General features: G+C 67.5%; 48 protein-coding genes and 7 pseudogenes. 21 read left to right on the forward strand and 34 right to left on the reverse strand.

What is annotated here, in order from left to right:
- Positions 1 to 51: 51 nt before the first annotated feature.
- On the forward strand, positions 52 to 669 hold the full coding sequence (locus tag RUTHE_RS02200) for an inner membrane-spanning protein YciB (RefSeq protein ID WP_040644939.1): 618 nt from the start codon (positions 52 to 54) through the stop codon (positions 667 to 669).
- Positions 670 to 702: 33 nt separating this feature from the next.
- On the opposite strand, the gene RUTHE_RS02205 is transcribed toward RUTHE_RS02200, so the two are convergent.
- The 5 genes from RUTHE_RS02205 to RUTHE_RS02225 form a co-directional block, all read right to left on the reverse strand.
- Positions 703 to 1908: a LysR family transcriptional regulator gene (locus RUTHE_RS02205; protein WP_021096613.1), complete on the reverse strand. Its 1206-nt coding sequence runs from the start codon at positions 1906 to 1908 to the stop codon at positions 703 to 705.
- A gap of 335 nt (positions 1909 to 2243) precedes the next feature.
- On the reverse strand, positions 2244 to 3221 hold the full coding sequence (locus RUTHE_RS02210; RefSeq protein WP_021096614.1) for a sugar ABC transporter substrate-binding protein: 978 nt from the start codon (positions 3219 to 3221) through the stop codon (positions 2244 to 2246).
- 94 nt (positions 3222 to 3315) lie between these two features.
- A complete protein-coding gene (locus RUTHE_RS02215; protein WP_021096615.1) occupies positions 3316 to 4356 on the reverse strand; it encodes an ABC transporter permease in 1041 nt (346 codons plus the stop codon).
- Positions 4356 to 5147, reverse strand: a complete 792-nt coding sequence (locus tag RUTHE_RS02220) for an ATP-binding cassette domain-containing protein (protein WP_021096616.1) — start codon at positions 5145 to 5147, stop codon at positions 4356 to 4358. Before RUTHE_RS02220 ends, RUTHE_RS02215 begins: the two co-directional genes overlap by 1 nt.
- Before the next feature lie 184 nt (positions 5148 to 5331).
- On the reverse strand, positions 5332 to 6540 hold the full coding sequence (locus RUTHE_RS02225; protein WP_040644941.1) for a LysR family transcriptional regulator: 1209 nt from the start codon (positions 6538 to 6540) through the stop codon (positions 5332 to 5334).
- A 178-nt stretch (positions 6541 to 6718) separates the two neighbouring features.
- On the opposite strand from RUTHE_RS02225, the gene RUTHE_RS02230 reads away from it, so the two are divergent.
- Genes RUTHE_RS02230 through RUTHE_RS02245 form a run of 4 tightly spaced genes read left to right on the forward strand, consistent with a single transcriptional unit; the run spans position 6719 to position 11147 of the window.
- Positions 6719 to 7189, forward strand: coding sequence for a C-glycoside deglycosidase beta subunit domain-containing protein (locus RUTHE_RS02230; protein WP_021096618.1), 471 nt, complete (start codon positions 6719 to 6721; stop codon positions 7187 to 7189).
- On the forward strand, positions 7186 to 8304 hold the full coding sequence (locus RUTHE_RS02235; RefSeq protein ID WP_021096619.1) for a sugar phosphate isomerase/epimerase family protein: 1119 nt from the start codon (positions 7186 to 7188) through the stop codon (positions 8302 to 8304). The genes RUTHE_RS02230 and RUTHE_RS02235 overlap by 4 nt, the downstream gene beginning before the upstream one ends.
- 9 nt (positions 8305 to 8313) lie before the next feature.
- A complete protein-coding gene (locus RUTHE_RS02240) occupies positions 8314 to 9486 on the forward strand; it encodes a lactonase family protein (protein WP_021096620.1) in 1173 nt (390 codons plus the stop codon).
- A complete protein-coding gene (locus RUTHE_RS02245; RefSeq protein ID WP_021096621.1) occupies positions 9483 to 11147 on the forward strand; it encodes a GMC oxidoreductase in 1665 nt (554 codons plus the stop codon). The genes RUTHE_RS02240 and RUTHE_RS02245 overlap by 4 nt, the downstream gene beginning before the upstream one ends.
- Before the next feature lie 70 nt (positions 11148 to 11217).
- Here RUTHE_RS02245 and RUTHE_RS02250 read toward each other — a convergent pair whose 3' ends face one another.
- From RUTHE_RS02250 to RUTHE_RS02275, 7 genes are all read right to left on the reverse strand, one after another.
- Positions 11218 to 12591, reverse strand: coding sequence for an aminomethyltransferase family protein (locus RUTHE_RS02250; protein ID WP_021096622.1), 1374 nt, complete (start codon positions 12589 to 12591; stop codon positions 11218 to 11220).
- A gap of 185 nt (positions 12592 to 12776) precedes the next feature.
- Positions 12777 to 13829: a 4-oxalomesaconate tautomerase gene (locus RUTHE_RS02255; RefSeq protein ID WP_021096623.1), complete on the reverse strand. Its 1053-nt coding sequence runs from the start codon at positions 13827 to 13829 to the stop codon at positions 12777 to 12779.
- Positions 13822 to 14493, reverse strand: a complete 672-nt coding sequence (locus tag RUTHE_RS02260) for a 4-carboxy-4-hydroxy-2-oxoadipate aldolase/oxaloacetate decarboxylase (RefSeq protein ID WP_021096624.1) — start codon at positions 14491 to 14493, stop codon at positions 13822 to 13824. The genes RUTHE_RS02255 and RUTHE_RS02260 overlap by 8 nt, the downstream gene beginning before the upstream one ends.
- A 1-nt stretch (position 14494) precedes the next feature.
- The gene (locus RUTHE_RS02265; protein ID WP_021096625.1) at positions 14495 to 15460 is read right to left on the reverse strand and encodes a VOC family protein; all 966 of its coding nucleotides are present in this window, start codon (positions 15458 to 15460) and stop codon (positions 14495 to 14497) included.
- A 37-nt stretch (positions 15461 to 15497) separates the two neighbouring features.
- Positions 15498 to 15731, reverse strand: a complete 234-nt coding sequence (locus tag RUTHE_RS15240) for a hypothetical protein (RefSeq protein ID WP_021096626.1) — start codon at positions 15729 to 15731, stop codon at positions 15498 to 15500.
- Positions 15732 to 15736: 5 nt separating this feature from the next.
- Complete coding sequence (locus RUTHE_RS02270) at positions 15737 to 17176, reverse strand: subtype B tannase (RefSeq protein ID WP_021096627.1); 1440 nt, start codon at positions 17174 to 17176, stop codon at positions 15737 to 15739.
- Positions 17177 to 17248: 72 nt separating this feature from the next.
- Positions 17249 to 17986, reverse strand: a complete 738-nt coding sequence (locus RUTHE_RS02275; RefSeq protein ID WP_021096628.1) for a PIG-L deacetylase family protein — start codon at positions 17984 to 17986, stop codon at positions 17249 to 17251.
- A gap of 158 nt (positions 17987 to 18144) precedes the next feature.
- Here RUTHE_RS02275 and RUTHE_RS02280 point away from each other — a divergent pair, with 158 nt between their 5' ends.
- From RUTHE_RS02280 to RUTHE_RS02300, 6 genes and pseudogenes are all read left to right on the forward strand, one after another.
- Positions 18145 to 18966: an NAD(P)-dependent oxidoreductase gene (locus RUTHE_RS02280; protein WP_021096629.1), complete on the forward strand. Its 822-nt coding sequence runs from the start codon at positions 18145 to 18147 to the stop codon at positions 18964 to 18966.
- Positions 18963 to 20114, forward strand: coding sequence for a LysR family transcriptional regulator (locus tag RUTHE_RS02285; protein WP_021096630.1), 1152 nt, complete (start codon positions 18963 to 18965; stop codon positions 20112 to 20114). Before RUTHE_RS02280 ends, RUTHE_RS02285 begins: the two co-directional genes overlap by 4 nt.
- 228 nt (positions 20115 to 20342) lie before the next feature.
- Positions 20343 to 20528: pseudogene (locus RUTHE_RS17940) on the forward strand (TRAP transporter substrate-binding protein); the annotation flags it as partial.
- 118 nt (positions 20529 to 20646) lie between these two features.
- Entirely contained in the window at positions 20647 to 21231 is a 585-nt protein-coding gene (gene dctP / locus RUTHE_RS02290; RefSeq protein ID WP_021096631.1) for a TRAP transporter substrate-binding protein DctP, read from the forward strand.
- Positions 21231 to 21737 carry a TRAP transporter small permease gene (locus tag RUTHE_RS02295; RefSeq protein ID WP_021096632.1) on the forward strand — a complete coding sequence of 169 codons (507 nt, stop codon included), beginning with the start codon at positions 21231 to 21233 and terminating at the stop codon, positions 21735 to 21737. Before dctP ends, RUTHE_RS02295 begins: the two co-directional genes overlap by 1 nt.
- Positions 21730 to 23034 (forward strand): TRAP transporter large permease, encoded by a 1305-nt coding sequence (locus tag RUTHE_RS02300; RefSeq protein WP_021096633.1) that lies wholly within the window; start codon positions 21730 to 21732, stop codon positions 23032 to 23034. The genes RUTHE_RS02295 and RUTHE_RS02300 overlap by 8 nt, the downstream gene beginning before the upstream one ends.
- A 95-nt stretch (positions 23035 to 23129) precedes the next feature.
- On the opposite strand, the gene RUTHE_RS02305 is transcribed toward RUTHE_RS02300, so the two are convergent.
- Positions 23130 to 24269 (reverse strand): glycosyltransferase family 61 protein, encoded by a 1140-nt coding sequence (locus tag RUTHE_RS02305; protein WP_021096634.1) that lies wholly within the window; start codon positions 24267 to 24269, stop codon positions 23130 to 23132.
- A gap of 149 nt (positions 24270 to 24418) precedes the next feature.
- On the opposite strand from RUTHE_RS02305, the gene RUTHE_RS02310 reads away from it, so the two are divergent.
- A complete protein-coding gene (locus RUTHE_RS02310) occupies positions 24419 to 25765 on the forward strand; it encodes a GSCFA domain-containing protein (protein WP_021096635.1) in 1347 nt (448 codons plus the stop codon).
- Here RUTHE_RS02310 and RUTHE_RS02315 read toward each other — a convergent pair.
- Entirely contained in the window at positions 25752 to 26021 is a 270-nt protein-coding gene (locus RUTHE_RS02315) for a DUF6525 family protein (protein WP_021096636.1), read from the reverse strand. The two genes, RUTHE_RS02310 and RUTHE_RS02315, sit on opposite strands and share 14 nt — an antisense overlap.
- Positions 26022 to 26192: 171 nt before the next feature.
- Between RUTHE_RS02315 and RUTHE_RS02320 the strand changes: the two genes are divergently transcribed.
- From RUTHE_RS02320 to RUTHE_RS02330, 3 genes are all read left to right on the forward strand, one after another.
- Entirely contained in the window at positions 26193 to 26792 is a 600-nt protein-coding gene (locus RUTHE_RS02320) for a superoxide dismutase (RefSeq protein ID WP_021096637.1), read from the forward strand.
- 75 nt (positions 26793 to 26867) lie between these two features.
- Positions 26868 to 27068: a hypothetical protein gene (locus tag RUTHE_RS02325; protein ID WP_021096638.1), complete on the forward strand. Its 201-nt coding sequence runs from the start codon at positions 26868 to 26870 to the stop codon at positions 27066 to 27068.
- 3 nt (positions 27069 to 27071) lie between these two features.
- Complete coding sequence (locus tag RUTHE_RS02330) at positions 27072 to 27530, forward strand: host attachment family protein (RefSeq protein WP_021096639.1); 459 nt, start codon at positions 27072 to 27074, stop codon at positions 27528 to 27530.
- Here RUTHE_RS02330 and RUTHE_RS02335 read toward each other — a convergent pair.
- Positions 27527 to 28111 carry an LOG family protein gene (locus RUTHE_RS02335; protein WP_021096640.1) on the reverse strand — a complete coding sequence of 195 codons (585 nt, stop codon included), beginning with the start codon at positions 28109 to 28111 and terminating at the stop codon, positions 27527 to 27529. The two genes, RUTHE_RS02330 and RUTHE_RS02335, sit on opposite strands and share 4 nt — an antisense overlap.
- A gap of 85 nt (positions 28112 to 28196) precedes the next feature.
- Between RUTHE_RS02335 and RUTHE_RS15245 the strand changes: the two genes are divergently transcribed.
- The 3 genes from RUTHE_RS15245 to RUTHE_RS02345 all read left to right on the forward strand — a co-directional run bounded on the left by RUTHE_RS15245 (position 28197) and on the right by RUTHE_RS02345 (position 31805).
- A complete protein-coding gene (locus RUTHE_RS15245) occupies positions 28197 to 29009 on the forward strand; it encodes a hypothetical protein (protein WP_021096641.1) in 813 nt (270 codons plus the stop codon).
- 177 nt (positions 29010 to 29186) lie between these two features.
- The gene (locus tag RUTHE_RS15250) at positions 29187 to 29897 is read left to right on the forward strand and encodes a LysM peptidoglycan-binding domain-containing protein (RefSeq protein ID WP_021096642.1); all 711 of its coding nucleotides are present in this window, start codon (positions 29187 to 29189) and stop codon (positions 29895 to 29897) included.
- A gap of 66 nt (positions 29898 to 29963) precedes the next feature.
- Positions 29964 to 31805: an ABCB family ABC transporter ATP-binding protein/permease gene (locus RUTHE_RS02345; protein ID WP_021096643.1), complete on the forward strand. Its 1842-nt coding sequence runs from the start codon at positions 29964 to 29966 to the stop codon at positions 31803 to 31805.
- Positions 31806 to 32142: 337 nt separating this feature from the next.
- On the opposite strand, the gene RUTHE_RS02350 is transcribed toward RUTHE_RS02345, so the two are convergent.
- The 8 genes and pseudogenes from RUTHE_RS02350 to fabA form a co-directional block, all read right to left on the reverse strand.
- Complete coding sequence (locus RUTHE_RS02350) at positions 32143 to 33381, reverse strand: mandelate racemase/muconate lactonizing enzyme family protein (RefSeq protein ID WP_021096644.1); 1239 nt, start codon at positions 33379 to 33381, stop codon at positions 32143 to 32145.
- Between the two features lie 51 nt (positions 33382 to 33432).
- A complete protein-coding gene (locus RUTHE_RS02355) occupies positions 33433 to 34548 on the reverse strand; it encodes an MFS transporter (RefSeq protein ID WP_021096645.1) in 1116 nt (371 codons plus the stop codon).
- Between the two features lie 129 nt (positions 34549 to 34677).
- The gene (locus RUTHE_RS02360) at positions 34678 to 35652 is read right to left on the reverse strand and encodes a threonine ammonia-lyase (RefSeq protein ID WP_021096646.1); all 975 of its coding nucleotides are present in this window, start codon (positions 35650 to 35652) and stop codon (positions 34678 to 34680) included.
- Positions 35649 to 36490 (reverse strand): annotated as a pseudogene (locus tag RUTHE_RS02365) (alpha/beta fold hydrolase). Before RUTHE_RS02365 ends, RUTHE_RS02360 begins: the two are co-directional and overlap by 4 nt.
- A 19-nt stretch (positions 36491 to 36509) precedes the next feature.
- Positions 36510 to 37193, reverse strand: a complete 684-nt coding sequence (locus RUTHE_RS15255) for a DUF1697 domain-containing protein (RefSeq protein ID WP_021096648.1) — start codon at positions 37191 to 37193, stop codon at positions 36510 to 36512.
- 389 nt (positions 37194 to 37582) lie between these two features.
- Positions 37583 to 38378: pseudogene (locus tag RUTHE_RS02375) on the reverse strand (enoyl-ACP reductase FabI).
- Between the two features lie 7 nt (positions 38379 to 38385).
- Positions 38386 to 39614: pseudogene (gene fabB, locus RUTHE_RS02380) on the reverse strand (beta-ketoacyl-ACP synthase I).
- 12 nt (positions 39615 to 39626) lie between these two features.
- Positions 39627 to 40142 (reverse strand): bifunctional 3-hydroxydecanoyl-ACP dehydratase/trans-2-decenoyl-ACP isomerase, encoded by a 516-nt coding sequence (fabA, locus tag RUTHE_RS02385; protein ID WP_021096653.1) that lies wholly within the window; start codon positions 40140 to 40142, stop codon positions 39627 to 39629.
- A gap of 217 nt (positions 40143 to 40359) precedes the next feature.
- On the opposite strand from fabA, the pseudogene irrA reads away from it, so the two are divergent.
- Positions 40360 to 40826, forward strand: a pseudogene (gene irrA / locus RUTHE_RS02390) (iron response transcriptional regulator IrrA).
- A 152-nt stretch (positions 40827 to 40978) separates the two neighbouring features.
- Here irrA and RUTHE_RS02395 read toward each other — a convergent pair.
- Entirely contained in the window at positions 40979 to 41848 is an 870-nt protein-coding gene (locus tag RUTHE_RS02395; RefSeq protein WP_021096655.1) for a glycosyltransferase family 2 protein, read from the reverse strand.
- 203 nt (positions 41849 to 42051) lie between these two features.
- On the opposite strand from RUTHE_RS02395, the pseudogene miaB reads away from it, so the two are divergent.
- Both miaB and RUTHE_RS02405 read left to right on the forward strand, forming a co-directional pair.
- A pseudogene (miaB, locus tag RUTHE_RS02400) lies at positions 42052 to 43349 on the forward strand (tRNA (N6-isopentenyl adenosine(37)-C2)-methylthiotransferase MiaB).
- A gap of 325 nt (positions 43350 to 43674) precedes the next feature.
- Positions 43675 to 43920: a hypothetical protein gene (locus tag RUTHE_RS02405; protein WP_211217716.1), complete on the forward strand. Its 246-nt coding sequence runs from the start codon at positions 43675 to 43677 to the stop codon at positions 43918 to 43920.
- Positions 43921 to 44286: 366 nt separating this feature from the next.
- Here RUTHE_RS02405 and RUTHE_RS02410 read toward each other — a convergent pair whose 3' ends face one another.
- The 10 genes and pseudogenes from RUTHE_RS02410 to RUTHE_RS02455 form a co-directional block, all read right to left on the reverse strand.
- Positions 44287 to 45357, reverse strand: coding sequence for an ABC transporter ATP-binding protein (locus tag RUTHE_RS02410; RefSeq protein ID WP_021096658.1), 1071 nt, complete (start codon positions 45355 to 45357; stop codon positions 44287 to 44289).
- A gap of 13 nt (positions 45358 to 45370) precedes the next feature.
- Entirely contained in the window at positions 45371 to 46915 is a 1545-nt protein-coding gene (locus tag RUTHE_RS02415) for a DUF5060 domain-containing protein (protein ID WP_021096659.1), read from the reverse strand.
- Between the two features lie 4 nt (positions 46916 to 46919).
- The gene (locus RUTHE_RS02420; protein ID WP_021096660.1) at positions 46920 to 47786 is read right to left on the reverse strand and encodes a carbohydrate ABC transporter permease; all 867 of its coding nucleotides are present in this window, start codon (positions 47784 to 47786) and stop codon (positions 46920 to 46922) included.
- Entirely contained in the window at positions 47783 to 48670 is an 888-nt protein-coding gene (locus tag RUTHE_RS02425; protein WP_021096661.1) for a carbohydrate ABC transporter permease, read from the reverse strand. The genes RUTHE_RS02420 and RUTHE_RS02425 overlap by 4 nt, the downstream gene beginning before the upstream one ends.
- 45 nt (positions 48671 to 48715) lie before the next feature.
- Positions 48716 to 49903 carry an ABC transporter substrate-binding protein gene (locus RUTHE_RS02430; protein ID WP_211217717.1) on the reverse strand — a complete coding sequence of 396 codons (1188 nt, stop codon included), beginning with the start codon at positions 49901 to 49903 and terminating at the stop codon, positions 48716 to 48718.
- A 726-nt stretch (positions 49904 to 50629) separates the two neighbouring features.
- A pseudogene (locus RUTHE_RS02435) lies at positions 50630 to 51450 on the reverse strand (DeoR/GlpR family DNA-binding transcription regulator).
- A 58-nt stretch (positions 51451 to 51508) separates the two neighbouring features.
- Positions 51509 to 52579 carry an ABC transporter permease gene (locus RUTHE_RS02440; protein WP_021096665.1) on the reverse strand — a complete coding sequence of 357 codons (1071 nt, stop codon included), beginning with the start codon at positions 52577 to 52579 and terminating at the stop codon, positions 51509 to 51511.
- Positions 52576 to 54105, reverse strand: coding sequence for a sugar ABC transporter ATP-binding protein (locus RUTHE_RS02445; protein WP_021096666.1), 1530 nt, complete (start codon positions 54103 to 54105; stop codon positions 52576 to 52578). The genes RUTHE_RS02440 and RUTHE_RS02445 overlap by 4 nt, the downstream gene beginning before the upstream one ends.
- Positions 54102 to 54725, reverse strand: coding sequence for a DUF2291 family protein (locus tag RUTHE_RS02450; protein ID WP_021096667.1), 624 nt, complete (start codon positions 54723 to 54725; stop codon positions 54102 to 54104). The genes RUTHE_RS02445 and RUTHE_RS02450 overlap by 4 nt, the downstream gene beginning before the upstream one ends.
- Positions 54726 to 54781: 56 nt before the next feature.
- On the reverse strand, positions 54782 to 55726 hold the full coding sequence (locus RUTHE_RS02455; RefSeq protein ID WP_021096668.1) for a D-ribose ABC transporter substrate-binding protein: 945 nt from the start codon (positions 55724 to 55726) through the stop codon (positions 54782 to 54784).
- Positions 55727 to 55910 lie beyond the last annotated feature (184 nt).

The following is a 55910-nucleotide window of genomic DNA, read 5'->3' on the forward strand; positions in this document are numbered from 1 at the left end:
GGTCATGGTCGGGGGCGCGAAGGATCCGGGAAAGGTCATCACAGAACTGTCATGCCGATGCGTTCCGTCAATCCCGTTCTGAAGCAGGCGCTCGAGCTTGGGCCGACCCTGGTCTTCTTCCTGCTCTATCTGTGGATCAAGGATGAAAGCTACCGTATCGGCGGCACGACCTATTCGGGCTTCATCGTCGCGACGCTGGTCTTCATTCCGATCCTTCTGGCCGCGATGCTCGCGCTGTGGCGGCTGACCGGGCGGATTGCGCGGTTGCAGGTCTTTACGGCGGTCATGGTCGTGGTGTTCGGGGCGCTCACCGCCTGGTTCAACGACGAGCGCTTCTTCAAGATGAAGACCACGCTGGTCTACGCTGTCCTGGCTGCCCTTCTGGGGGTGGGCCTGCTCTGGAGACGGTCGACACTCGAATGGGCAATGGGCGAGGTGCTGGCCATGCGGCATGCGGGCTGGATGATCCTGACCCGACGGCTGGCCCTGGTCTTTGCTGCACTGGCCGTCGCCAACGAGATCGTCTGGCGCACCCAGCCTACGGAAATCTGGGTTCCGGTCGAGACCTTCGGCTTTCCCCTCGCCCTCACGCTGTTCCTCTGGTTCCAGATCCTGACGCTCCGGCCCTATCTGATCGAAGAGCCGCCTGACAGCGTGCCGGATCGCTGAAGCCGGCCTCGGATGACACCGGTCGGTCCGGTTTCAGGCCCAGGTCCTGGCGGCATCGGTCAGGAGACGGCGGAATTCGGCGAAGACGGGCTCTTCACGCGCGCCGCGCAAGGTGGTCAGCCCGATCAGGGCCGGTTCGCCCGGAAGGGGCACGGCGACCTTGCGCAGATCCGGCCGCAGATTGCGCAGACCGGCGGCGCTGTAGGTCTGCACGGCTACGGCGTTGCTTTCGGCCACCATCTGTTCGACCGCCGAAAAGAACTGGATCTCGCAGGTCTGGATATGGGGCATCATCTCGTGCTGCCCGAAGAGACGCTCCATGTAGGCGCGAACCGGACTGCCATAGGGAGGCAGCAGCCATCTTTCGTCGCGCAGATCCTCGAGCCGGCGCGCCCGGACATGGACCGGGTGATCCTTGCGGGCGAAGATGGTGAACTCTTCCTCGGACAGCGGCGTCTCGATCAGGTCCGCAGGGCAGGTTTCCTTGCGCATGATCCCGACCAGCCCCTCGATCTCGCCTCGGCGCAGGGCGCTGACCAGGCCGGGATAGGTGCCCGGCACCAGCACGAGGCGCGCCCGCGGGTGATCCTCGCTGAGCCGGGCGAAGACGCGCGGAATCAGCACCTGACCCGAGAAGGGGAGGATGCCGATGGCGACGCGGCCGGCAAGCTGGCCCTCTTCGGCCTGAAGCTGGTCGCGCAGGGCACACAGCGCCGCCGCGATGCGTCCGTGCAGATCGCCCAGTTCCTGTGCGGCGGGCAGCGGGCGCAGGCCCGAGCCGCTGCGTTGGAAGAGCGGCAGGGCCAGATGCTGCTGCACCCGCGTCAGGGTCCGGCTGACGACCGGCTGGCTGCATCCGAGTTCGAGCGCGGCGGCCGTGGCGCCACCGGTGCGCCGCGCCGCGTCGATGATCCGCAGGTCGCCGATGCCTAGGGACCGCTCCAGCCGCGGATGGGTGCGCCGTCCCGCGAAGAGCCGCGCCTCCGCTGCCCCCAGCGCCTGACGGATGCTGCGGGCGAACTGGCAGACAAGGTCGCCTTCGCGCGTCGTCTCGGCCCCCGACCAGCCGCGGCGGAAGACTTCGATCCCCAAGGTCTGCTCGACCCGGCCGATCAGTCGCGACAGCGTCGGCTGCGAGGTATGGAGCTGATCGGCAGCCAGCCGGAAGTTGCGGAGGTCGGCCACGGCGGCGACAGCGACAAGGTGCCGGATGTCCAAGTCTGGCACATCTGTGCTCATGGGGTCTTGCTAGCATGTCGCCCTGCGCTGGCAAGCCCGTCGGCGTCCGACGGGCCGCTGTCCATGACGGATCCGAATAGCGTCATGAGCGATCCGCATTAGGCCCCTCGCGGAGGGCGGTCTGCCCTTCCGATGATCCGACCTCGAAGGTCTAGGTCCCGGCCATGAGAGGCCCCCCCTGATCACCGCGTGCAGGCGCGGCCCTGAGACCAGCCGCCTCTGGTCGCTTTTGTCCCTGCTCGCCTCTCTGCGGTCGATGGCCGTCATGTGCGGCGGCGCTCTTGGCGAGCGCCGACGGCCGACGGGTCTGCAATGGCTGGAGCTGGATGCTCGTCTCACTCGCAGCTGGGGCGATAGACCAGCCGCGCCGCCTCGGGCGAGTCGATGTTCGCCTGCGTCAGCAGGTGCTGCGGCAGCCCCCGGACCTCGCTGCTGACCGGAACGGGGCCGCTGTGGCCGCCGCGGAGATACTCCACCAGGGCATCGACCGAAGCCGCCCCGATTTCGGCGGCGGGCTGGGCGATAAGGGCGGTGATGGTGCCTTCGCGCAGGGCCTCCACCTGGGGCGGCACCGCGTCGAAGGCGATGATGGTCACCTGACCGGCAAGGCCCGCAGCCTTGACCGCCGCCGCGGCCCCCACACCGTCGGGGCCGTTCGATGCGATGATGACCCTGAGGTCGGGGTTGGCGATCAGCGCCGCCGCCACGCCGGAGGTGGCCTTGTTGATGTCGAAGGTGGAATAGATCCGCTCGACCTCGGTCAGGCCGGGGCGGGCGGCGGCAATGGCCTCGACAACCGGCAGATAGCGGCTTTCCAGCGGGGCGAGGCCCTGAAGCCCCCCCAGCACCAGCATCTTGCCCTCGGCCTCGGGGATCAGCGCCAGCAGATCGTCGATGAAGCCTGACGGATCGGGCGAGGACCAGATGAGGCGCAGATGCGCCGGCGGTTCGGTTGCGGCATTGGTCACGACCGGGACGCCGTTCGCCATCATCTCCTGATATTGGGTGGCGAACATGTTGACGCTGGGAGAATAGCCGAAATAGCCGTCGGGCCGGGTCAGCATGGCGGCATTGAAGCTGGCCTGGACCGCGGCGGCATCCATTGTCGTCGCGGTGAAGAGCTGAAGGTTGACGCCCAGTTCCGCCGCCCGTTCCGAGGCGCCGCAGCCGATCGTGGTCCAGAACGGGTCCTGCGTGTTCTGTAGCAGGCCCACCAGATCGATGCTGTCGTCCTGCGCCAGCGCGGGCAGGGCTGTGCCGCTCAGCATCAAGGCAGCCGCTGCGGCGATCAAGCCGCGGATTTGTCTTGTCATGGTTTCCTCCCGGGTTGGGCGCGCCGTCCGGCGGGCGGTCGCGCGTGGTGATCCCATGGCCGGGTTCGGCCATGGCGTGGCATGGGGCAGGGCGTCAGGGGCGCCGGCTGCTCATGCGGTCGAGCCCGACCGCAACGATGAGCACCGCTCCTACGGCCATGAGCTGATAGGCGCTCGACACCCCGATGATGACGAGTCCGTTCTGCAGGATCACGGCCAGGGCCACCCCCCAGATCGTGCCCATGATCGAGATGCGGCCCCCTTCCAGCGCGGTCCCGCCGATGACGGCGGCCGCGACCGCCTGCAGGGCGGCATTGTTGTGGCCGTTGATCACCGTGGTCTGGTAATGGGCGATGTCGATGAATCCGGCCAGACCGGCCAACATGCCGGCCAGCACGAACAGGCTCATCACATGCCGCGTCACGCGCAGACCGACCCGCTCGGCCGCGAGCGGGGCCGAGCCGATGGCGAGCGTATGGCGGCCGAAGGCGGTGAAGCGGATCACGACCCACATCGCGAGGGCCACGGTCAGCGCCAGCAGGGCCGGGGCGGGAATCCCCCCGATCGTCCGCAGGCCGAAGCCCGATTGCAGCTGGTGCGGAAAGCCGGTCACATCCTGGCCGTTGCCCGTGGCGACCAGCGCGAAGCCGGTGATCACCCCCAGCATCCCCAGCGTCGCGATCAGCGAGTTGATGCCGAAGACGGCCACCAGCATCCCGTTCAGCGCGCCGATCATGGCGCCCGTGCCGAGGCAGACCACAAGGCCGGCGAGGATCGTGACGCCGACACCGGCGCCCGCGCCGACCATCGCCACCATGGCCAGGGCCGCCATGACCGAGGACATGACCAGATTGGCCCCAAGCGAGAGGTCGAACTTTCCGGCCCCGAGCAGCATCGCAAGGCCGACCGCAAGGAGCAGTGCTTCGGCCCCGCTGAGCAGAAGGGCCTTCGTGTTCAGCCAGGACAGGAAGACACCTTCGCGCGACAGGGCGGTGAACAGGGCGATCAGGGCGATGTCCAGCAGGAAGATCCAGGTCGCCCGCGCCCCCATCAGCCGCTGGAGGGGCGTTCTCTGGCGTGCGCGGTCGTCGGTTTCAGGTTCGGCCATGACCGGGACGGCCTTGGTGTCGCTCATCACGCGGCCTCCTTCACATGGCCGACCATGGTAGCGACAAGGTCCGGCACGGTCAGATCCGCGGCCGGTGCATCCAGGACCGTCTTTCCCCGCCACAGGACGACGACGCGATGGGCTACCTCCAGCACCGCCGGAAGGTCGTGGCTGACCACCAGCACGCCAAGGCCCCGGTCCGCGACGCTGCGCATCAGGTCGCAGACGATCCGGCTCTGCCTGGCGGCCAGCGCGGCAGTCGGCTCGTCCATCAGCACGGCCTTCGAGGACCACATCACGGCCCGGGCAATCGCAACCGCCTGCCGTTGTCCGCCCGAAAGTTCGCGCACCGGAACGGTGAGGGAGGGCAGCGCGATGGACAGCTCCTTCAGTGCGGCATCGGCCCGTTCGGCCATCTCCGCCCTGTCGAGGATCCCGAACCCGCCCAGGACACCCCTCCGGCGGATCTCATGGCCAAGAAAGATATTGTCCACCGTCGAGAGGTCGGGTGCCAGCGCCAGATCCTGATGGACCGTATCCACACCCAGGGCCTGCGCATCGCGGACCGATGTCAGATCCACCTCCTGCCCGCCGATGATCACGCGCCCGGCATCGGGGCGGTAGATGCCCTGCAGCACGCGCAGGAAGGTCGACTTGCCTGCGCCGTTGTCGCCGCAGAGCGCCACGATCTCGCCCGGTCGGACGGCGATCGAGGCGTCGCGCAGCGCCGTCACATGACCGAAGCTCTTCGCCACATGCTCGGCACCGATGGCAAGCGGTGGATCCTGTGATGCGACCCCCCTGGTCCGTGTCGTCATGCGTCTCTCCGTCGAGGAACCCGTCCGGTCGAGCGGTCCTCACCCTCCCGTCGCGAAAACTCCTATCCAGACCACGGGCGGCAGACTTATTCAGAAGCGGAATGGATGTGCTCAGCTTCCGCATAACCACAGGCGGCATGACGGATCTGCCCGGACGGCGGGCCTTTTCGCTGTCCGCAGGACGTCAGGCGCCGGGCTCGAACCGGACCACGATTTCGGCCAGGATCCCGTCGAAGGCGGCGGTGGCGGCATCGGGTTCGGCAGAAGCAAGCCGCGTCACACCGATCGGCGCCCGACGGCGCGGGAAGGGGACGGGAACCTCGCCGAGTTCGGGCCGCAGGAGCCTCAGCCGCCGGTCGCTGTAGGTCAGCATGGCCACGGAATGGCTGTCCACCAGCATCTGTTCCGCCGAACCGAAGGTCAGAAGCTCGCAGGTCTGGGTGGGCGGCGTCAGGTTCAGATCGAGAAAGACCCTCTCGAAATGGCTGCGGATCGGGGTGCCATGCGGGGCGACGATCCAGTTCGTCGCAGCCAGCGCCCGCGGATCGGCGGCCCGCGTCTGAAGCGGGTGGTCCCGGCGCGCGACCACCGCGAAACGCTCGTCGTAAAGCCGGGTCTCGAGCAGGCCCGTGGGGCAGGCCTCCTGCCGCAAGATTCCGACGATCCGGTCGATCTCGCGCCGGCGCAGAGCCTCGACGAGGCTGTTGTAGCTGCCCGGCAGGAGCGCCAGCCGGACATTGGGATGACGGTTGGTCATCTCCGCGAAGGCCTTCATGATCAGGTCCTGGCCGGAGAACGGGAGCATCCCCACGGCGACACGGCCCACCACCTGGCCCTCCAGTCGCGCCAGATGCTGCGGCAGTTGCGCCAGCAGGAAGGTGATGGTGCCGTGCAGTCGGGCCAGCGTCCGCGCAGGCTCGAGCGCGACCATGCCGGAGGGCGCGCGCTGGAACAGCACGAGGCCGAAGCGCCGGGAGAAGTCCGAGAGGGTGCGGCTGACCTCGGGCTGGCTGCGCCCGAGGCGGCGTGCGGCAAGGGTGACGCTGCCCTCGCGGATCAGGGCGTCGATGGCCCGCAGATGATCGGATGTGAGGCCTGCACGGAGACGGGGGCGCGGACCGCCCCCGAAGGGAAGGGCCTGCTCTGCCGCGTCCACGGCCGCCAGGATCGCGCCGCAGCTCCGCGCGACCACATCGCCCTCCTGCGTGGTGTCGGCTCCCTCCCATCCACGGGCGAACAGCGTCACGCCCAGCTTGGCTTCGGCCGAAGCCACCAGCCGCGACAGCGTCGGCTGCGAGGCATGCATCGCTTCGGCCGCCGCCTTGAAGCTGCGCGCCCGCGCCACTTCCGCCACGGCACGCACCTCGCGCAGATCGAGTTCGCTCCCGGCCATGCCCGGCTCTCGGCTCCTCCCGCTGTCCCCGAAGCGCATCGTCGCATGTCCGGGGCCGGCTGCACAGGACGATGACCCGCCGGTTATGCCGGAACTGTGCAGACCGATACCGGAATCGCATTGGTGGCCGGAATCCCCCTCGGATCAATCATTCCCGAAGTTCAGATCGGGAATGCCCATGTTCGAGCGGTTTTTCGTGCGCGAGGACAGTCTGCGCAACGTGGTGAAGGATGGCAGGGTGAGGGGTTTCTGCCTGGCGGTGAAGAACGCCAACTATCGCGGCGTCTACCTGTCGCTGCACAACGGCTATTTCCTCGAGGTGGACGGCGTGAACTACCCGCGAGAGGCGCAGAGCTTCGCGATCAACGGCCTCCCGCCGCGCAGCTTTGCCGAGATCGCGCGCGCGGTGCACGAGCACTGGGATTACCCCGACGAGGGCATCCTGCATGTCGCCTGCCCCGGCGGCCTCGCGCCCGGCCGGCACCGGATCCGTATCCAGCAATCGGTGCTGGCGGCCTATGGCTATCGCCCCACCGATGAGGAATGGGTGCGCACACCGCCCGTCCCGGGTTCGGGCGCAGGGTCGGACAAGGCGCCGGACATTTCCGAATTCATGCTGGAGCTTCAGGGCGAGGAGGTCGTGGCATGACCATCACCATCCGGCGGGGCGTCTCGCTCTACAGTTTCCAGCAGGCGCGCTTCTTCGGCGACATGACGCTTGATGACGAGCTGGCGGCGGTGGCGTCCTTCGGCGCGACCGGGGTCGAGATCGTGGACGAGATGACGCTGCGCTATCCCGATCCGGGCGCGGCCTTCGTCGATCACTGGCACCGGCGGCTGGCCGCCCTGGGCCTGACCCCGGTCGCGATGGACGTGGGCATGGATGTGCTCCAGTTCCGCGACCATGTGATGAGCCACGAGGAATGCGCCGAGCGCCTGCGCCACGACATCCGCCTGGCGCGGCGGCTGGGTTTCGGCGTCGTCCGGGTGCTGTCCGTGACGCCCCTGGACGTGATGCTGCGCGCCCTGCCCGAGGCCGAGCGTCAGGACATCCGCCTTGGCCGCGAGATCCACCAGCCGATGACGCTGGAAGGCCCGCAGGTGGCCGAGATCATCGACTGGGCCGAGGCGCAGGCTTCGGACCGGCTGGGCATCGTGCCCGATCTCGGCATCTTCCAGTTCCGCCCCTCTGAGGCGCATCTCGGCTGGTATCGCCGCAAGGGGGCGCAGGAGGCGGCCTGCGCGGCGGCCATCGCGCTGTCGGATCTGATCCGCAGCGGCGAGGCCGGATCCCTCTTCGACATGTCGCGGCACACCGCGGGCAATGTCCGCGCCGACTATCGCCGGTTCCTGACCACGGGCGAGGCGCCGGAGGGGCTCGCCCCGGCCTTCCGCGCGGTGAAGGACTGGGCCGACCGGCATGTGCCCGCCCCGCAGGAGGTGGATTACGTCGTGGTGGGCGAGGCGCTGACCTTCTCGAACACCCGGCCCGAGACCCTTCGCCAGATCGCGCGCCATGTGACCCATGTGCATGGCAAGTTTTACGAGATGTCGGAGATTCCGGGACGGCCGGGCCAATATCACGACGCCTCCATCGACACCGAAGCTGCGATCGGCGCGTTGAAGGCGGGCGGATTCTCGGGCTACGTGAACTCTGAATACGAGGGCCAGCGCTACTATCAGGATCGGACCCGCGCCGAGCTGATGAGCGAGGTCGAGCAGGTCCGCCGGCATCAGGAGATGCTGGCGCGTCTGATCGGATAGGGGCCGGCCATGTGGGCAATCGTGGGAAGCTATGCCGAGGGCGACGTTCCCGGCGGCCTGACCGTGTTCCGGCTGGATCCGGCGACGGGGGCGATGCAGGCGGTGGCCAGGGGAGACCGCGACATTCAGGCGGGTTATCTGGTGCATTCGCCCCGGACCGGCACGGTCTATTGCGTGGACGAACGCAAGACCGACGGGCGCGGCCCGGTGGGGCAGCCCGCCGCGATCCATGCCTTCGGCTTCGATGCCGCGACCGGGGCACTGATCTGGAAGGACCGCTGCCCGGTCTTCGGCCCGTTCCCGACCTTCCTTGACTTCGACGAGGCGCGGGGCCTTCTTCTGTCGGCCAGCCACGGCAGTTTCGACCATGTCGAACAGGTGCGGCGCACGGCGAGGGGATGGGAGGTCGAGTATCTCTATGACCACTCCACCGTCGCGCTCTACCGGCTGAAGGCGGACGGCAGCTTCGACGGGATCGCCGACCTGCATGTGCTCGACGGCCACGGACCCGACCCCAACACGTCGCCGCAGGCGGGCGGGCATGCGCAGGCCTCGGCCCATGCGCATTGCGCCACCCTCGATCCCTCGCGCCGCTTCGTGCTGGTCTGCGACAAGGGCACCGACAGCCTGCGCATCTATCGCCTGACCGACCGGCTGGAGCCGGTGGCGCACGTGCCCTTCCCGCCGCAGACCGCGCCGCGCCATGTCGCCTTCGCCCCCGACGGGCGGCGGTTCTGGATGGTGCTGGAGCTTTCCTCGGAACTTGCCTCGCTTGATTTCGACCCGGACACCGGGGCGGTCAGGCTGCTGGACCGGGTGCGCACCACGGGTGCCAGTTACTCCGGCCCGAACGAGCCCGCCGAGCTGCGGCTGTCGCCGGACGGGCGGCACCTCTACGTCAACAACCGCGGAGAGGATTCGCTGGCCTGGTTCTCCATTGCACCCGGTGGCGCGCTGAAGCGCCAAGGCGCGGTGATGGTGGCCAAGTCCATTCACCCCCGCCTTGCCGCGCGCAGCTTTGCCTTTGCCAGCCCCGGCCTGATCCTCTTCGCCGACCGCCCCGCCGGCCTGGTCCGCAGCTTCGCCGTCGATACGGACAGCGGCGCGCTGAGCGAAATCGCCACGACCGCCGTCCCCGGCCCTGCCTTCGTGGCGATCATCCCCGAAAGGCCCGGCCCATGACCGACACCCAATTCGATGCCCTGGTGATCGGCTCGGGCGCCTCGGGCAGTTTCGCGGCCAAGGAGCTGACCGAACGGGGGCTGCGGGTGGCCCTTGTCGAAGCCGGACGCGAAATCGGGCCCGAGGATTTCGCCGACCCGCCGAAGGGCCCGGTGGAAAAGGGCATCCAGCTGCGCCAGCGCGCCATTGCCACGATCCTCGGCCAGCATGTGCAGGCCAAGGTGGCCTTCTTCGGCCACCAGTTCCGGCATCTCTTCGTCAACGACCGCGAACACCCCTACGAGACCACGCGCGATCAGCCCTATCTGTGGATCCGCGGCAGGCAGCTCGGGGGGCGGCTTCACACCTATGGCCGCGTCCTGATGCGCTGGTCGGATACCGACTTCAAGGCCGGGTCGCGCGATGGTGCAAGCCCCGACTGGCCGATCGCCTATGGCGATCTCGCGCCCTACTACGACAAGGTGGAAAGCTTCCTCGGTCTCGTCGGCACCCCCGAGGGCCTGCCCAACCTGCCCGACGGAAAGTATCTGAAACCGGGCCATCTGACCGCGGCCGAGCGGCGTCTGAAGGAGGCGGTCGAGGGCCGCTGGCCCGAGCGGCGGGTCACGACCTGGCGCTACATGCCCCCGAACCCGCGCCGTGTGCCGCAGCCCCTGCTGGCCGCGATGGCGACCGGGCGGCTGACCGTCCTGGCCGACCGCATCGCCCGCAAGGTGCTGACCGACCGATCCGGCGCAAGGGCCATCGGGGCCGAGGTGATTGACAGACGCAGCGGGCAGGTCTCCATCCTGACCGCCCGCGTCGTCGTCCTCTGCTGCTCGCCGGTCGAGACGGTCCGGCTGATGCTGAATTCGGCCAGCGACGCCCACCCCGAGGGCCTCGCCAACGGTTCGGGAATGCTGGGGCGCTGCTTCATGGATCAGGCGCCGCTGGTGATCTTCGGCACCATCCCCGGCCAGAAGGGTAAGGAGGACGACCCGACCTGGGACCCCGACCCCTGGTATGGCCGCACCGGTGGCGCCTACATCCCGCGGTGGGAGAATGTCGGGGACCGCCACAACCCCGTCTTCCTGCGCGGCTACGGCTTTCAGGGCACGGCGGCGCGGCTTTATGTGCCGCCGCACAAGCGGGCGCAGTTCGCCTTCATGGGCTTTTGCGAGATGCTGCCTGCCCCCGACAACCGCATCACCCTCTCGCATCGGCGCGACCGCTGGGGCATGCCGATCCCGCATATCCGCTGCCATGTCGGCGAGAACGAGCGCAGGCTTCTCATGGCCGCCTCGGACGAGATTCGGGCGATGGTCGAGGCCGCGGATTTCGAGGTCGAATGGATCGGCTCGCCGCTCGGGCTCACGGAATACGGCCGCGGCGCCTACCCGGACGAAGACCCGATCAGCCGCTGGTTCTTCCGCCGCTTCTTTCCCCGCGCGATGACGATGGGCGCGGCGATCCATGAAAGCGGCGGCGCGCGGATGGGCGATGACCCGGCGACCTCGGTCCTGAACCGGCACAATCAGGCCTGGGAGGTGCCGAACCTCTTCGTCACCGATGCCGCGGCCTTCCCGACCAGTGGCACGGCGGGCACGACGCTGACCATCATGGCGCTGACGGTGCGCGCCTGCGAACACATCGCCGGGGAATTGGCGGCAGGGCGGCTCTGACCGCCGCGTGGCTGGCGAAGAAATGACGCGCCGCATGGCCCTGCGGCGCGTCCGGCCCGAGGGGCGGGGGCTATTTCTGCGCGCGATAGCTTTCCCGCGCCGCCTCGTGGATCGGCCAGGGATGGACCTCGGCGCCCACGGTCATCTGGACATGCCGCTCGACATGCGGCTTGGCCGTGCCGCCATCCTTCTCGCCCCACAGGATCCGAAGCTTCGTGCCCTGCGCGGCGAGATCCGGCCGCACCATCGCCAGCGAGATCCAGGCCCGTTCGTTGGCGGAATAGACGGGGTAGGTGGACAGTCCCACAAGCGCGCCGTCGAGCAGCACCTGATCATAGGGATGGGCGGCATAATGGCCCGCCGGCAGTTCCATCAGCTTCGGCCCCGGATAGGGGCCCATGAGCCCGTCGAAGATCTTCAGCACGTCCTCGCGGTCCCAGACCAGCGTCACCTTGGTGCGGTGCGGCTGCGCGGCCATCCTCTCCAGCGCCGGGCGGCCGATGAAATCATGGTCGAACTTCACCATCCGTCCGTAACCGAGGTCCCAGGGCGTGAGGTAGTAATCTTCGACATTCTCGGGCTGGAAGCTGCCGCCGACCGAGCAGACCGCCAGGAAGTTGTCGGCCGGCAGCCATTGCCGGAAGCCCTTCATCGCCTCGCCCGTGTAGATCGCCGGCAGCGGCGAGGGGATCCAGCCCGACTCCATCGCCGCGCAGGAATAGGCCCGGCTGCCGGCGCGCAGCATACCCCATTTCGCGCCGACCTCGATCAGCCGGTCATAGACCTTCTTGCCTTCCTCGTAAGGCCCCCAGAGCTCCAGCCCCGGCGCGCCGCCCATGCCATGCGCCAGCGTGCGCGCCTTGCAGCCGGCGATGGTGATCTCGCCCATGTGGAAGAAGCGGGTGGTCAGCGGCCCGCCCTCGTTGACCTCGTTCAGGATGTCGAGCGCCTTCGGCCCCTGCACCTCGAAACGGTAGAGCCGGCGCGGCCTGTCGGGGTTCTCGAGGCTGCGGATGTCGAGCTCGGTGGTGACGTTCCAGCCCGAGATTTCGGCCTGATAGGCGATCCAGTAGGCAAGCGGCGGGCGCCCGACATAAAGGTATTCGTCATCCTCGAGCCCGAACAGGATCCCGTCGCCGATCACGTAACCGTCGGGGTTCACGCAGACGAGCTGCTTGGCCTTGTCGCGCCCGAAACCGGCAAAGCTGTTCACCCCGACATGCGACAGAAGCCGCAGCGCATCGGGCCCGCGCACATAGAGGTCGGTCATGTGATAGGACTGGTTCAGCAGCACCGCCCCGTGCCGCCAGGCGCGGACTTCCTCGATCCAGTTGGTATATTGTGGCGCGATGGGAAAGACATAGGGCCCCATCTGCGAATTCTGCAGCATGGCGGCGGGGCTGGGCCATTCCTTGAGCCGGTCTTCAAGTGTCCTCGTGGTCATCGGTGTCCTCGGTTTCGTGGCATGCGGTCGGTTCCGGATGACGGCTGTCCTGTTGCGCTTCGGAAAGGATCCGGTCTGCGGACCGGCCGACCACGCGCGAACCCTAATGTCCGGCTGTTGCCGCCGCTTATCCCGGTGCCCGATAACCGGTTTCAGATTTGCAATGGCGGATCCGCGAAGGGGGGTCAGGCCGGAAAGACCAGCCCGTCCATCAGCTTGCGCGCGGTGCGCAGGGTTCCCGCCGCGCGAACCGATCCGTCGGAATTGCGCTCGAGGAACAGCTCCACCGCGCCTGTCGGATGTTCGATCAGGAAACGGTCGTCAGGCGGAAGGACGGCAAGGGCGGCGGCGGGGCTTTCGGGCAGGAGACAGGCGGTCGCGACCGAGACGGCGGCCAGCACGCCGATCGAGGCATGAACGCGGTGCGGGATCCAGGACCGGGTGGCGATGACGCCTCCGCGCCGCGGCGGCGAAACCAGGATCATCTTCGGCACCGACTGTTCCGCCACCTCGCCCAGGCCCATCATCCGCCCGGCCTGAAGCCGGATCGGCTCCAGCCGCCTGCGGATGTCCTCGCGCGCCTCCAGCGTGTCGCGGTCCTCCTCCCCGGTCAGGCCGAAATCGGCGGCCCGCATCACCACGCAGGGCATGCCGTTGTCGATCAGCGTGCAGGCCAGACCGTCGATCACGTCCACGGCCCGGCCGGTCGGCAGCAGCGCCCCGCACATCGACCCGGCGATGTTCTGGAATATCAGCGGGATGGCGGCCGCCGTTCCGGGCACCCCGTCGATGGCGGTCTCTCCGTCATAGCGCACGCGCCCGCCGGGGGTCTGCACGCGGGCGACCGCCACTTCGCCGGTGTTCAGCATGTGGATGCGGACCGGGGTCTCGCCGTCCTGCGCCGACACCAGCCCGCGCTCGATGGCGGCCGGGCCGACGCCCGCCAGGATGTTGCCGCAGGGCTGGGCCGCGCTGACAAGCGGCCGGTCGACGAAGACCTGAAGGAACAGGTAATCCACGTCCGCGTCAGGCCGCGTCGAAGGCGACAGGATCGCCACCTTGGATGTCAAGGGATCAGCTCCGCCGATGCCGTCGATCTGGCGTGGGTCGGGGCTGCCCATGATCCGCAACAGAAGGGCATCCCGCGCGGCCGGGTCCGCCGGCAGGTCGCGGGCCAGGAAATAGGCGCCCTTCGATGTGCCGCCCCGCATCCACAGGCAGGGGATGCCCTCAGACATATTTCAGCCCCTTCGCCGCCAGCGCCGGGCGCATGCCGTAGAGGTCGAGCCCGAGTTCCCCCGCGGCCAGCCTCGCCCGCTTGTCCGCTTCGGCCGCAAGCCGCTTCTCGGCGGCGGCAAGGACGGCCTCGGCCTCCTCGCGGCGCACGACGACGACGCCATCGTCATCTGCGACCATCACGTCGCCGGGGTGGACCGTCTGACCGGCGCAGACGATGGGCAGGTTCACATCGCCCAGCGTCTCCTTCACGGTGCCCTGGGCGCTGATCGCCTTCGACCAGACCGGAAAGCCCATCGCGGTCAGGTCGCGCACGTCGCGCACGCCTGCATCGATGATCAGCCCCCGGCAGCCCCGCGCCATTGCCGAGGTGGCGAGCAGTTCGCCGAAATAGCCGTTGTCGCAGGGGCTCGTGGGCGCCAGCACCAGCAGGTCGCCGGGCTGCACCTGTTCGATGGCGACGTGCAGCATCCAGTTGTCGCCGGGCGGGGCGCTGATCGTGACGGCCGATCCCGCCACCTGCGCACCGGCATAGATGGGCCGCATGGAGCTGTGCAGACAGCCGCGGCGGCCCTGCGCCTCGTGCACGGTGGCGACGCCCGCGCGCGCAAGCCCTTCGATCACCTCAGGCGCGGCGCGGGGAATGTTCCGGACGACAACGGCCATCTCACGGCTCCTTCTTCACGGGCGGCGTGCCATGGGTGTGGAAGGTTTCGATGGTCTTCAGCCCCCAGGCCTGGCCCTTCTTCCGCTCGGCCTCGGTCCAGACCACCGGCTCCCAGTCGGGTGCCAGGATCAGCCGCGCGCCGGCATTGGCAAGCTCCACCCGGTTGCCCGCGGGTTCCCAGACATAGAGGAAGAAGGTGCCCTGGATCGCATGCTTGTGCGGGCCGGTCTCGATATGGACGCCGTTCTGGAGGAAGATGTCCGCCGCGCGCAGGATGTCCTCGCGCTGATCCGTGGCATAGGTCACGTGATGCAGACGCCCGTGGCCGCCGCCGTGTTCCTCGGTGCAGGCGAGATCATAGGTCTTGTTGTTCACCGTGAACCAGCAACCGCCGAGCCGGCCGTTGTCGAGCCGGATCATCTCGGTCACGCGGCTGCCGAGGCAGGTTTCCATGAAGCGCCGGAACTCGGTGACGTCTTCGGCGAGCAGGTTCACATGGTCGATCCGGCGCGGCGCGGCGCCGGTGAAGGCGCTGGCGGTGTTCTTCAGCGCCGGGCGGTCGGCCTCCTGCGGCTCGGCGCGGCGAGTTTCGTAGTAGATCTCGAAGACATGGCCGAAGGGATCCTCGAAGCGGAAGGCGGGTCCGTGGCCCATGTCGCCCTCGGTCCAGCCATGCACCCGGTAGCCCGAGGCCTCGATCGCCTTCACCCGCCGCTCCAGCGCCTCGGGGCTGGCAGCGCGATAGCCGATATGGCCCACGCCCGTGGTCTGATGGCGCGTCAACTTCAGGCTGTGGAACTCGTAGTCGTCCCAGGCGCGCAGCCAGGCGCCGGTCTCGTCCTGTCCGGAGAGTTTCAGCCCGTAGACGCGGGTGAAGAAGTCGAGGCTGTCCTCGAAACGGTCGGTGTAGACCTCGACATGGCCCAGATGGGCGATGTCGAAGGACGGGTTGGTCGTTGCGTTCACGGTGACTCCTGTAAGGGCAGGGGGCCCTGATCCCGGTTCATTCGGCGGCGGCCAGCACGCGGGCCAGCCAGGCATAGGCGGTCTGCACGTCGTAGTTTCCGCTGTGAGGGGTCATCCAGGGCAGGGCGAAGTCCACCTCCCTGACATCGGCATCGGCCCGGGCGGCGGCGGCCAGCGCCAGAGGCACCGCAAGGGACGTGTCGCGGTCGATCATGCCATGGCGGACATACCAGTAGGGCGCGGCCTTGGCCTCTGCTCCCAGATAGGCCATCGGATTCACCAGCCGGATCTGGGCGGCCAGTTGCTGCCCTCGCCGGCCGTCGCCGTCCAGGCGTCCCAGTCCATCCCCGTGTCGTCGGGTCCCGAGCCGTCGCCGGCAACCTCGTTGTGATTCCAGCCGAAGGGCGTGAAATTCGCGTAAGCCACATCGGGCCCGCCGAACAGCGTGTTCTCGCCATCGACGCCCGGATTGCCGCTGTTGGCGGTGCGGTCGAAGGCCGGCACGGGCTTGAGCGGCGTGATCGCGGCGACGAATCGCAGGAAGGCGTCGAGATCGAGATCGGTCACCTTGCCGCCTTCGACCGTCAGCCAGTCATTCGGCTGTTCGATCTGCCGTTCGCCGCCGGGACCGGGCAGAGTCAGGCTGAAGGTCTCTCCCCGGGCCGGAACGGTTCCGCCTGCGGCGATGTGACGTTCAATCTCGCGGGTCAGTTCGTCTGCGATGGCGGATTTCATGGTGGTGGCCGTGAGGGGCGATCCATCCGCCGATGTCAGGCCAAGCCCTTCCAGATAGGCGGGATAGGCGGCGGCGAGTTCGGCCGAGGCAGCGCGGGCGGCCTCGCTCCATTCCGAACCGGCAGTGTTGGCGGCGCTGCGGATGCCCTGATACAGCCATTCATAGGCCAGATCGGCATGGCCCAGATCGGTGATGGGGCAATAGGCGATGACGGCCAGGACATCGTCAGCGAGGGTGCTCGATCCGTCCGCGGCGATACCGGCGGCGCCGATCTCGGCCAGATAGGGGAGGTAGTCGGGGCTGTTGCCGCTGGCGGCCACGGCCGCCGACAAACCACCGCCGCCCGATGTGCCGGTGATCACGATCCGTTCGGCCGAACCGGGTAGGAGATCGTCGTTCAGCCGCAGGAAGCGGATTGCCGCCTTGGCATCCACCACCGCTGCCGGGGCCTTGCCGGGCAGGCTGCCATCGGCGGCCAGGATGCCGCGACCTCGGCTGCCGATATCGACATAGACATAGCCTGCGGCCAGTGCGGCTCCCACCTTGTCGCTGTCGCTGTCCGAGACATAGCTGCCGCCATCCTCGATTCCAGGGCGCAGTTCGCTGGCGAACCAGCCGCCGTTGCTGACGTTCAGGATCATCGCGGCGGTGTCGCTGGCGCCTTCGGGCACGAAGATCGCCATCTTCTGATAGGTCAGGGGATCCTCGAGCGTCTGTGTTTCGGCGCCCGAGGGGCTTCCGCCCGGCCCCATCCGGCGCGCGGGCTGTTCGGTGGCCATCGCCACGGGACGCCCGACATAGACCGCCTCGTAGCGGCGCAGGGTGAGGGGCTTGCCGTCGAGTGTCACGGTGATCGTGACAAAGGCGTCGGGGTCGATCCGGAGCGTCGCGTCAAAGACACCTTCCGCCCTGACCGTCCCGGCGGCCGTGGTCAGCCCGCCGATCAGCATCAGCCCGCGCATCGTTGATCCGATTGTCATGGCCGGGTTTCCTTTCGCTGGATTGCGCTTGCAGCGCGCCGTCTTGAACGGGCGAGGGCAGAATTTCCGTTTCTAGAGGCTGTCCACCGTGCGCGGGAACACCGACTGGAAGGCCTCCGCATACTTGCAGGCCCGTCCGCCCGCCTGACCGCCCGAGTTGCGCGTGAAGTGGTTGGCGCGGTTCTGGGCGACGCGGGTGTAGTAGTCCCACAGATGCTCCTGCCCCGCCATGCATTCGATGGCGGCGCGCTTCTTCTCCCAGACCGGGGTGATGTCGAGGAAGGTGTCGGGCTTCCAGCCCATCTGTTCGGTCTGATGCGGCTCGAAGAGATAGAGCTGCGGCGCGCCGAGGATCTTCTGCCCCGGATTGTGCCCCCAGGCCTGTGCAGTGGAGCGGCATTCCAGCACCACCTGCGTGGTCAGCATGTGATCGGTATTGTAGGGGTCGTACTGGCTGTGGCTCAGCATGAAGGCAGGCTGGACGGCGCGCATGATGTCCACCAGCCGGTCCTTGTGGGCGCGGGCGAATTCCAACGGATAGTCGCCCATGTCGAACTCGATCAGATCGTGCACGCCCAGAACCTCGGCCGCCTTGCGCGCCTCGGCCTGCCGAACGGCCTTGACCCGCTCCAGCGTCATGCCCGGTTCCTTCCAGAGTTTCGCGCTTTCCCCGCGCTCGCCGTAGGAAAGGCAGACGACGGTCACCTTCACCCCCTGTTCCGCGTGCAGCGCGATGGCCCCGCCGCAACGCCAGACGAAATCGGCGGCATGGGCGGAAATGACGAGGGCAGTGCGGCTGGAGCTGGTCATGCGGTCTCTCCGTTTCTGGCCGTCTTCTGCGTCACTGCCGCGGACAGAGCCATTCAGAAGACTGCGCCGGGTCATAAGTTCAGGCTATGGACACTGGATTTGCGTCCCCCCGCGGTCCAGGCCATGGGGCGATGAGAGATGAGACCGGAGCGGGCAGCATGAACAGGGTGAGGGGGCCGCTGTTGGCCATGATCGGTTTCGGCGAGGCAGGACGCGCCTTCGCGGCCGGGTTCGGTTCGGTTGCAGCGCATGACATCCGTCCGATGCCGGATTGCCACCTGTCTCCCGGTCCGGCGCTGGCCGGGGCCGAGGTCGTGTTCTGCCTCGTGACTGCCGATCAGGCCCTTGCCGCGGCCGAGGCCTGCGCGCCCCATCTCGAACCGGGTGCGCTGTGGCTGGACGGCAATTCCTGCGCGCCGGGCACCAAGCTGCGGGCTGCGGCGGTGATCGAGGCGGCAGGCGGGCGCTATGTCGATCTGGCGATCATGGCGCCGGTGCATCCTCGCGGGCACCGCACGCCCTGCCTGATCGCCGGTCCGCATTCTGCAGATGCACTGGCCCTGTGCACGGCTCTGGGCATGGATGTGCGGGTCGCGGGCGATCGCATCGGCGCAGCCTCCATGGTCAAGATGCTGCGATCGGTGATCGTCAAGGGGATCGAGGCACTCTGCGCCGAAAGCCTTCTGGCTGCGCGTCGGGCGGGTGTGGAGGAAGCAGTTCTCGCCTCGCTTCAGGATTCGGATCCCGGCTTCGACTGGCGCGCTCGCGCATCCTACAGTCTGGAACGGATGATGGCCCATGGCGCGCGCCGCGCCGCCGAAATGCGCGAGGTCGCCGCCACATTGAGGGAGCTGGGCCTGCCCGACGCGATGGCCGCTGCGACTGCCCGGTGGCAGGACCGGATTGCGGCGCTGGCGCTAGAAGCGGGAGAGGACGATCTGGCCCGCCGTATCGACCGCATCCTCGGGTCCCTGCCGTGAAAACGAATCTGCGTCATCTGCGCGTGTATCTTGCCGCTCATGACGGGGGATCCGTGACACGGGCCGCCGAGGCGATGCGCCTCTCCCAGCCGGCGGTCTCGCAGGCTCTGGGCAAGCTCGAGAGACTGGCGGGTCAGCCCCTGTTTCTGCGTCGGGGAGGGTTGTTTCCGACCGCTGCCGGAGAGGCGCTGGCGCTGCGTCTGCGTCGGGCCTTCGGCCTGCTGGATCCGGCGCTTTCGGACATCGCGCCGCGTCTGGTGCTGACCGCGACATCCGCCCAGCTGCAGGCCCTGGTCGCCACATGCGAAGCCGAGAACTTCACCCTGGCCGCCCGTCGCATGGGCATGACCCAACCCTCCGTGCACCGCGCGGTCAGCCAGCTCGAGCAGGAGGCCGGCCAGAAGCTGTTCGCAAGAACCGCCTTCGGGCTGATGCCGACCCGGGTCGCCGAGCGTCTGGCCATGGCGGCCCGGCTGGCCTTTGCCGAATTGGATCAGGCCGAGGCCGATCTGGCCGAGCTGGCCGGACGCGAGGTCGGTGCGATCGTGATCGGCGCCATGCCGCTGTCCCGTTCCTTTCTTCTGCCGCGCGTTCTGGCACGCTTCCGCCGGGTCCGGCCCACCCTGCCGGTCCGGGTGCTCGATGGACCCTATGCGGATCTGGTCAGCGGTCTCCGGCGGGGCGAGATCGACATCCTGATCGGCGCGCTGCGCGATACCCCCCCGGCCGAGGATGTCATCCAGAAGCCCCTGTTCCAGGACGATCTGATGATCGTTGCCCGCCCCGGGCATCCTGTTCTGGAGAATCCGGCCAGTCTGGCCCGCTATCCCTTCGTCGTCGGCCTCGCGGGCACGCCGGGCCGACAGGCCTTCGACCGGCTGATGGCCGGCTTCGGCACGCCCCCTTCCCTGATCGAGACCGGCTCGATGATCCTGATGCGCGAGATCCTGGCCATCACCAACCATCTGGGCTGCATCTCGCGGTTGCAGATCGCGGCCGAGATCCGGCTGGGCGCGGTCGTGCCGGTGCCGGTGCCGATGCAGGGAACATCACGCATCATCGGCCTGACCATGCGGTCGGACTGGCTTCCGACGCGGGCACAGTCCGCCTTTCTCGATGCGATCGAGGCAGAGCTGCCCGGATCCTGAAGCCGCCATAGCCGGATCTTATGCCGACGCCGCATTTCCGATTGGTCATGCCGGGCGTTCTGCGGGATCGGGGGCCTGTGGAGATCGAACCGGCCCGGAGCCGCATGGCCGGGCCCCATCCAGGGAGGAGACATCGTGACCTTCGCGCTACGCCTTGCCGGGGCTGCCCTCGCCGCGGTCCTGTCCGTATCGGCTGCCATCGCCCAGGAGATGAAGTTCGCCAACTACATGGCGCCGACCCATCCCTATGTGGCCGGCGTGTTCGAACCCTTCGCCGCCGCCGTCGCCGAGGCGACGGACGGCGCCGTGACGGTGCGCATCTACAATGGTGGCGAGCTCGGGGCCGGGCCGGCAGACCAGTATGCCCGTGTGGTGGATGGTGTGGCCGAGTTTGCCTTTGGCCTTCCGGGCTATACCGCCTCGACCTTTCCGCTGACGCTTCTGACCGAACTGCCCGGCGTGCTGACCGAAGAAGGGGGGACGGAAGCCATCTGGGGAGAACATCGATCTCTTCACCCCCGAATATCGGCGTGTGCAGCTGATCAGCCTGTGGTCGAACGCCCGGAACGTGCTTTACACCCGCGACAGGCCGGTGCGCACACCTGCGGATGTCGCCGGGATGAAGATCCGCGTGCCCTCGCGCAATGCCGGTCTGGTGGTCGAGGCTTGGGGCGGATCGCCCGTCTCGATGCCGGTCTCCGAGATCTACAACGCGCTTCAGACCGGGGTCATCGATGGCGCTTTGATCGACGGCACGGCGACCCACGCCTTCAGGCTGGGCGAGGTGGCGAATTTCCTGACCGTCGGGATGGACACGACCCTTTCGCCCTTCTTCATCATCATGAGCCGGGATGCCTTCGATTCGCTGGCGCCCGACCATCAGGCGGCGCTGCTGGAAGTGGGGCGGGAAACCTCGTTCCTGGGCAATCAGGTGCAGCTTGCCGAGGCCGCCAGGGGGATCGAGGCCTTCGGCGCCATGCCGGGCAAGGAACTGATCCGCCTGACCCCCGAGGAGGCGGCTGCCTTCAACGCGCTCTCGGCCCCGGTGGTGGAACGGGTCGTCGCGGAGACCGGCGGTGATGCGCAGGCCGTGATCGACGCGCTGAGGGCCCGCTGATGCCCGGGGGTGCCGACCTCGCCCGGTCGGGCCTGCTCGACCGGGCCAGTCTGGCCCTCGCCGCCATGGCGGGCGCCTGCCTTCTGTTCATGGTGCTGCTGATCGCAGTCGGGGTGGTGCTGCGCTATGGCTTTGCGCGGCCGATCCTCGGCCTGAACGAGATCGTGCAGCTGACCTCGGTTGCTGTGGTGATGCTGGCGCTGCCCTGGGCCACGGCGGACGGTGCACATGTTCGCGTCGATGTGCTGGACCATCGCCTCGGCGTGATCGGACGCCACATGGGCGACCTTCTGTCGCGCGGGCTGTCGGCGCTGGTTCTGGGGGTGCTGGTCTGGCGCGCGGTGCTCAAGGCGATCGATGCGCGCCGCTATGCAGATGCGACCAACATGCTGGGCCTGCCGCTCTGGCCCTTCTATGCGATCCTCGCCATGGGCATGGCGCTCTGCGTCGTCATCCTGCTTGCGCAGGGCTTCGCGATCCTGCGTCGGGGGCCGCGCGATGCCTGAAGCCGCCGCCGGACTTCTGGGCATCGCCGCGCTCTTCGGGCTGATGCTCTTCCGCATGCCGGTGGCCTTTGCCATGCTGACGGTCGGCTTCTTCGGCATGTGGGCGCTGTCGGGGCTGAAGGCGGCGGGCGCCGTCCTGTTGACCGAAGGATATGCCTCGGTCTCCGGTTATGCGCTGATCGTCGTGCCGATGTTCATCCTGCTGGGCAACATCGCGTCCGCTGCCGGCTTCTCGCGCGGGCTGTACGATGCCGCCTTCGCCTGGGTCGGGCGGTTCCGAGGCGGGCTCGCCTCGGCCTCGGTCCTCGGCTGCGGGCTGTTCTCCGCCGTGTCCGGCTCGTCGGTCGCCACGGCCGTCACCATCGGCAAGGTCGCACTGCCCGAGATGCAGCGCCTGGGCTATGGTCCGGCGCTGGCCACGGGGGCGGTGGCGGCAGGGGGGACGCTGGGCTTCCTGATCCCGCCATCGACGGGCTTTGTCCTCTATGCGATCCTGACCGAGCAATCCATCGGCCGCCTGTTCATGGCGGGTGTTCTGCCCGGACTTCTCCTTGTGGGGCTGTTCATCCTGACGATCTGGATCATGGCGCTGATGGATCCCGGCGCGGGCCCGCGGGGGCCGAAGGTACCCTGGTCCCGGAAACTGGGCATGACATTCCGTGCGCTGCCGCTGGTCGCGGTGATCGTCCTGTCGATCGGCGGCATCTATGCCGGGGTCTTCACCCCGGTCGAGGCCTCGGGTATCGGCGCGACGCTGGTCCTGGCGCTGGCGTTGGTCTCGCGCCGGCTGACAGTCGGCCTGTTCCGCATGGCCCTTCTCGACACGGTGAGAACATCGGCCATGCTCTACATGGTGGTGATCGGCGCCAATGTGCTGAATCCGTTCCTGGCGGTGACGCATGTTCCGGAAACGCTGGGCCATGCTCTGACGGGGCTGGGCCTCGGCCCCTATGGCACCCTGACTGCGGTGATCCTCGCCTATGTGGTGCTGGGCATGTTCCTCGATGGTCTGTCGATGCTGGTCGTCACCATCCCGATCGTCTTTCCGATCATGATGGCGAACGGCTTCGACCCGATCTGGTTCGGCGTTGTCGCGGTGATCGTGGTGGAGATGGGCATGATCACCCCGCCGGTTGGACTGAATGTCTTCGTCGTCAAGGGCATCGCACCCGCGGTGCCAATGGTGACCATCTTTCGCGGCGTGCTGCCCTTCCTGCTTGCGATGCTGATCGGCCTGTTGCTGATCGTGCAGTTTCCGGGGATCGCCCTCATGCTGCCGGCCTCGATGTTCGACTGATATCCGCAAGTGGCGGCTGCGGACCCCCATCATCGATGGCCGCGCAGTCCGTGCTGTCCGGTGTTCGGAAGGCCGCGACGGGCCCTTCCGGCGCCTCAGTCCGCATCCGAGGGGGCCGTTCCCGGCGCACCCTCCCAGGGCTTGAAGCGGATGCCCTGGGCCGCGCCGATGGCCTCGATCTGCTTCCGGATGACCGCATCGGGAATCGCGGGCCAGTTGCCGCCGCGGATCAGGCCGCATTCGCACAGGGAGACACCGAGGGCCGGGAAATCCACCTCGCCCCAGCTCGTGCGCGAGGCGCGGTTCATGTGCTCCTCGATCCAGTTGCGCTTCAGGTGGTTGATGGCGGCCACCTCGGATCCCTGAAAGGCATGGATCTGGCGGGCGAAGGCCTGATCGAGATCCCCGTCGCGCCGAGCGATCACGCCCACCGTCTGATCGCGGTGGCCCACCAGGGCGACCAGATGGAAGGGCGAACAATCCACCCCCACGATATGTGTGGCCGCCTTGTAGGCGGCGATCTGGTCAAGGAAACTGTGCTTCTGGGGATGGAAGGGCACATAGCCTTCCTCCTTGAGATGCTCTTCCAGAACGGTCTCGGCGAGGATGCTGCCACGCTGGACCGGCAGGGCACTGCGCGAGATGTAGATCCGGGCGTGGCCCTGGGGTTCGACATCCCGCCCCGCATGGGCGCGCACGAAGTCCCGGAATTCCGGGCTGCCCTCGATCATCTGGAACATGCCGAACCCCTGGGGCGGCACATGCAGCCGTTCCACCCGCGTCGGCTCCTCGAGGTTGAGCATGCGTCCCCGGACACCCAGGGCCTCGAGGAACGGGCGGTATTGTTCGAGGATCCGGTCGGGGCGGTTCTGGAACTTCGGCACGAAGAGGACGCCGTCGATCTCGTCGCGGAGACGCCCGAAGGCCCAGATGCGCGCGATGCTCTCGACCAGGAAATGCCCGAAATGACCGAAGAGGGGACCGAGGAAAAGCCATGTGCCCGTCAGTTCGTCGATCCGTCCCTGCGGCATCGCAGGCTGCACGGTGACCTGTGCGGTGCCCCGCCAGGTCACGCTTTCGGGAACGAGCGACCCATCCGGGAAGAGAACGCCCGAACGCTGCACCGACTGGTTGCCCAGACCCTTGGCCGGGGGGACGACGATCGCCCCCTCGACGAGACGGATGGGCGGCAGCCCGCCCGCGATGTCGGGCACGAGAAGCGGTTCCTGGGTCATCGGAGGGTCCGTATTGACGCGATTTTCACGATTCTCGCACAGGCTGGGGATGCGCAGAACACACGGGGCCGCGAATCCCGCGGGGGTCTCGCTTGCCTGCCACAGAGGTGCAGGCCTAGAGTTCGCGGGCGCTGGCAGGAGGCATGGCGATGAGCAGCGAGGGCCATCCGATCGAGCGGTTGACAGCAGATCAGGCGATGCTGCGCGCGCGGCGCAACGACCTGCGGCGATACCCTTCGCCCGAACGTGACGGCGAGCGTCTCTATCCCCTGGCATCGCCCACCGTCACGCCCTCTTTCCGCATCGAGGAGGGGGACACGATCTTCGCCATCGGATCCTGCTTTGCGCGCAATGTCGAAAAGGCCCTCGAATCAGCCGGCCGCCGGGTCCTGAGCCGGGAATTCGATCTGGGCGAGATCGGCGCTTCGCTCGAGGATCCGGCGAACTTCTTCAACAAGTATTCGATTCATTCGGTCCTGAACGAGGTGCGCTGGGCTCTCGAGCGCGAGACCTATCCCGGAGCGGAGGCGATCTATGAGGTCGGGCCGGGCCGCTATGTGGATGCCCAGCTCGGGATGGCGCGGCTCGATTTCCCGATCGAGACGATCCTGGCCTTCCGTCACCGCTATCTGGATGCGATGGCGGCCGTGGCCCATGCAGATGTGCTGATCCTGACGCTGGGCTATGTCGAAACCTGGTTCGACCGCAAGCTTGGCCTCTATCTGAATGTCGTGCCCCCGACCCAGTTGATCAAGGCCGAGCCAGAGCGGTTCGAGTTCCGGGTGCTGTCCTATGGCGACGTGCTCGCGGGGCTGAACGACCTCCATGCCCTTCTGCTGCGCCACCGGACAAGGCCGCTGAAGATGCTGGTGACCGTTTCGCCCGTGCCCTTGCTGGCCACCTTCCGCGACATGGATGTCCTGGTGGCCAATGCCTATTCCAAGTCCGTCCAGCGTGCCGCCCTCGAGGAGTTCGTGATGGGCAAGGAGGGGGTGGACTATTTCCCGTCTTACGAGTTCGTCACCCTCTCCAACCCTGCCGTCGCCTGGTCGCGGGGCGATTACCGGCATGTCTCGGCCGATGTTGTCACCCGGATCATGGATGATGTGCTGCGCCGCTATGTCGGCGGCGATTCGGCCGCGGCAGGGAGCCTCTCTCCCGAGGCGCTGCGGAGCACGGTGCGGATGCTCTCCCGCCTCGGTCACCACGAGGAGATGATTGCCCTCTGCGCCCGGCATCGCGACCTCGCCGATGCCGATGCGGAGGTGCTGCTGCTCGAGGCGGCCTCAGCCCGGCGGCTCGACCGGCTCGAGGAGGCCTTCGGTGCCCTTGCCAAGGCTCAGGCCCTCGCCCCTGATCGCCCCGATGCGCTCGAGCGGATGATCCTTCTCTGCCGTCCGATGCGGCAGAAGGCCCGCGCGCGCGAGCTTCTGGCGCGTCATGCGCAGACCTTTCCAGGGCGGTCGGGATTCCGCGAGAAGGTCACCTGGATCTGAACGGCCTTCTGCCGGGCAGGCGGCGGGCCTCGCGCGCCAGCGTGGCAGCCTCGCAGGCTTCGAGCCGTTGCAGCGCGGCCTCGACAGAGCCCGTGCGGGCTAGCGCCTTCTCGTAGATGCGCCGCAGCGCACGGGGGCACCAGGGGCGCAAGGCCTGTGTCGCCCACAGGCGCAGAGGCAGGGGAAGCCGGTCATGCTCACGCATCGGATCGCGCGAGCGGCCGGGCGGCAGCGTTCGGGAGAGGTTGCGCCTCATGGTCGGAAACGACGGGATCAGGCCGCGGTCATAACGATCATCCTCATGGGAGGAAATGTTATGTTATAATGTATTCTTCCTGCAAGAGCCTCCTTCCCTTGACCTCGTGGCCGACCGGGCTTTCATAAGGTCCGTTCGCGCCGCCGGCGCCCCAAGGAAAGCGAGTTCGCCATGGCCTTTTCCCTTCCCGATCTGCCCTATCCGCATGATGCCCTTGCGGCCAAGGGCATGTCCCGCGAGACGCTCGAATATCATCACGACCTCCACCACAAGGCCTATGTGGACAACGGCAACAAGGCGATCGCCGGGACCGAGTGGGAGAATCGCCCGCTCGAGGAGATCATCGTCGGCACCTATCAGCCCGGCGCCGTGGCCCAGTCCGGCATCTTCAACAACGCGTCCCAGCACTGGAACCACATCCAGTTCTGGCAGTGGATGACCCCCAAGGAGTCGAAGATCCCCGGCGAGCTCGAACGCGCGCTGACCGAGGCCTTCGGTTCGGTCCAGGACTTCAAGACCCAGTTCAACAGTGCCGGTGTCGGCCAGTTCGGCTCGGGCTGGGTCTGGCTCGTCAAGGACAAGGACGGCTCGCTCAAGATCACCAAGACCGAGAACGGGGTGAACCCGCTCTGCTTCGGGCAGACCGCGCTTCTGGGCTGCGATGTCTGGGAGCATTCCTACTACATCGATTTCCGCAACAAGCGGCCGGCCTATCTGACCAACTTCCTGGACAACCTCGTCAACTGGGAGGAGGTCGCTTCGCGCCTCTGAGACGGGTCTGGCGGGCGGGGAACCGCTTTCCCGCCCGCCCGTTTTCTCCCTCTCAGACGAGAAGGGAGATACCCCATGGCCGAACGCCACCGATCCCGGTACGGCATCCGCGAGACGGAACAGTTTCTCCATGAGGAGGCAACGCCCGGCGGACAGGGCGAGACGGGCGGCAGGCTGTCGCGCGAGATCGGCACACGCAGCGACGGGCGCAAGGCGCTGGAGCCCGATGCCGGAACGCCGATGCGCCTGCGCAAGTCCGACACGGAGGACAACTGACAGATGGCGCGTCTCCAGAACGGCACCTGGGTCCTCGTCCTTGACGGCGAGAAGGCCCTGATCCTGCGCAACACCACGGACGGCCAGGACCCCGCGCTCGAGGTCGTGCGCAAGGAGGAACAGGACAATCCCCCCGACCGCGACCAGAAATCCGACAGGCCGGGGCGCTATTACGATGCCGGCGCCCCCGGCGCCAAGTCGGCCTATGAAGAGACGGATTATCACCGGCTCGAGAAGGAACGCTTCGCCGAGCAGATGGCCGGGATCCTCTACAAGGCCGCCCACGGCAACCGCTTCGAACGGCTGGTGATCGTCGCGGGGCCGCAGATCCTCGGGGCGCTGCGCCCGGCTCTGCACAAGGAGGTGGCCGCCCGCATCGTGGCCGAGATCCCCAAGACCATGACCGGCCATCCGGTGGACCAGATCGAGAAGCTCCTGAAGCAGGAGATGGCCTCGGCCTAGGTCAGCAGGACGCGCAGGCGGCGTTCCAGATCGGCCACCGTCGCCGGGGCCTCGACAAAGGACAGCAGCGAGGTCTCGGCGAAGCCCTCTTCCACCACATGCCGCAGCAGCCCCAGCAGCGGCTGCCAGTAGCCCGCCACATCCAGCAGGAGGATCGGCTTGGCATGCAGGCCGATCTGGCGCCAGGTCAGCACCTCGAAGAATTCGTCGAGGCTGCCCGCTCCGCCCGGCAGGCAGACCACCGCATCGGCATTGGCGAACATCACCTTCTTGCGTTCGTGCATCGTCTCGGTGACGACAAGGCGGCCGATGTCGCGCGGGCGGGGATTGTCCGGGGCGGGGACACCGGGGCGCTCCCTCTCGAAGAGATGGCGGGGAATCACCCCCATCGCCCGGCCTCCCGATGCCTGATGGGCCGCCGCCACGCGCCCCATCATCCCCACATCGCCCGCTCCATAGACCAGCCCCCAGCCATTCGCGGCCAGCATGCGCCCGGTCTCCGCAGCCGCCTCGGCATGGCGGGGGTTGCGTCCGTCGCGCGCCCCGCAATAGACGCAGACCGCCTTTGCCACGGTTGCCATCGTCCGATCGCCCTCGTGATGGATTTTGACGCCTTCTAGCGGTGCGGCTATGGTCACTCAACGCCTTGCTGGGGGGGGCCGAAGGGTGGCAACGGGCAACGGGATGCGCCTGGGGATTGCGGTTCTGGCCGCGGTCGGCCTGTTCGGGCTCATTGTCCTGGCCGTGCCGCCGCGGACGGGGGAGGAAGGCCACGCCACGGCACAGGACAGCACCACACCGGCACAGGGCCCGGCACAGGACCCGGCACAGGACGGCGTGGCGTCCCCGCCGCCGGCCCCAGGCCTTCCCCGGGACAGCGAGACCGGGGACAGGACCGACAGCGACCGCCCTGCCGACACGCCGTCGCCGCCGCAGGAGCCCCCCCGCTTCGACACGGTGCGCCTCTCTCCCGATGGCAGCGGAATCGTGGCGGGCCGCGCCGACCCCGGCGAGCGGGTCACGATTCTGGCCGGAGACATCGCGGTTGCCGAAGCGGTCGCCGATGGCGAAGGGCGCTTCGTGGCCTTTCTCGATCTCCCCCCATCGACCGTGCCCCGCCCCCTCGCGCTGCGCGACGAGAGCGGCACGCCTTCGGAAGCGACCGTGATCCTGGCCCCCACGCCGTTCGCCTTCCCAGGAGAGGAAACCGCGACAGGAGAGCAGACCGGGCCGGAAGAGGCAGGCGCGGAGGAGCCTGCCCCCGGAGAGGAGACCACCGCAGGCGGAGAGGGCGCCACCATCGCGATGGCCGGCCCGTCGCAGATCGACAGCCCGTCCGGGACGGATGCCGGGACCCCCGCGGCGGATGCCAAGACCCCTGCCTGGCCAGAAGCCCCCGGCCCGGCCGCAGGGACCCCGGACGATACCGCCGACGCCGTGGCAGAGGGGGAAACCGGGCCGCCGGGCCGCAGGCCGTGATGGCCGATGCTGCCGCCCCCGCGGCCGGGGCGGCCGGGCCGGACATCCCCCCCGTTCCGCCGGGGCCGGCAGAGATGACAGAGACCGGAGCTGCGGCCCCCGCCCTGCCCGAAAGCCCTCTGCCCCTGCCGGCGCAGACAGCGCAGGAGGAAGGGACCCCCGCCCCCCCCTGTCGTCATGATGCCCGCTTCGGCCGGGGCACCCCCCGAGGCCGACGGATCCGGCCCCAGGCCCGATGCCACGCTGGACGTGACCGCGCCCGCGCCGCCGCGCCCCGATCCCGTCCCCGAACCGCCCGCCGGAACGCCCCAAGCCCCGGCCCAGCCGCCCGTCCTTCTCTCGGATGCCGAAGGGGTGCGCGTGCTCCAGCCTGCGCTGCCCCCCGATGCGGACCCCGAAGTCCTGCAGAGCGTCTCTCTCGAGGCCATCAGCTATGATGCGGCAGGGGATGTGACCCTCTCGGGCCGGGCAACGGGGGACGCGGTGGCGGTGCGCCTCTATCTCGACAACCGGCTGATTGCCGAGCGTCCCGTCGAAGCGGACGGGCGCTGGACGGCCACCCTCGCGCAGATCGAACCGGGGGTCTACCGGCTGCGCATCGATCAGCTTGACGGAACCGGCAGGGTCACCAGCCGCATCGAAACCCCCTTCCAGCGCGAACAGCGCGAGGATCTGGCCACGCTCATGGCCGAAGCGCAGCAGGCCGGACAGAGCATCGCCATGCGCACCGTCCAGCCAGGCAACACGCTCTGGGCCATCGCGCGGGACCGCTATGGCCAGGGGATCCTCTATGTCCGCGTCTTCGAGGCCAACCGCGATCGCATCCGCGACCCGGACCTGATCTACCCCGGACAGGTCTTCGTCCTGCCGGCGATGGAAGGACGCTGAAGGGTGCTGGCCTTCCGGCGGACAGGGCGCTAGGCTCCGCCTTCCGCCAGCCCGAAGGCCAGCCTCATGCGACGCCTCAGCCCCACCGACGAAGCCCTGCGCCCCGACCGCGCCTCCAACTGGCAGACGCTGCGCCGCACCGCCCCCTATCTGTGGCCGCGCGGCAGCGGCATGGGCTGGATCAAGCGGCGCGTCGTCGGCGCCATCCTCCTCCTTCTGGCGGCCAAGGTCCTCACCGTGCTGACCCCCGTCCTGTTCGGCTGGGCCGTGGATGCCCTGGCCGAACCGGACAAGGTGCCGGGCGGCGCCCTCCTGATCGGGGCGATGGGCCTCACCGCCGCCTACGGCGTGGCGCGCATCCTGACCGTCGGCTTCCAGCAGCTCCGCGATGTCGTCTTCGCCCGCGTCGGACAGCGGGCGCTGCGGCTCATCGCCCTCGAGACCTTCCGCCACATCCACGCGCTCTCGCTGCGCTATCACATCACGCGCAAGACCGGCAGCCTGAGCCGCGTCATCGACAGGGGCGTGAAGGGCGTGGACTTCCTGCTGCGCATCCTCCTCTTCTCGCTGGGGCCGCTGACGCTCGAACTCATCCTGACCGGGGCGATGCTCTGGTGGCTGTTCGATGCGCGCTACCTGGCGGTCGTGGCCGTGACCATCGCGCTCTACATCTGGTTCACCTTCCGGGTGACCGAATGGCGCGTGCGCATCCGCAAGGAGATGAACGACCAGGACCAGCAGGCCAGCCAGCGCGCGCTCGACAGCCTGCTCAACTACGAGACCGTCAAGTACTTCTCGGCCGAAGCGCGCGAAGCCGCCCGCTACGACACCGCCATGGCCGCCTACGCCGAGGCCGCAGTGCGCACCAACAATTCGCTGGCCTTCCTCAATTTCGGACAGGGGCTGCTGATCAATCTCGGCCTTGTGGCGGTGATGCTGATGGCCGCCGCCGGCGTGCAGCGCGGCGCGCTGACCGCGGGCGATTTCGTCATGGTCAATGCCTACATGATCCAGCTGACCATACCGCTCAACTTCCTCGGCAACATGTACCGCGAGATCCGCCAGGCCCTTGTGGACATGGACGAGATGTTCCGCCTTCTCGACCAGCCGCCCGAGGTGACCGACAGGGACGGCGCCCGGCCGCTGCGCGTCGATGCCGGAGAGATCGTCTTCGACCGCGTCGAATTCGGCTACGACCCCGAACGGCCGATCCTGAAGGGCCTCTCCTTCCGTGTCGCGCCGGGACAGAAGGTCGCCGTCGTCGGCTCTTCGGGCGCGGGCAAGAGCACCATCGGCCGGCTCCTGTTCCGCTTCTACGATGTCACCGGGGGCGCCATCCGCATCGACGGCCAGGATATCCGCGATGTCACGCAGGACAGCCTCCACCGCGCCATCGGGGTGGTGCCGCAGGACACGGTGCTGTTCAACGACACGATCGGCTACAACATCGCCTACGGCCGCGACGACGCCACGCAGGAGGAGATCGAGGCCGCCGCCCGCGCCGCGCGGCTCCATGACTTCATCCTGTCGCTGCCCCAGGGCTACGACACGCCGGTCGGCGAACGCGGCCTCAAGCTTTCGGGCGGCGAGAAGCAGCGCGTCGGCATCGCGCGCACGCTGCTCAAGGATCCGCCCATCCTCATCCTCGACGAGGCGACCAGCGCGCTCGACACCGCGACCGAGGCCGGCATCCAGGCCGAGCTGGAGGCCGCCGGGCGCGGGCGGAGCGTGATCGTCATCGCCCATCGCCTGAGCACCATCGCCGATGCCGATCGCATCCTGGTGCTGGAGGACGGGCGACTCGTCGAAGAGGGCACGCATGAGGCGTTGCTGGCCCGCGGGGGGCGCTACGCCGAGCTGTGGCGGCGTCAGGGCGCCGAGGCCGATCAGGCCGTCGCCGCGGAATAGCGCCTGCGAGGGCGCCGGAGGCTGCCGGGCCGCCAGCGCACGCAAGGAGAAGGCCGGCACCGCCCGCGGGCGCCGCGGGCGTTCCCGGAAGCGCCACGACAGGCGGATGGCCGGGGCGGCATCGCGCGCACGGGCAGCCAGAAGGCGCTGAAGCGGCGGCGGGGCAAGGGGAGCGATGACAGGCATGCGGGGCAGGGGATCCTTCTGGCGGGTGGCACGGCCCCTGCCTTCGCATGCGACCGGTTAACGGGACGTAAGCGCAACGCGCGCTCCGACCCCGATTCGCGCAACACCCCGCCGAAGCGCGACGACAGGCGATCCCCCGGCTGCGGGCGGATCATGACCCGGTCCGGTCCGGCGGGGCGCCGCCCTCGAACACGGTCTCTCCCCGCAGGTCCAGCTCGGCCTCCTGCATCTGCAGATGCAGGCCCGTGCCGGTGAAGGGATGGGCGCGGGCCAGGGCCTCGTCCACCTCGATCCCGAGGCCGGGGGCTTCGGGGACGGGGATATGGCCGTCCTCGACCCGGATCGATCCCCGGATGAGCGCGTCGTGAAAGGGGGTCTCGATCGTCTCGGCGATCAGGGCGTTGGGAATGGCGGCGCAGAGATGGATGTTGGCCGCCCATTCGACGGGACCGGCATAGAGATGCGGCGCCATCTGGGCATTGTGCGATTCGGCCAGGGCGGCGATCTTGCGCCCCTGCCAGAGCCCCCCCGCCCGGCCGAGCGCGGGCTGGAGGATCGCCGCCCCGGCGCGCAGGGCCTGGGCGAACTCGGCCATGGTGGTCAGCCTTTCGCCCACCGCCACGGGGGTGCGGACGGCCCGCGCCACCGCGGCAAGGCTGTCGAAATCGTCCGGCGGAACGGGTTCCTCGAACCACAGCGGCGAGAAGGGCTCGATCGCCATGCCCATGCGGATGGCCCCGCCGGTGGAGAACTGGCCATGCGTGCCGAAGAGGAGATCGGCCCGGGCCCCCACCGCCTCGCGGAGGCGGCGGCAGAAGGCGACCGAGCGGGCAAGATCCGGCATCGGCGGCATGTGGCCCGATCGGATCGTGTAGGGACCGGCGGGGTCGAACTTCACCGCCGTGTAGCCGCGCGCGATCATGTCCTCGGCGGCTTCGGCCGCCTGGTCCGGGTTGGCCCAGAAGCCCGGCAGGCCGTGATGGGGCCGGGTGGGATAGAGATAGCTGTAGGCGCGGATCCGGTGCGAGACCCGCCCGCCCAGCAGCGCATGCACGGGCCGCCCCCGGTCCTTGCCGACCATGTCCCAGCAGGCGATCTCGAGCCCCGAGAAGGCCCCCATCACGGTGAGGTCGGGCCGCTGGGTAAAGCCCGAGGAGTAGGCGCGGCGGAACATCAGCTCGACATTCTCGGGGTTCTCGCCCGCCATGTGGCGGGCGAAGACATCGGTGATGACGGCGCGCATCGCCTCGGGCCCGACGGAGGAGGCATAGCATTCGCCCCAGCCGGTCACGCCCGTGTCCGAGGTGAGCTTGACGAGGATCCAGTAGCGCCCCCCCCAGCCGGGGGCGGGAGGCGCGGTGACGAGAATGTCGCAATCGACGAGTTTCATAGGCCTATCCTGCCCCGTCCGCGACCGCGACGGGATGCCAGAAGCGACCTGTCACGCCGCTGGCGAGGGGGTTGGCGCGGATTCCGCCTGCGCCCCGCGCCAGAACAGGATCAGCGCAGCCAGAGCGAGCAGCGCGCCCAGCATGTAGGGCGCCCCGAGCAGCGGCCATCGTCCGATCCCCGCGCCCCAGGCGAAGAGGGCCGCCATGATCACCGGCCCCACGACCTGCGCCGCCGAACGCACCGAGGCCACGACGCCCAGCGCCTCGCCCTGGGCATCGGGCGGCACGAGGCGCGAGATGCGCCCCTGGAGCGCGGGGATCGCCACCTCGCCCAGCGCCGAGACGGGGCAGAGGAGGATGGCCAGCCAGCTTCCCACCGGCCCATGAGGCATCAGCGCATAGATGACGAAGAAGGCCAGGGTGAAGGCCAGGCTGAAGCGGATCGTCCCCCCCTCGCCCAAATGGCGCAGATAGACCCGGATCAGCCAGCCCTGCGCGAGGATCGCCCCCACGCCGAAGGCCGCGAGCGAGAGGCCTGTCTCGAGGCTCGTCCAGCCGAAGGCGGCCTGACCCCAGAAGGCCCAGACCACGACATAGGAGACATAGGCCAGCTCCAGCAGGCCCAGCGCCACCAGCGGCACCGCCACCCCGCGCAGCCGGCCCATCGCCCGCAGCGCCGCAAGGGGGTTGCTGCGCGCCGCCGAGAAGGGGCGACGCATCGCCGCTGTCACCGTCTCAGGGAAGGCGAACCAGCCGAAGACGAGGTTTCCTGCCGCCAGCACGGCCGCCGCCCAGAAGGGGGCGCGAGGCCCGATCTCGCCCAGAAGACCCCCGATCACGGGGCCGAGGATGAACCCCCCCATGAAGGCCGCCCCCAGAAGGCCGAAGGCCTGTGCCCGCCTCTCCGGGGGCGTGACATCGGCCAGCGCCGCATGGCAGGTCGCATGTGTTGCCGCCGTGACACCCGCCAGAAGCCGCAGGCCCAGCAGCAGCCAGATCGACTGGGCGAGCGCCGAGCCGAGATAGTCCACCGCCATGACGGCGAGCGACAGAAGCAGCACCGGCCGCCGCCCGAAGCGGTCCGACAGCGCCCCGAGCAGGGGCGCGCAGAGGAACTGCATCAGCGCATAGGCCGTGGCCAGAACGCCCCCCCCAGAGCGCCGCATGGCCAAGATCCGCGCCCCGCACCGCCGCGATGAGGTCGGGCATGACGGGATAGACGATCCCGATGCCCATGGCATCGAGAAAGAGCGTGATCAGCAGGAAGGGCAGGGGAGAGCGCATGACCCCAGACCCTAGGGCGAAGGCGCGCCCCGCGCCAGCGCCCGCGCGAACAGATCCGCGTCCACATTGCCCCCCGTGGCGACGGCAATCACGGCATCGCCCTCCAGCGCCGCGCCCCGGAACAGCGCGGCGGCCAGCGCGACCGCCCCGCCCGGCTCGAGCACAAGGCGCAGATGCCGGAAGGCCAGTGCCATGGCGGCGAGCGCCTCTGCGTCCGTCACGGCCAGACCGGGACCGGCCAGCCGCCGCAGAACCGGAAAGGTCAGCGCGCCGGGCCGAGGCGTCAGGATCGCATCGCAGAGCGAGACCCCGCCCGGGGCATTACAGAGCCGTTCCCCGGCCGCAAGGCTGCGGGCCATGTCGTCGAAGCCCGCCGGCTCCACGGGGCGCACACGGAAGGCAGGCGCCTCGGCCTCGAGCGCCAGCGCGATCCCGGCCGAGAGGCCACCGCCCCCGCAGCAGACGAGGACCTCGCCCCCCGTCACCCCCTCCTCGGCGGCCTGGGCCGCGATCTCGAGCCCCGTGGTGCCCTGACCCGCGATCACCTCCGGATGATCGAAGGGCGGGATGAGGACGAGGCCCCGCGCCTCGGCGATCCGGGCGGCGAGGGCCTCGCGATCCTCGCGCGCGCGGTCATAGGGAACGACCGTCGCGCCCCAGCCCTCGACCCCCGCGCGCTTGGCGGCGGGGGCATCGGCCGGCATGACCACGGTGCAGGGCAGGCCATGGGCGGCGGCGGCCCGCGCCACCCCCTGTGCGTGGTTGCCCGAGGACAGCGCCAGCACCCCCCGCGTGCCCGCCGGCAGCGCCGACACCGCCGCCCAGCCGCCCCGCGCCTTGAAGGAGCCGGTATGCTGAAGGCATTCGGCCTTCACGAAGACCCGCCGCCCGGCGAGGCGGTCGAGCGCGGGATCCGACAGCAGCGGCGTGCGGCGCACATGACCGTCCAGACGGACGGCGGCAGCGCGGATCAGGTCGGCATTCATGCGCCGCCCCCCCTGCGGCAGAGATCGAGCCAGCGGCCCAGCGCGGCCAGCGATTCGGGTTCGTCGAGAAAGGGAACATGACCGCGATCGGCCACCTCGGCCGCGATGGCATCCGGCCGGCGCGCCTGCATCGCCGCGAAGGTCCCCGGCGAGAGCAGATCCGAATTCGCCCCGCGCAGCAGGCACAGCGGCAGCCCCGCCAGCGCATCGAAGAGCGGCCAGAGCGGCGCCGGTTCGGGCACCCCCCCGCCGGGCCGAGAAACGCCTCGCGCAGCGCGGGATCATAGCGGAGCGCAAGGCCGTCCGGCCCCTCGGCATAGTGGTTGCGCATCTCGTGCAGCCAGCGCGCATGCGGCACGCCGGGAAACCCCGTCATCAGCCGGGCACGGGCCCGTGCGGCCTCCTCCCAGGTCTTCTGCGCAGGACGGCGGCCGAGATACCCCTCGATCGCGGCGAGGCCCGCCCTCTCGATCACCGGGCCGACATCGTTGAGCGCCACGCCCAGCAGGCGGTCACGGGCGCGGTGGGCCATCATCATCGCCACGATCCCCCCGCGCGAGGTGCCCAGAACCGCCGCCCGCGCGATCCCCAGATGATCGAGCAGCGCCAGCGCATCGCCTGCCTCCACCGGCACGGTATAGGTCTGCGGCCCCGTGAAATCCGACCGGCCGCGGCCGCGCGCATCGAGCCGGATCAGCCGGACGTCGCGCAGATGCGGGGCAAGATGGTCGAAATCCCCCCCGTTGCGCGTCAGCCCCGCCAGCGCAAGGAGCGGCAGGCCGGCCCCCTCCTCGGTGAACCAGAGGCGGGCGCCGTCAGGGGCAGGGAAGAAGGGCATGACGACTCCCTCTCAGGGGTCAGGTGGGAACAGGCGTTGCGCCGGCGCCGCCGGAGAGAGCCGCGCGCTGGGCCGCTCCCTCGGCCTCGGCCGCCTCGACAAGGGCCTGGATCCGCAGGATCGTGGCCCAGCTCCGCGTGGTGACGACGCCGGGCAGGCCGCGGCGGGCCCGGTCCAGAAGGCGCTGGCGGATCCGGCCCGGCGGCAGGCAGAGATAGAGACAGCGATCCCCCGGCACGGCACGGTCGGCCGTCCAGCCCGCCCCGGTCAGGCGGCGCGCATCGGGATCCTCGGCCAGAAGGGCGACATGAAGCGCGCCGGGATCGCTCAGCGCGATGCCGGGAAAGGGATTGGCCGCCACCATCGCCAGCCAGTCCGTCCCGCGGCGCAGATGGATGCCCTTGTGGAAGTCCAGCTCCTTCTCGCAGGCGAGGGTGGCGCGGGCCTCCACCTCCTCTTCCGGCAGGGCGGAGCGCAGGACGGCATTGCCCGTCTGACCGCGCACCACGACGCGATCGAGCCCTTGCGCCGCGAGCGCCGCCCGCAGCAGCCGCGGCGGCACCTGCGTGACCGAGCCGACCCCGCGCAGCAGCACGACCCAGGTCGTGGCATCCCCGGCGCCGCGGTCGAATCGGGGCAGGCGCAGCGCCAGCGGAACCGGCGGAACCGGCAGGCGGGACGGAAGCGGGGCAGGGCGGAACATCGGTGGCCTCCTTCGGCGCAAGGTGACGGGTTCCGGCGCCGCGGTCCAGAGGGGCGCCGGGAATGGCGGGGTCCGGCCCGGCGGAGGCCGGGGCCGCGGCCGGGGCCATTCCTGCCCGTGCCGCGTTCTCCTTTTGCCCCAGAAATCGTTAATAAATCGTTTATGGGATGTTCCGCGAACTGTCGCGCCTGTTGCGGGGGCTGCGGAGGCGGCGGGCTGCGCCCGCGTCCCGGCAGGGGGGGGATCGCCGACCGGACCGATCCGGGCATGGGGCAGGCCGCCGATGCCGCCCGGCATGCGGTCGGGCGGTGCCCGCCGGGGACGAGGCCGGGGACGAGGCCGGGGACGAGGGAGACCGGGGGGGCGCCGGGGCGCGCGTCCGGGAGGCTCTAGAGATGGCCGGGTTGCGGCATCCCCAGCACATGGAAGCCGCCGTCCACATGGACGATCTCTCCCGTCGTGCAGGCGCCGGCCTCGGAGGCGAGCCAGACGGCCGTGCCGCCGACCGCCTCGAGCGTGGCATTGGCGCGCAGGGGCGCGTTCTCCTGCGTGTGGCGGTAGGTGGCGCGCGCCCCCCCGATCGCCGCCCCGGCAGCGTCTTCATCGGTCCGGGGCTGATGGCATTGACGCGGATCCCCTCGGCCCGAGATCATTGGCCAGATAGCGCACGGCCGATTCGAGCGCCGCCTTGGCCACGCCCATGACATTGTAATGCGGCGTCACGCGGGTGGAGCCCTGATAGGTCAGGGTGAGGATCGTCCCCCCCGGCGCCGCCCCCGCCAGCATCAGCGGCCGGGCCCGGCGCGCCAGATCGATCAGCGAATAGCAGGAGATGGTCAGCGAGGTCTGGAAATTGCCCCGGCTCGTGTCGAGGAAACGGCCCTGAAGCTCGGCCTTGTCGGAATAGGCGATGGCATGGACCAGGATGTCGAGCCCGCCCCAGCGGTCCTCCAGCGCCGCAAAGAGCCGGTCGAGCGAGGCATCGTCCGTCACATCGGCATCGATCAGGAAATCGCAGCCCACCGAAGCGGCGAGCGGCCGGACGCGCCGGCCGAAGGCCTCGCCCTGATGGGTGAGGCAGAGTTCGGCCCCCGCTGCCTGCAGCGCCCGGGCGATGCCCCAGGCGATCGAATGATCGTTGGCCACGCCCATGACCAGCGCGCGCTTGCCCGTGAGGTCCATCATGATCCGCTCAGTCCCGCAGGCGGCTGAACAGCATGGACCCGTTGGTCCCGCCGAAGCCGAAGGAATTGGTCATCACCGTATCGAGCCCCGCATTCTCCACCAGCTGGGTGGCGATCTCCCCCTCGTGCAGGGCAGGGTCGAGGGTCTCGACATTGATCGAGGGGGCGATGAAGTCATGCCGGAGCATGAGCAGGCAGTAGATCGCCTCCTGCACGCCGGTGGCGCCCTGGCTGTGGCCCGTCATGCTCTTGGTCGAGGAGATGGGCGGCTGGCGGCGCCCGGCAAAGGCCCGGCGCACGGCTTCCACCTCGCCCACATCGCCCACCGGGGTCGATGTGCCATGGGCGTTGATGTAGCCCACCTCGCGGTCCGGCGGCAGCGTCGCCAGTGCAAGACGCATCGCCGTTCCCCCCCCTCGCCCGAGGGGGCGACCATGTCATGCCCGTCGGAAGTGGCGGCGAAACCCGTCACCTCGGCATAGATCCGCGCACCGCGCGCCCGCGCGCGTTCCAGATCCTCGAGCACCACCATGCCGCCGCCGCCGGCGATCACGAAGCCGTCGCGATCGGCATCGAAGGCGCGGCTCGCCCGCTGGGGGCTGTCGTTGAAGCGCGACGACATCGCCCCCATCGCATCGAACAGGCAGGACAGCGTCCAGTCGAGCTCCTCCCCCCCGCCGGCGAACATCACGTCCTGCTTGCCCCATGCGATCTGCTCGGCGGCAGCGCCGATGCAGTGCAGCGAGGTCGAGCACGCCGAGGTGATCGAATAGTTGATCCCGCGGATACGGAAAGCCGTGGCGAGATTGGCGCTGACCGTCGAGCACATCGCCTTGGGCACGGCAAAGGGGCCGATGCGCCTTGTCCCGCCGCTCTGCAGGACGGACTGATGCGCGGCGAACAGGGCCGAGGTCGAGGGCCCGCCCGAACCGGCGATGAGGCCCGTGCGCTCATGGCTCACCTCCGCCTCGGTCAGACCGGCATCGCGGATCGCCTGCTCCATCGCGATATGCGCATAGGCCGCGCCGGGGCCCATGAAGCGCAGGCGGCGCTTGTCCACGTGATCCGTCACGTCGATCTTGAGCGTCCCTGCTACCTGGCTGCGGAAGCCGCGCTCGGCCATCTCGGGCACATGCTCGATGCCCGAACGCCCTGCCTTGAGGGCCGCCAGGACCTCCTCGGCGGAATTGCCGATGGGCGAGACGATGCCCAGACCCGTGACCACGACGCGACGCAGCGAGGCCATGGATCAGCCCCCCTGCGCGATGGCCAGACCCACGCGCATCCCCGTCACCTCGCACACGACCTCGCCATCGGCCTCGAGCCGGCCATCGGCCACCCCCATCTTGAGGCGGCGGTCGATCACCTTGGTGAAGTCCACGAAATAGCGCACGAGGCTGCGGTCAGGCCGGATCATGCCGGTCAGCTTCACCTCGCCCACGCCAAGGGCGAAACCCTGCCCCTGCCAGCCCCGCCAGCCGAGATTGAAGCCCGTCAGCTGCCACAGCCCGTCCAGCATCAGACAGCCGGGCATCACCGGATTGCCGGCGAAATGGCAGGGGAAGAACCACAGGTCCGGACGGATGTCGAGCTCGGCCACCACATGCCCCTTGCCATGGGCCCCGCCATCGGCGGAGATGTCCGTGATCCGATCCATCATCAGCATCGGCGGCAGGGGAAGCTGGGCATTGCCGGGCCCGAACAGCTCTCCCCGCGCACAGGCGAGAAGGGCCTCCTTGTCGAAGGTCCGCGGAAAATCGGCCATGCAGGTTCGGTCCGTCCGGTTGTTGCGCCGTGTCCGCGGGTCTATCACCCAGCCCGGACCGGGGGCAAGGCCGCCCCGCCCCAGACAAGACCATCCGGCCGCGGCCGGAACCGGCCGCAGTTGAAAGATGCAGCCAGAAGGGCATATTGTCCCCCGGATACGGAAAGGCGGACAGGTCGATGCCGCACGGACAGGCAGGACGCACGGACAGGACGAGATGCCGCACGAAACGGACAGGACGACAGGCAGGACGCAGGGCGCAACCGTGCCGGACCGCCTGAGGGCGGAGCGCGGCCTGGCCTGGCTCCAGCGCGCGGGGCTGCGCCCGACACGGCAGCGCCTGGCCCTGGCGGGCCTGCTGTCGGGGACGGGCAGGATCGTCATGTCACGGCCGAATGGCTGCATCAGGCCGCCGAACAGGCGGGCGAACCGGTCAGCCTGGCCACCGTCTACAACACCCTGCGCGCCTTCTGCGAGGCCGGGCTGATGCGCGAGATCACCGTAGACGGCGCGCGCAGCTATTTCGATACCAACATGACGGATCATCCCCATTTCTACTGGGAGGATACCGCCACGCTGAGCGACGCCCCGGCCGAGGAGCTCCGCATCGAACGCCTGCCCCGCGTGCCCGAAGGGGCCGAGATCGCCGCCGTCGATGTCGTGATCCGCCTGCGCCGGACCTGACCGGATCCGGCAGGAGACCGGATGGGGGAGCAGGCTGCGGATCGGGCTCCGGACCCGACGGGCACCATGCCGACCCGCCCGCCGCGGCGTCCCCTGTGCCCCATCACTCCATTCTCAGCGCCCCGCCGCGGACGCCGGCCCCGGCCTTGCGCTCAGAACCACTGCCCGGGCTCCATCAGCCCCAGATCCATCAGCTGCTGCGAATGCCAGGCGAAGGGCACCGAGTTCGGCCAGCGGAAGGTGGCGATGTCGAAGCTGGAGCCGGGATTGCGCTTCAGGGCCTTGGCGGTGCGGAAGCTGCACAGGGCGGCCGTGATGGAATGATGCCAGGGGCAGGCATAGGTATTGTATTCCGGCACATCGAAGCTGTGATCCGGGCGCAGCGTCAGGCCCTTCCGCGTGCGAAAGATCGCCACGCGGTCGATGCGCCGCCGCGCGGGGGGGATGTGTTCCTCGTAGCGCCAGCGCAGACCGCCGAAGAAGTCGAGCTGGCGTTCGGCGATGCGCCCGTCGGGAAGGCGGCGGGTCAGCGCATAATAGCCCATGCGGTCGAGATGGGCATCCTCGATCGAAACCGCCGTGGGATGACGGTCCAGATCCCCCGCATAGAGATCGACGACATAGGTCAGGATGCTGTCGCGCCGCTCCTCCTGGGCGAACTGGCACATCTCGCCCACGCTGCGATGTTCGCAGAAGGGGTAGAACAGGTATTCGGCATTGTAGAGATAGACCATCCAGGTCCCCTGCGGGGCCGCGGCGATGCAGGCATTGACGACGCCGGGAAAGGCCCCGTCGGCCAGCATGTCCTGCGCGACGACGGTGACGCGGGGATCCTGCACCTCGGCCGGCAGCGCAATGGCGGGATGGGCAAAGACCACGATCGCGCGAAAGCCCGAATCGAGATGATGGCGGAGCGTGGAGGCGATCTCGACGGCATCCTCGACCAGGACGAGCGCCACCGGCCCCTTCTCCAGCACGCCGGCCCCCTTCGCGAGGAATGCCCGCAGCGAATCGTGCCGCATCCTGCCCTCCCTGTGCTCCGGCCTGTGCTCTGGCCTCCGAACATCGGCCCGCCGGCGGCGCGGGACAAGAGGCCGGGCCGGCGCATCGGCGGGCGGAGGGGCAAAGACAGGGGCCGGGGCTGGCTTGCGCGCCGGGCCAGGCCCCGCTAGGACGGGGCGCCCCTTCCGGTTGTCCGGCAAGCCCTTCTTTCGCGGAGGCCCCGATGCCCCGGTTCCATCTCAAGGCCTATGGCTGCCAGATGAACGTCCATGACGGCGAACGCATGGCCGAGGCCCTTGTCGCCGAGGGATGGACCCCCGCCGAAAGCGCCGAGGACGCCGATCTCGTCCTGCTCAACACCTGCCATATCCGCGAGAAGGCCGCCGAGAAGGTCTATTCCGAGATCGGCCGGCTGCGCCCCCTCAAGGCCGCCAATCCCGCCCTGCGCATCGCCGTCGCCGGTTGCGTCGCCCAGGCCGAAGGGGCCGAGATCCTCTCCCGGGCGCCGGCCGTGGACCTTGTGGTGGGGCCGCAGGCGATCCAGGATCTGCCCGCGCTGCTGGCCCGCGCCCAGGGGGGGCGAGCGTGTCGTCGAAACCGCCTTCCGCCCGCGCGAGAAATTCGCCCGTCTGCCGGCGCGGCGCCCCCGCGCCCCTACCGCCTTCCTGACCGTGCAGGAAGGATGCGACAAGTTCTGCGCCTTCTGCGTGGTGCCCTATACCCGCGGGGCCGAGATCAGCCGCCCCCTGCCGCGCATCCTGGCCGAGGCCGAGGCCCTTGTCGCGCAGGGCGTGCGCGAGATCACGCTGCTGGGCCAGAACGTCAATGCCTGGCATGGCGGAGAGGGGGGGCTCGGCGCCCTGATCCGCCATCTCGCCCGCATCGAGGGGCTGGAGCGGATCCGCTATACCACCTCGCATCCGAACGACATGGACGACGGCCTGATCGCCGCCCATGCCGAGGAGGACAAGCTGATGCCGTTCCTCCATCTGCCGGTGCAGTCGGGATCGGACCGCATCCTGAAGGCCATGAACCGCAAGCACCGCGCCGAGGACTATCTGCGCCTTGTCGAACGCCTGCGCGCGGCGCGGCCCGATCTGGCGCTGTCCTCCGACTTCATCGTCGGCTTTCCCGGCGAGACGGAGGCGGATTTCGAGGCGACGCTGGATCTGGTGCGGGCGGTGGGCTTTGCCCAGGCCTACTCCTTCAAGTATTCCCCGCGCCCCGGCACGCCGGCGGCCGAACGCGAGCCCCTGCCCGAGGAGGTGATGGACGACCGGCTGCGCCGCCTCCAGGCCCTGTTGACCGAACAGGAACAGGCGGCCCGCGCGGCGATGCTCGGGCAGGTGGTGCCGGTCCTGTTCGAGAAGCCGGGGCGCCTGCCGGGCCAGATGGGGGGGGCGAAGCCCGCACAACATGGCTGTCCATGCGACCGCCCCGGAGTCCTGCCGCGGTCTGATTCGCCCCGTGCGGATCACCAGCCTCGGCTCCCATTCGCTGGGCGGCGAACTCGCCCCCTAGGCGAGCATTTCCGTGGTTTCGACAACAATGCAGCACAAGCGCTCCCGGCTGTCCGCATTCCTGCCGCAATTTATCCAGACTCTTTATCCGATCGCGAAAAGACTTCAGAGTGCATCGCAAAGGCCTGCCTGTCCAAAGGCACCGGCCGGACGAATCGGGTTCGCATCCGCCATCCGGCGGGTGCGGGGGAAGGGGTGTAGGGCTCCGCACCTGTCTGAAGGAGGCGATTGCAATGAGAACGATCCTCAGCGGGATCCTGTTGGCGACGGGTTTCGCCTTGCCGGCGGCCGCAGATCATGGAGGGCATGCCAGCGGCCATCCCGACATGTCCCCGCGGACCGGCGATGTCGTGGTGGTCCAGTGCTACCGCGGTCCTTGGAAGGAGACGATCTGGGATCGCCCCACCCCCGTCTTCGTCGATACGCTGGTGAGCGTCGGTTACGACTATCCCGCCGCCCATGCCATCGCCGAGCGCGTCTGCAAGGATGTCCGTCTTGTGGGGAACCCGGAGGCGCTGCGCGCGGAGGTGGAACGCATCATCGCCGAATCGCCCCAGTACTGGAGCCGCTGAGCGCCCGCTGCGGGCCGCCGCCCAAGCGCTCTGACCGGGCAATGCCCCTATGGTGACGGGCCGGACGGCCGGGTTGCCATGCCGCGCTGTCCCGTTCCCTTGGCGCGATCCCGGCGGTTGCGTCCGTCCGGGGATGCGGTCCCGGGCGCTCTTTCCGGCATCACGCTTCCGTCAGGTCTCTCAGGGCTCCCGGATGGCCTCTCCGGGAGGAGACCGCAAGGGGCCGCAGCCGCAGGGCTGCGGCCCCTTTGCCATGATGCGCCCCCTGCGGGGGGGATACAGGCAGGACAAGGTTGGGGCAGGGCGGCGGCATGCTCCGGTGGTGGCCCGTGCCGCCCTCTGCACGCGCTGACGGGAAACGGGGCGTCACGCCGCATCCGGCAAGCGGAGCCGCAGACCGTTCTTCGCATCAAAGAGATGCGCCTTTGGGCTCTCAAGGGCGACCTGAATCGGATCGCCGGGAGCGACCATCAGGCGTTCCTTGGCCAGCGCCATGATTTCGTGACCGGCCACGCTCACGACAAGAAAGGTTTCGGATCCTGTCGGTTCCACATCGATGACATGCCCGGGAAGACCTTCTCCGAAACGGACATCCTCGGGACGGAGGCCATAGTGTATTTCCCGCCCATGGCGGAGCGGGAAGCCCGGAGGCGCAGCGATCACGGAACCGTCCGAAAGACGCAGCTGTCCCGGCGCAACCGCAACGGCAGGTAGAATGTTCATGGCAGGGCTGCCGATGAACTGGGCAACGAAGAGATTGGCAGGATGATCATAAAGATCCAGAGGCTGGCCGATCTGCTCCACGCGGCCCCCATTCATGACGACGATCCGGTCTGCCATGGTCATCGCCTCCACCTGGTCATGCGTCACATAGACGATGGTGGCACGAAGGCGACGATGGAGCGCCTTGATTTCCGAGCGCATCTGCACGCGCAACTTGGCGTCCAGATTGGAAAGGGGTTCGTCGAAGAGAAACACCTTGGGATGCCGGACTATGGCCCGCCCGATGGCCACCCGCTGGCGCTGCCCTCCCGAGAGCTGAGCCGGTTTGCGGTCCAGCAAGGGTGTCAGCGAAAGAATCTCGGCCGCACGGGCAATCTCGGCCTGGATCTCGGCACGTCGGCGGCCGGCAAGCTCAAGGGCAAAGCCCATGTTTTGCGCAACCGTCATCTGCGGGTAGAGGGCATAATTCTGAAACACCATGGCAATGTCGCGATCCTTGGGTTCCAGATCGTTGACCCGCCGACCATCGATCGTGATCTCTCCGTCACTGATCGACTCGAGTCCAGCAATCATGCGCAACAGCGTGGACTTGCCGCAGCCGGAAGGACCGACAAGCACGACGAATTCCCCGTCTTCAATGTCGATGTCCACGCCATGAATGACGGGGACGCTGCCATAGGCCTTCTTGAGTCCACGGATCGCAACGGATGCCATGATGGTCCTCTTCTCAGGAAAGCTTCCGGATTCGGAGCGCAAGGTAAGGGCGACCGGGCAGTTTCACACCGAAATCCGCATCGGGAACCCCGCCCCGTACGACGCCACCATGACGCGTCGGATGGGGAATGAGGGGCGGCACGATCTCGGCCGGTTCGATGGTCATGTTCCAGGTGTCGATGAGATCCACCCGGTAATGCCCTCCATCGGTGGGGAGTCCGGTCGTCCACTCGTTGGGCTGGTGTTCACCAAAATAGATATAACGGACCCGGCCGCCTGCATCCGCTGCGCCTGAAATGCGGGTCCATGGCCAGTCATTGTTGGTTCCCATGGGCTCGAGGCCCTCAGTTACATCCTCTTCGAGAAGGCGTCTCAGAAAGGCAATGCGTTTCCAGGCTTCGCCCTTGAGACGGCCCCCCTTTGCCCACCAGATCACGTCATCGGGATCAGCATAGGTTTCTCCATGTCCGGCATAACCGCCCCGCATCACGGTGATCCAGAAACGGTGGACAAGCTCCTGTGCGGTGATGTTCCCCCAGGCTGGATAGATATTCCCCTCATACTCGGGTTCATCGTTCACCACGGGCTTGCCATAGGCAATCCGCCATTCCGGCGTCCGCTTCACATCCCAGTTCTGGATGCAGACATGGCTGATCCACGGCTTGCGATGATCGAAGTTCATATTCGGATCACCGTTGTGAATCGAGCGGAGATGGCCGACATGGTCATTCTCTTCAAGAATATGGCAGAAGCGATCCCAGAGACTGACCGGCTTGGTATTGAGGAGGAAGTCGTACTCATTGGCAAGCGACCACCAGACATTCCGGAACGCGCTCAGACGGGCAGCCATGTAGGCAACATAGCGGCAGTCCTGCTCTGGACTCATATCCGCATACCCCCAGCGGTCGTAGGGATGGAAAAGGATGACATCGGCCTCGATTCCCATGTCCATGAGGCGCGCGACCTGGGTCTCGAAATGGCGGAAAGCAGAAAAGTTTGGCCGATCAAAATCCAGTCCGCCATCAGTCCTGGTCATGAAGATCGGATGAAGCGGCTCGTTGACATTGAAAGGATAATCCTTTGGAAAGATCGCCATGCGGATCTTGTTGAAACCCGTCATGGCAAGCGTGGCGAGAGTCTGTTCCTGTAGAGGCAACGGCTGTTGCGTCCATGCATAACAAGTTGTGCCAAAAGGAAAGAAAGATTCCCCATCGTCATAGGCAAAGTGAAAACGGTTGCGCACTCTTACCGGGCCATGAACTCCGGGGCGCGCGGGCGCAACACTCAGTTGCCCTGAAAGCCTGTCGAGGCCGGAGGCGGAGGAACGGGTGAGCCAATTCCATTCACCCTCGGTATCCGGCATGAAACGCAGGACATAGCGTCCTTCACCGTCGTAGAAACCCGGAACCTGAATTCTGCGGTTCCCAAGTGAGAAGGTGCCTGTGAATTTTACATCAAGATACGGATTCCCCTCTGCAGGACCGGCGAACACGAATTCGCACATGTCGTAGACATGTCCGCTTGTGCGAGAACCAGGACCGGCTTGAATATGAGTCATGACATCACTCCTTGACGGCGCCGGAAACAAGTCCGGCTACGAAGTAGCGCTGGAAGATGAGGTAAACGATGACCGCCGGGAGGACTGTCATCACAATCGCGGCGTTGAGCTGCCCGTAGTTGCTCTGGAACTGGCTCTGGAATGCCATCAGCCCAAGCGGAAGAGTCCACATGTCGGAATCCTGCAGAATGACAAGGGCCATCGCGAATTCGTTCCAGGTTGCCACGAAGTCGAGGATGAAGAGGGCAGCCAGCACGGGAAGCGAAATCGGAAGGAAGATCCGACGGAAGATTACGAAGTGGGAAGCGCCGTCAATCCGTGCTGCCTCTGAAAGCTCTCGGGGTACTGCAGAAAAAAAGCCGTGCAGGATAAAGACCTGATAAGGAACGCCGAAAGCCAGATACGGAAGAATGATTCCCGGATAAGTATTAATGAGACCGAATGCATTTACCTGGCGAAAGATGGGTGCCAGCATCACCTGAAAGGGGATCATCGTTCCGAACAGGACGACAACGAAGAACAGCTTTCTCCAGCGCATTCGAACACAGGCCAGGGCATAGGCTGCCATGGCGCTCAGAAACAGTCCGAGCGGGACCTTGATGGCCGTGATGATGATGCTGTTGAAGCTGGCTGTCGTAAAATTTCCGCGTTGCCATGCGGCCGAGTAATTTTCCCATGCATAATCGGCCGGAGGCGAGAAGGCGCTGGATCCCATGACCTCGGCTGCTGATTTGAGCGAGGTGAAGACAATGAAGATGAACGGGGCGATCCAGAGGGCAGCCAGGATGATCAGGGAAATCCACAGGCCGACGAGAATCGGATCAAGATGAGCAGATCCAGGCTGACGGAAGAAGCGGCTGGCCAGAGTCATGTCGTGCTTCTCCTCAGTGTCCAGCGCAGATAGGGAATGACGATGACGAGGGTGATGATGAGAAGGATCACCGAAACCGCAGCCCCGCGACCGAAAGAGCCAAGCTGCATGGCCTGTGTATAGGCCCACATGGCAAGCATCTGTGTCGATTGCGCAGGGCCTCCGCCTGTCATTCCATAGACGATGTCGAAGGCCTTGAGCGAGTTGATGAGGGACAGGACCAAAACGATCGTGATGGTGGGTCCCAGGGCAGGAAGGGTCACGTGCCGGAAGACTGCGTAGCGACCGGCGCCGTCGATCCTGGCTGCCTCGATCAAGGTCTGTGAAACACCCTGCAGACCCGCCAGGAACAGGACCATCGAGAACCCGACACTGGACCACAGATGCGCCACAAAGACCGACCAGAGCGCAAGCTTTCGGTTCCCCAGCCAATCCTGGATCCAGCCGGACATGCCCCACTCCGTTAGCAGGGAATTGAAAAGGCCGAAAAAGGGATCGTACATCCACCGCCAGATCGTTGCCACCGCAATCGAGGCAATGATCACCGGAAGGTAGAAAATTGCCCTCAGCGTTCCCCTGGCCGGCAAGCTCTGGTTGAGCGCGAGAGCCAAGCCGAAAGCGATGAGATTCGGCAAGGTAATTGCGGCAAGCGTCCAGAGCACGGTGTTGACGAGCGCACCCCAGAACACGGGATCCTGGGTCAGCACGACGCGATAGTTGTTCCAGCCGACAAAGCGGCTTTGCGCATCAAGGCCGTTCCATTCCGAAAAGGATTGACGGATGACGTCAATCATCGGGTAGAAGGCAAAGATCAGATACACGACGAGCGCCGGCAGCAGGAGCATGTAGCCCTCTGCTTGCGGTCGCAGCGAGCGGCGCATCATGATATCCTCCAGATCATGGGAGGGGCAGCGCCCCTCCCATTGCGATCAACCCCGGTTGACAATGAAGCTCTGCATTGCAGCAGCGCCTTCTTCCGGCGTCATGTTGCCCTGGGCAACTTCGTTGATGACCCGGAAATATTCAGTCGTCACGTCAAGCGGAAAGGCCTGATCGCCGTTCACGAAGATCTCGGAATGATCAGCAAAGATGTCGAGCCATTGCTGCTCGGCATCTCCGACGTCCTGGTACTCGACATTCCGGTTGACCGAAATTGCCCCAAAAGCCCCCAGATGGCGCTGCTGCACCTCGTCGGAGAGAAGGTAGTCGAGGAACTTTGCCGCGAGGTCGGGGTGTTCGGATCTGCTCGAGATGTAGAGGTATTCGGCAAAACCGTAGAGGCGGCCGGTTCCGGTCGGAAAGATGAACAGGTCGAACCCCTCGATCGGCGCCGCCTGACTGATCTGGCCCACAAGCCAGTCGCCTTCAAGCATCATGGCAGCACGATTGGCCAGGAAGAGATTGAAGGACTGAGCCTGATCAATTCCCATGAAAGGAGAGAGGATATGGTTGGCCGACCAATCCGCCAGCTCGGCAAAGGACTCGACCGCGCAGGGCGTGGTTGTCCAGTCTGCGGTCATCGCCTTGAGGGCGTCATGTGTTTCGGCCCCGCATTTCGTCTCCAGGATGACGTCCATCAGACGCATCAGGTGCCAGTTGACGGTGCCGCCGAAGGTAAAGGCCGGAATCCCTGCTGCCTTGAGGGCATCGGCCGCCGCCTTGAGCTCCTCATAGGTCTGCGGTTCGGCGGTGATGCCCGCCTGCTCGAACAGCGCCTTGTTGTAGTACACGGCTTCGCCGGCAAAAGAGTAGGGCACGCCGTGCCGCTCTTCGGTGAAGGCCGTCGTGAAACCCATGGCCGAGGGCAGGAGACGGTCTTCCCAGCCATACTGCTCATAATAGGCATCGAGAGGCGCCGACAGTCCCGCCTGGACGAACTCTCCGCCAAGACCAAGTCCCGCCCACATGAAGTAGATGTCGGGCCCCTGATCGGAACGGGCCGCAACCCGCAGGGCCGCCTTGTGCTCGTCCACGGAACGCTGCTCGATTCTGATCGTGACGCCCGGATTGGCGGCCTCGAACTCCTCGATGATCTGCGCCCAGGCTGCGTTCTCGGCTTCCACCGCGCCGGTCAGGGTCCATACCGTCAGTTCCTGCGCCGCCGCGCCGCCGCTCATGCCTGCCATCACGGCAAGGGTGGAAAGGGTAGTTCTTAGCGCCCGACAGCCCTGCATCGGTTCTCCTCCCATGGATTGCGGGTTTTTTCCCTCCTACGGGATATGGCGATTTTCGTGATCTATCAAGAATATTTTCGTATTGTCTCATTTTTTTCTGTCTCTGTCCTCGTGCTGTGCAGCTGACAAAAAGCTTGCGCAAGTGATTCCGATTCTTCCTCGTCATGCGCTCGGCCCGCCTTGGGCAGGGGGATGCGCCGGGGCTCACATGACGGTGCTGCAAGAACTTCAGGGGCCGTGAAACCGCCGACAGGGCAGGTAAGGGCAGGGCGGCCTTGCCACAGCGAGGGGAGGGACCGTTCCGAATCAATTCGCAGGAAGGCGAAGGCAATCCTGACGGGGCGGATTTCGTGCGGCCGCCGATGATGGCCTCTGGCCATTCCCGCCGCGCCATGACAGGCCCCGGCAGGGGGGGGATCGCGTTCGCCCCCTCTGTTGCCTGGGGCACGGATCGGTCTCGGCCTGCCTGCGCCATCCCGATGATTGGCGCTCGCGTGCCATGCGGGCTTGGTTCTCGTCCTTTGGGTTGGCGGAGCGGACCCGGCCCGAAAGCGGTCAGCCTGCCGGTTCCCGGTCAGGTGCCGTCATCTCTGGCCGGCGCCATCATCCCTGCGCCGCGGTCATGTCCGCCATGGGGGAGGCGGGTGCGAAGCCGTCCGGGGGCGGCCCTCAGCTCGCGATGAGCACTTCGATGCCTCGACGCTCGAATTCCTTGGCGTCCTTGTCGCTGATTCCGTCGTCGGTGATGAAGGAATGCACGACCTCGAGATCGCCCAGCCGGGTGAATGAGGACTTGTTGATCTTGGTAGAGTCCGCGACCAGATAGACCCGTGCCGCCGCGGCAATCATGGCCTTCTTCAGCTGAAGATCGGCGAAACTCGGATAGGTGAGGCCGGCATCGAGGCTCACCCCCGCGTGGCGAGGAAGAGCTTCCCCGCCCAGATGTTCCGGAAATATTCGGCCGATGCGTCGCCGGACAGCGAGAGGGTCGGGGCCTTGAACTGTCCCCCCGGCATGTGGACGGCCAGACCGGGGACCGCGCCCAGGATCAGGGCGATGTTGAGGGCGGTCGTGATGACGGTCAGGTTGCGGCGATCCTTCAGGCGTGTGGCTACTTCGGTGGTCGTGGAGCCGGCGTCGAGGATGAGGGTTTCCCCGTCCCGCACGAGGCTGGCCGCGAGGGCGCCGATGCGCCGCTTCTTGTCCATGTTCTCGCTGTGCTGGAGCGCCAGCGCGCCGACCTGCACGGGAACGGTGTTGAGATAGGCGCCGCCATGCTCGCGCGTGATATGGCCATCGGCCTCGAGCCGCTCCAGGTCCTGACGGATCGTTGCTTCCGAGACCTGGAAGGCGGCGGCCAGGTCGCGCACACGGGCACTGCCTTCCTCCTGAAGCCATTCCAGGATGCGGCGGCGGCGGGGCTCGGAGAGAAGGCCGGGCTGGACTTCCGGCCGGATCTCGATCGGTTTCGTTTCCACCTTGGCCTCCACTGTTCTCCTTCGAGTTAAAGCGGAGAGAAGCGGCGGACAAGTCGTCTTTCCGGATCCTTCAGCGGCTCAGAGCAGCCTGCTGCTGAAGGACGACGCGGGCCTGAAGCCGGCTCTGCATCTGATCCACGACGACCGCGGCGATGATGACCAGCCCCTTGATGACGGTCTGCCAGAAGGAGGAAACGCCCATCATGATCAACCCGTCCGACAGGACCCCGATCACGAAGGCACCGATGATCGTTCCGCCGATACGACCCCGGCCCCCGGACATCGATGTTCCCCCCAGCACGGCTGCCGCGATGGCATTGAGTTCAAAGGTTTCGCCCGTTGCGGGATGGGCTGCCTGGAGCTGGGACGCGATGATGAGGCCCACCAGCGCCGCGCAGAAGCCCGAGAACATGTAGACGATCAGCTTGATGCGGTTGACCTTGACGCCCGAGAGGGCGGCGCCTCTCTCGTTGCCGCCCACGGCATAGACATGCCGGCCGAGCGGCGTCCGGTTCGCCACATAGGAGGCCGTGACCGCGACCGCGACCAGAATCCAGATCGCGATCGGAATGCCGAGCCAGCTGCCCGCCCCCAGCACCGGGAAACCCTGCGATCCGTAATCAGGATTGCCCACGAGATTCGGGAAGGTCTTGCCGTCGGAGGACAGGAGCGCCGCCCCTCGCGCGACATACAGCGTTCCCAGCGTGGCGATGAACGGGGCCACATTGAGCTGGGTGATGAGGAGACCGTTGATCGCCCCCACGCCCACACCGACGCCCAGGACAATGAGGCAGATTTCCAGGGTGTTGAGCTGGATCGTCCAGCTGAAGCCAAGGTCGATTCCGTGCAGCAGCAGCCATCCTGCCACCATGCCGCAAAGGCCCACGATGGAGCCTACCGAAAGGTCGATCCCGCCGGTGATGATGACAAAGGTCATGCCGATGGCCAGCAGGGCATTGAGGGCGACATGCTTGGCCATGATGACCATGTTCGCCGAGGACAGGAAATTCGGTGCGGCGACAGCGAAGAACGTGAACACCAGGATGAGGGCCACGAAGGTCCGCAGCCTGAGAAGCAGCAGCAGCGCAGGTCCCCAGCCGGAGACCGGACGCGAAGGAATGGGGCGGGGTGCGGCGGTCATGCAGCATCCTTCAGGGAAGAGGAGAGGGGTGCGGCGGCCGCGGCCAGGCTGGCCGGATCGGCGTCGGCCGCGTCGAAACGGGCCGCAACCCGGCCATCGCTCATCACGATGATCCGGTCGCTGAGGGACAGGACCTCATCGAGATCCGATGTCACGAAAACGATCCCCAGCCCCTGTCCGGCCAGTTGGCGCATCACCCGGAAGACCTCGCCCTTGGCGCCGATGTCGATCCCCCGCGAAGGTTCATCCATCAGGAGGACCCGGGGCCGGGTCATCAGGGCCTTGCCGATCACCACCTTCTGCTGGTTGCCGCCTGAAAGGCTGAATACCGGGTTCTCGATCGAGGCCGCTTTGATGGCGAGGCGTTTCACATAATCGAGCGCTGCCCGGATCTCGGCTCGCAGATCCAGATGCCAGATCCGCGTGAAGTCTCGCAGGGAGGACAGGGTCAGGTTCTCACGGATCGCCAGGGTGCCGATCAGCCCGTCATTCTTGCGATCCTCGGGGATCAGGGCCAGGCCCTTGCGGATCCGCTTTGCGACATCGCCCTGCAGCGTCTCGCCGGCCAGGAGGATGCGCCCGCCCGCATGGGGATACTGACCGATGAGACAGCCCAGGAGCTCGGACCGCCCGGCCCCCATGAGCCCGTAGATGCCCAGGATCTCTCCCTCGTGCACGCAGAAAGAGACATGATCGACGGCCCAGCCGCCACCGGGTCGGGGCAGACAGATCTCCTCGGCCCGCAGCAGTTCCCTGCCGGGCCGAAACGGGCCCCCCCGCGGGAAGTCCCGGGAGCTGTCCCCGATCATGCTGCGCACGATCCAGGCCAGATCGACGCCCTCCATCGGCCGCGAGCCGGTGATGACTCCGTCCCGGAGAACCGTGATGTAGTCGCCGATACGGATCAGCTCGTCCAGCCGGTGCGAGATGTAGACGATCCCCACGCCCTGGGCCTTCAGTTCGGCGATGATCCTGAACAGCACCTCCACCTCGGCCGCCGAGAGGGCCGAAGTCGGCTCATCGAGGATCAGGATGCGAGCACCTCTGGCAAGGCTTCTGGCGATCTCGACGATCTGCTGCTGGCCGATGCTCAGATCGCCCGCCCGCATGTCCGGGTCGATATCATGCTCCAGCTTCCGCATCAGAGCGCGGACCGTCTCTCGCTGGCTGCGGCGATCGATGTCGATCCGGGCGCGCGTCCGTTCATGGGCGATGAAGATGTTGTCGGCCACCGACAGATCGGGAAACAGATTCAGCTCCTGGAAGACGATGCCGATCCCGTGCCGCTCCGCCTCGCGGGGGGAGCGGAAATGGACCAGCCGACCTTCCATCTCGATCCGCCCTTCGGTCAGCGGTTCGACGCCGGCGATGACCTTCATGAGGGTCGACTTGCCTGCGCCGTTCTCGCCGACCAGGACATTCACGGCCCCCATCCGCACATCGAAGTCCACGGATCGGAGCGCTGTCGTTCCCGGATAGATCTTGATCCCGCCCCGGATCGAAAGGCCGATGGGATGATCGCTCATTCGCTGTCCTCCAGCACCAGCCGTGTCGGAACAAGCAGGATCGGATCCGTGGCGCTGCGCAGCGCGAAGGCGCCTTCGAAGGCGACGGACCGGCCGGTGAGATCGCCCCCGGGCAGGGCCAGATCAGCGGTCGCGCGGCTGTTGAGGGCCCGTGCCAGATCGGCAAACTCGATCTGGTCCTTGAAATCGGTGAACACATAGAAGGGCGCGGCATCCCGCAATGCCGTTCCCCTGACGATGGGACCGATCTGGATCTGCAGATCGCCGGCCCCGTCGCCATCCGCATCGACATCCAGTGTCGCCGCCCTCGATTCGCGGTCGCCGCCCACGATCATCCCCTCTCCCCTGGTCAGGAAGTTCCAGGCCCCGCCGCCCGCCGCCTGAATCCCATGCGCGGCGCCTGCAGCCTCCAGACCACCGGCCAGGGCGGCCCGAAGGGTTCCGAACTCCACGGCGGCCGCGGACACATGGGGCAGAAGCTGCGTTTCATAGCTGTCCAGCACCACCTGCTCGACATGGCTGGCCGGTGCGTCCGCCCCGTCTTGGGGCGCCTTCTGGACGATCTTGCAGCCCGTCAGGAGCGCGGTTGCCGACAGGCACAGCAGAAGGGTGCGAATCATGGGCAAGCCCGGAGGTGGCGACGAAGGGCGGCCCCGACCGGGCCGCCCGGGCGGCATCACGAGGCGAGCGAGAAGGTCTCGAGCCGGCTTGCATTCTCGGGGGTGATGAGCACGCAGTCCACGAGCTGCTTTTCCTCCAGACCCGTCGTGCCCTCCGTCAGATACCTGTGGGCCTGGTCCACCGCCATCTGGGCGATCGCATAGGCCGGTTGCAGCACGGTTGCCTTGATCCCCCCCGCAAGGATCGAGTCACGCACATCGTTCGATCCGTCGAAGCCGACCACGATCACGTCCGTCCGCCCGGCTGCCTCGAGCGCGGCCCAGGCCCCCATGGCCATCGTGTCATTGCCCGAGATCACGCCCTTGATCCCCGGATTGGCCTGAAGCATGGACTCCATGACCGCATAGGCCTCGGTCTGGGACCAGTTGGCGGTCTGCTGGGCGACCATCGTCAGGCCCGGATACTGATCGATGATGTCATGATAGCCTGCGGAGCGGATGCCCGCATTGGTATCGGACTCCTTGCCCAGCAGCTCGACATATTCGCCTTCCTCGCCCATCAGGCGCACGAACTCCTCGGCCCCCAGCTGCGCACCCTGATAGTTGTTCGACACGATCTGGCTCACCGCGATGCCGGACTGGGTGATCTCGCGGTCGATCAGGAAGCTGGGAATGCCGGCATCCTTCGCGCGCTGGATCGGTGCGACCGAGGCCTCTGCGCCCGCATTGTCGAGGATGATCGCCTTCGCCCCCCGGGCGATGGCCAGATCGAACAGCTCGGACTGCTTGTTGGCATCGTCGTCATGAACGAGGATCAGGGTCTCATAGCCCAGTTCCCGGGCGCGCGCGTCGGCTCCGTCGGCCTCGGCCTTGAAGAAGGGGTTGTCGTGGCTGGGCGTGATGATGACGATCAGCCCCTTCGAATCCTGGGCGAGAGCCGGCACCACACCCGTGGCGCCCAAGGCCAGCGAGCCCAGAAGCACGCGGCGGTTGATGTTCATGGCTGTCCTCCCTTGCAGCCGCCCTTCGGGCGTTTCTGTGCCATCGACAGAAATCGAAAATTTTCTTCTTGTCAAATCCTTTTGAATGCCTCTTTATTCTAGGCGGATCTGAGGGGGATCCGGTCTCCGATCGCTGCGATCCGCAGGGAAGAGGGGGGTCTCTGCCTGCGGGCGTGAGGGAACG

The sequence above is a fragment of the Rubellimicrobium thermophilum DSM 16684 genome (assembly GCF_000442315.1).
In the GTDB taxonomy this organism is placed as follows: Bacteria; Pseudomonadota; Alphaproteobacteria; order Rhodobacterales; family Rhodobacteraceae; genus Rubellimicrobium; species Rubellimicrobium thermophilum.

Coding starts and splice junctions, on each gene's coding strand:
- RUTHE_RS02200 (WP_040644939.1), top strand. CDS start 52: ATGCCGATGCGTTCCGTCAATCCCGTTCTGAAGCAGGCGCTCGAGCTT.
- RUTHE_RS02205 (WP_021096613.1), bottom strand. CDS start 1,908: ATGAGCACAGATGTGCCAGACTTGGACATCCGGCACCTTGTCGCTGTC.
- RUTHE_RS02210 (WP_021096614.1), bottom strand. CDS start 3,221: ATGACAAGACAAATCCGCGGCTTGATCGCCGCAGCGGCTGCCTTGATG.
- RUTHE_RS02215 (WP_021096615.1), bottom strand. CDS start 4,356: ATGAGCGACACCAAGGCCGTCCCGGTCATGGCCGAACCTGAAACCGAC.
- RUTHE_RS02220 (WP_021096616.1), bottom strand. CDS start 5,147: ATGACGACACGGACCAGGGGGGTCGCATCACAGGATCCACCGCTTGCC.
- RUTHE_RS02225 (WP_040644941.1), bottom strand. CDS start 6,540: ATGGCCGGGAGCGAACTCGATCTGCGCGAGGTGCGTGCCGTGGCGGAA.
- RUTHE_RS02230 (WP_021096618.1), top strand. CDS start 6,719: ATGTTCGAGCGGTTTTTCGTGCGCGAGGACAGTCTGCGCAACGTGGTG.
- RUTHE_RS02235 (WP_021096619.1), top strand. CDS start 7,186: ATGACCATCACCATCCGGCGGGGCGTCTCGCTCTACAGTTTCCAGCAG.
- RUTHE_RS02240 (WP_021096620.1), top strand. CDS start 8,314: ATGTGGGCAATCGTGGGAAGCTATGCCGAGGGCGACGTTCCCGGCGGC.
- RUTHE_RS02245 (WP_021096621.1), top strand. CDS start 9,483: ATGACCGACACCCAATTCGATGCCCTGGTGATCGGCTCGGGCGCCTCG.
- RUTHE_RS02250 (WP_021096622.1), bottom strand. CDS start 12,591: ATGACCACGAGGACACTTGAAGACCGGCTCAAGGAATGGCCCAGCCCC.
- RUTHE_RS02255 (WP_021096623.1), bottom strand. CDS start 13,829: ATGTCTGAGGGCATCCCCTGCCTGTGGATGCGGGGCGGCACATCGAAG.
- RUTHE_RS02260 (WP_021096624.1), bottom strand. CDS start 14,493: ATGGCCGTTGTCGTCCGGAACATTCCCCGCGCCGCGCCTGAGGTGATC.
- RUTHE_RS15240 (WP_021096626.1), bottom strand. CDS start 15,731: ATGGCCTATCTGGGAGCAGAGGCCAAGGCCGCGCCCTACTGGTATGTC.
- RUTHE_RS02270 (WP_021096627.1), bottom strand. CDS start 17,176: ATGACAATCGGATCAACGATGCGCGGGCTGATGCTGATCGGCGGGCTG.
- RUTHE_RS02275 (WP_021096628.1), bottom strand. CDS start 17,986: ATGACCAGCTCCAGCCGCACTGCCCTCGTCATTTCCGCCCATGCCGCC.
- RUTHE_RS02280 (WP_021096629.1), top strand. CDS start 18,145: ATGAACAGGGTGAGGGGGCCGCTGTTGGCCATGATCGGTTTCGGCGAG.
- RUTHE_RS02295 (WP_021096632.1), top strand. CDS start 21,231: ATGCCCGGGGGTGCCGACCTCGCCCGGTCGGGCCTGCTCGACCGGGCC.
- RUTHE_RS02300 (WP_021096633.1), top strand. CDS start 21,730: ATGCCTGAAGCCGCCGCCGGACTTCTGGGCATCGCCGCGCTCTTCGGG.
- RUTHE_RS02305 (WP_021096634.1), bottom strand. CDS start 24,269: ATGACCCAGGAACCGCTTCTCGTGCCCGACATCGCGGGCGGGCTGCCG.
- RUTHE_RS02310 (WP_021096635.1), top strand. CDS start 24,419: ATGAGCAGCGAGGGCCATCCGATCGAGCGGTTGACAGCAGATCAGGCG.
- RUTHE_RS02315 (WP_021096636.1), bottom strand. CDS start 26,021: ATGAGGCGCAACCTCTCCCGAACGCTGCCGCCCGGCCGCTCGCGCGAT.
- RUTHE_RS02320 (WP_021096637.1), top strand. CDS start 26,193: ATGGCCTTTTCCCTTCCCGATCTGCCCTATCCGCATGATGCCCTTGCG.
- RUTHE_RS02325 (WP_021096638.1), top strand. CDS start 26,868: ATGGCCGAACGCCACCGATCCCGGTACGGCATCCGCGAGACGGAACAG.
- RUTHE_RS02330 (WP_021096639.1), top strand. CDS start 27,072: ATGGCGCGTCTCCAGAACGGCACCTGGGTCCTCGTCCTTGACGGCGAG.
- RUTHE_RS02335 (WP_021096640.1), bottom strand. CDS start 28,111: ATGGCAACCGTGGCAAAGGCGGTCTGCGTCTATTGCGGGGCGCGCGAC.
- RUTHE_RS15250 (WP_021096642.1), top strand. CDS start 29,187: ATGATGCCCGCTTCGGCCGGGGCACCCCCCGAGGCCGACGGATCCGGC.
- RUTHE_RS02345 (WP_021096643.1), top strand. CDS start 29,964: ATGCGACGCCTCAGCCCCACCGACGAAGCCCTGCGCCCCGACCGCGCC.
- RUTHE_RS02350 (WP_021096644.1), bottom strand. CDS start 33,381: ATGAAACTCGTCGATTGCGACATTCTCGTCACCGCGCCTCCCGCCCCC.
- RUTHE_RS02355 (WP_021096645.1), bottom strand. CDS start 34,548: ATGCGGCGCTCTGGGGGGGGCGTTCTGGCCACGGCCTATGCGCTGATG.
- RUTHE_RS02360 (WP_021096646.1), bottom strand. CDS start 35,652: ATGAATGCCGACCTGATCCGCGCTGCCGCCGTCCGTCTGGACGGTCAT.
- RUTHE_RS15255 (WP_021096648.1), bottom strand. CDS start 37,193: ATGTTCCGCCCTGCCCCGCTTCCGTCCCGCCTGCCGGTTCCGCCGGTT.
- fabA (WP_021096653.1), bottom strand. CDS start 40,142: ATGGCCGATTTTCCGCGGACCTTCGACAAGGAGGCCCTTCTCGCCTGT.
- RUTHE_RS02395 (WP_021096655.1), bottom strand. CDS start 41,848: ATGCGGCACGATTCGCTGCGGGCATTCCTCGCGAAGGGGGCCGGCGTG.
- RUTHE_RS02405 (WP_211217716.1), top strand. CDS start 43,675: ATGTCCCCGCGGACCGGCGATGTCGTGGTGGTCCAGTGCTACCGCGGT.
- RUTHE_RS02410 (WP_021096658.1), bottom strand. CDS start 45,357: ATGGCATCCGTTGCGATCCGTGGACTCAAGAAGGCCTATGGCAGCGTC.
- RUTHE_RS02415 (WP_021096659.1), bottom strand. CDS start 46,915: ATGACTCATATTCAAGCCGGTCCTGGTTCTCGCACAAGCGGACATGTC.
- RUTHE_RS02420 (WP_021096660.1), bottom strand. CDS start 47,786: ATGACTCTGGCCAGCCGCTTCTTCCGTCAGCCTGGATCTGCTCATCTT.
- RUTHE_RS02425 (WP_021096661.1), bottom strand. CDS start 48,670: ATGATGCGCCGCTCGCTGCGACCGCAAGCAGAGGGCTACATGCTCCTG.
- RUTHE_RS02430 (WP_211217717.1), bottom strand. CDS start 49,903: ATGAGCGGCGGCGCGGCGGCGCAGGAACTGACGGTATGGACCCTGACC.
- RUTHE_RS02440 (WP_021096665.1), bottom strand. CDS start 52,579: ATGACCGCCGCACCCCGCCCCATTCCTTCGCGTCCGGTCTCCGGCTGG.
- RUTHE_RS02445 (WP_021096666.1), bottom strand. CDS start 54,105: ATGAGCGATCATCCCATCGGCCTTTCGATCCGGGGCGGGATCAAGATC.
- RUTHE_RS02450 (WP_021096667.1), bottom strand. CDS start 54,725: ATGATTCGCACCCTTCTGCTGTGCCTGTCGGCAACCGCGCTCCTGACG.
- RUTHE_RS02455 (WP_021096668.1), bottom strand. CDS start 55,726: ATGAACATCAACCGCCGCGTGCTTCTGGGCTCGCTGGCCTTGGGCGCC.